Below are 49,755 nucleotides of genomic sequence, written 5' to 3'. Positions count from 1 at the left end.
TGGCGCTGGACTAAACAAAGGCCCCCTTTTAGGGGGCTCACACAAAGCCACCTTCTTTAGAAGGTGGTAATTTACTTGTCTATCTTCGTACTAAAAGATCATTCACGTTCGTGAAGTGGAGAAAACTCACGTTGTGTTTCGCCAGTGTATAGCTGACGAGGACGACCGATGCGGTTCAGTGGATCGCTGTGCATTTCGTTCCAGTGAGCAATCCAGCCGATGGTACGAGAAATCGCGAAGATAACCGTAAACATAGAAACTGGAATACCAATCGCTTTAAGAATGATACCTGAGTAGAAGTCTACGTTCGGGTACAGCTTCTTAGACACGAAGTACTCATCAGAAAGTGCAATGCGCTCAAGTTCCATTGCAACGTCTAGCAGAGGGTCTTGAATGTTTAGCTCTTTGAGAACTTCATGACACGTTTCGCGCATTACTGTCGCACGTGGGTCGTAGTTCTTGTAAACGCGGTGACCAAAGCCCATTAAGCGGAATGGGTCATCTTTGTCTTTCGCGCGGTCTACATATTCAGGGATGTTATCGACGCTGCCAATCTCTTCTAGCATTCTCAAGCAGGCTTCGTTTGCACCACCGTGGGCAGGCCCCCAAAGGGATGCAATACCAGCGGCAATACATGCAAATGGGTTCGCACCAGAAGAGCCAGCTAGGCGTACAGTTGATGTCGACGCATTCTGTTCGTGATCCGCGTGTAGAGTGAAAATCTTATCCATCGCACGGGCAACCACAGGATTTACTTCATATTCTTCGCAAGGGTTTGCGAACATCATATGCAAGAAGTTCTCAGCGTAGCTAAGGTCGTTACGAGGGTAAATAAATGGCTGACCGATAGAGTATTTGTAACACATCGCCGCCAGTGTTGGCATTTTTGACAGCAGACGGTACGCTGCAATTTCGCGGTGTTCGTCGTTGTTAATGTCAAGAGAGTCGTGATAGAAGGCTGCAAGTGCTCCAACTACACCACACATTACCGCCATTGGATGAGCATCGCGTCGGAAGCCATGGAAAAAGCTTGCGATTTGCTCGTGTACCATTGTGTGACGAGTAACGGTCGTTTTGAATTGCTCGTATTGTTCTCGGGTAGGGGCTTCACCATAAAGAAGGATGTAACATACTTCTAAGTAATCTGCGTTATTGGCTAATTGATCAATCGGGAAACCGCGGTGCAAAAGAATACCTTTGCCGCCATCGATGTACGTGATTGATGATTCACAAGATGCAGTGGCAAGAAAACCTGGGTCAAAAGTAAAGTAACCATTGGCTCCCAGCTTACGAACGTCAATTACAGGTGTACCTAGCGTACCGTCCATAATTGGCAGTTCGATTGGCGCTTGACCTTCAACATGAAGGGTCGCTTTCTTATCCGCCATAACAATCTCCTTTGTTTATTATTTAATCCGTCCAGGATGTTTATGTGCCATTTTTGTACTGTTGTTAAAGCTTAAAGTCAATTTTTCTCCATCTTTGTGTGCACTTGTTATGATTTTTCTCATGAAAATCGTTAAAAATCTGTTCTATGTAGCATAATTTGTTACACCAATTGTATTAGAATGTTGCTCGCCGTATATTGGCAAAGAAAATTTTAGTTAAATCCTTATAAATTCGGGGCTAGAAACAAAGAGTGAGGTTTGTTGCTGGATTCCGTCTGTTAACAAATTGTTTACAATTATCTGGGTGGTTACTCGCGATATTTGTTAAATAGATGTTAACTTTTGTACGTTTGGAAGCTGAAATTGGTTATAACAATAAATGCTCAATGGAGCTGAGTGAGCAAGCCCGTGAAAGAAAGAAAGTCAAGACCTGTTAATTTAGATTTACAGACCATCCACTTTCCTATCACAGCAATCGCATCCATCCTACACCGTGTGTCTGGGGTAATTACGTTTGTTGCGGTGGGTATATTACTGTGGTTACTATCCATTTCTCTGTCATCCCCAATGGGTTTTATGGAAGCCGCTGACATCGTCGATAGCTTCTTCGTAAAATTCATCCTGTGGGGAATTCTTACTGCACTTGCCTACCACATCGCAGGTGGTATCCGTCACTTATTGATGGATCTAGGTCACTTTGAAGAACTAGATTCAGGCACGATGAGCGCTAAAGTCGCGTTTGGTGCAACAGCAGTATTATCATTATTGGCGGGGATCTTGGTATGGTAAAACACGTATCTTCATTTGGTCGTAATGGTGTACACGATTTCCTACTAATTCGTGCAACTGCAATCATTATGACGCTATACACGATTTATCTGATTAGCTTCTGTGCATTTTCAGATATCTCTTACGCATCTTGGACCCAATTCTTTGGTGGTACCTTCACTAAAGTATTCACCATGTTGGCACTTGTCTCGATCCTGATTCACGCTTGGGTTGGTTTGTGGCAAGTATTAACTGATTACATTAAGTGCGCGAAACTACGTGGCGCACTACAACTTGGTGTTATTGCCGTGCTATTCGGCTATGTCTTCTCTGGTCTATTTATTCTGTGGGGTGCGTAAGTGTCTATTCCAGTTCGTGAGTTTGATGCCGTAGTAATCGGCGCTGGTGGTGCAGGTATGCGCGCTGCACTACAAATTTCAGAGCAAGGCCTATCATGTGCTTTGTTGTCAAAAGTATTTCCAACACGTTCTCATACTGTGTCTGCACAGGGCGGCATTACCGTTGCTCTGGGTAACTCGCACAAAGACGATTGGCAATGGCACATGTACGATACCGTTAAAGGTTCCGACTACATCGGTGACCAGAACGCGATTGAATACATGTGTAAAAATGGTCCTGAGTCAGTTATCGAGCTTGAAAAAATGGGTCTTCCATTCTCTCGTTTCGATAACGGTACCATCTACCAACGTCCATTCGGTGGTCAATCTAAAGAGTTTGGTGGTGAGCAGGCTGCTCGTACAGCCGCTGCTGCAGACCGTACTGGTCACGCACTTCTTCACACGCTTTACCAGCAAAACGTAAAACACAAAACAACCATCTTCTCGGAGTGGTACGCTTTGGATCTTGTGAAAAACCAAGACGGCGCAATCATGGGTTGTACTGCGATTTGTATGGAAACGGGTGAAATCTGTTACTTCAAATCAAAAGCAACCATTCTAGCTACAGGTGGTGCAGGTCGTATTTACGCATCGACCACTAACGCGCACATCAACACGGGTGATGGCGTTGGTATGGCACTTCGCGCAGGCGTTCCAATGCAAGACATGGAAATGTGGCAGTTCCACCCAACAGGTATTGCTGGCGCGGGTGTTCTAGTGACGGAAGGTTGTCGTGGTGAAGGTGGTTACCTTCTAAATAAAGATGGTGAACGCTTCATGGAGCGCTACGCACCAAACGCGAAAGACCTTGCTGGTCGTGACGTGGTTGCTCGTTCAATGATGATTGAAATTCGTGAAGGCCGCGGCTGTGATGGTCCTTGGGGGCCACATATCAAGTTGAAACTTGATCACCTTGGTAAAGAAGTACTTGAATCACGTCTACCAGGTATCTGTGAACTGTCTCGTACATTTGCACACGTTGACCCAGTGAAAGAGCCAATTCCAGTAATTCCAACTTGTCACTACATGATGGGTGGTGTACCTACTCAAGTCTCTGGCCAAGCAATTAAGCAGAAGGCCGACGGTAGCGAGATGGAAGTACAAGGCCTTTACGCATGTGGTGAGATTGCTTCTGTATCGGTACACGGTGCTAACCGTCTGGGCGGCAACTCATTACTAGACTTGGTCGTCTTTGGTCGTGCTACTGGCTTGCACCTTGGCGAAACGCTAGCAGCGCAAGCGGAAGCTCGTCCTGCAACAGAATCTGATATTGAAGCGTCTCTAGCGCGTACTATGCGTTGGGAAAACAGCACTGGTGGTGAAGATCCAGTTCAGATTCGTAAAGACCTACAAGCATGCATGCAAAACAGCTTCTCGGTATTCCGTGAAGGCGATGCGATGGCAACCGGTCTAGAAGAGTTGAAAGTGATTCGCGAACGTTTGAAAGACGCGCATCTAGCGGACAAGTCTTCAGAGTTCAACACGCAGCGTATCGAGTGTCTAGAACTTGATAACCTGATGGAAACCGCGTTTTCAACTGCCGTTGCAGCGAACTACCGTACAGAGAGTCGTGGCGCACATGCTCGTTTCGATTTCCCTGAGCGTGATGATGAGAACTGGCTATGCCACTCTATCTACAATCCGGAAACAGAAGCGATGACTAAGCGTGATGTGAACATGACGCCAACGCATCGTGAAGCTTTCCCGCCGAAAGTACGTACATACTAAAGGGAGGATACGACTATGAAATTAAACTTCTCTTTATACCGTTACAATCCGGATGTGGATACTAAGCCTTACATGAAAGAGTATACCCTTGAGGTAGACGAAGGCTCAGACATGATGGTGCTTGATGCATTGATTCTGCTAAAAGAGCAAGATCCAAGCATCGCGTTCCGTCGCTCATGCCGTGAAGGGGTATGTGGTTCTGATGGTTTGAATATGAATGGTAAAAACGGCCTAGCGTGTATCACACCGTTATCTGCTCTACAAGGCGATAAGATAGTTATTCGTCCACTACCAGGGTTACCTGTCGTGCGCGATCTTATCGTTGACATGACGCAGTTCTATGATAACTATGCGAAAGTTAAACCATTCTTGATTGATGATGGTGCATTACCACCATCACGTGAGAATCTACAATCGCCTGATGACCGTGCGCATTTAGATGGATTGTACGAATGTATCATGTGTGCATGTTGTACAACGTCTTGCCCATCATTCTGGTGGAACCCTGATAAATTCATCGGCCCAGCTGGTCTTCTCGCAGCGTACCGTTGGCTAATTGATAGCCGCGATACGGCAACAGATGAACGTTTGTCTGATCTTGATGATGCATTTAGCGTTTTTCGTTGCCATGGCATCATGAATTGTGTAAGTGTTTGTCCTAAGGGATTAAATCCGACGAAAGCCATCGGTCACATTAAGTCGATGTTGGTTAATCGTTCGGTTTAATTTACTCGCTCTTAGGAATGTCGCAGTGTTGCGGATCACCCGATATGACCGCTTCACTGCTTCAGTAATATTCGAGTAAAGAATACAAAAATTGCCGACCGTATTTTTAGTCGGCTCTTATAGCTCGGCAAAGACCGAAGCAAACGTGAAAACTACTGGTTAAGGGAAAATATGCACAACGGCGTGATGAAGGCATGGCTCGAGTCTTCACACTTGGCTGGCGCCAATGCAACGTATGTAGAGGACCTCTACGAACTGTATCTAAGTGATCCCGATCTGGTAAGTGAGGAGTGGAAACGTGTTTTTGAAGGCTTGCCTAAGCCATCAGAAGAAGTGGCAGAACAACCACATTCACGTGTCCGTGACTACTTCCGACGACTCGCTAGAGAAACAAAGCATTACAATGTCCAAGTTAGTGACCCAGATGTCGATGCAAAACAAGTAAAAGTTCTACAGCTAATCAACGCATACCGTTTCCGCGGGCATGAAGCTGCAGAATTAGACCCACTAGGTCTATGGCAACGCCCAACCGTGGCGGAGTTAGACCCTGCTTTTCATAATCTTACCGAAGATGACTTCGAAGAAACTTTCAACGTAGGTTCTTTTGCTGTTGGGCAAGAAACCATGAAGTTGAAAGATATCTATGAAGCCCTCAACAAAACTTATTGCGGTTCCATCGGTGCTGAATACATGCACATGACTGACACAGAGCAAAAGCGTTGGATTCAGCAACGCCTTGAGTCTGTCGTAGGCCAGCCATCATTCAACAAAGATGAGAAGCGCACATTCCTAGAAGAGCTAACAGCCGCTGAAGGTTTGGAGCGTTACCTCGGGGCGAAATTCCCAGGTGCAAAACGTTTCTCTTTAGAAGGTGGTGATGCGCTGATTCCGATGACGAAAGAGTTGATCCGTCATGCGGGTACAAGTGGAATGCGTGAAGTGGTTATCGGTATGGCTCACCGCGGTCGTTTGAACATGCTGGTGAACGTACTTGGTAAGAAACCTCAAGACCTGTTTGATGAGTTCGCAGGTAAACACGACGAAACTTGGGGTACGGGTGATGTGAAATATCACCAAGGTTTCTCTGCTGATTTTGCGACTCCAGGCGGTGATGTTCACTTAGCACTTGCATTTAACCCGTCGCACCTAGAAATCGTAAACCCGGTAGTCATGGGCTCAGTTCGAGCACGTCAAGACCGCTTGGGTGATAATCAAGGTAGCAAAGTGCTTCCTATCACCATCCATGGTGATTCAGCAATCGCTGGTCAGGGTGTGGTTGCCGAAACGTTCAATATGTCTCTTGCTCGTGGGTTCCAAGTTGGTGGTACGGTACGCATCGTCATCAACAACCAAGTAGGCTTTACGACGTCTAATCCTCGTGACACGCGTTCTACGATGTACTGTACCGATATCGCGAAGATGGTGCAGGCGCCAATTTTCCATGTAAATGCAGATGACCCAGAAGCAGTTGCTTTTGTTACTCGCATTGCATTGGATTACCGTAACGAGTTCAAGCGTGATGTCGTGATCGATCTTGTATGTTACCGTCGCCACGGTCACAATGAGGCGGATGAGCCAAATGCGACTCAGCCTTTGATGTACCAGAAAATCAAAAAGCATCCTACACCACGCAAATTGTATGCAGATGTTCTGATCGATAAAAATGAATCAGATATCGAGACAGCGACTCAGTTAGTCAATGAGTATCGCGATGCATTAGATCGCGGTGAAGTGGTTGTTAAAGAATGGCGTCCAATGGCGTTGCACTCTGTAGACTGGTCCCCTTACTTAGGGCACGAATGGGATATGGAGTGGGATTCAAAATACGACAAGACACGCCTTATTGAGCTAGGCAATCGTCTGTGTCAGTACCCAGAAAGCCATAAACTGCAAAGCCGTGTTAATAAGCTATACAACGATCGTCTAGCAATGATGACCGGTGAAAAAGCTATTGACTGGGGTATGGCTGAAACATTGGCGTATGCTACATTGGTTGACGATGGCAAGCGTATTCGTCTTTCTGGTCAGGACTCGGGTCGTGGTACTTTCTTCCACCGTCACTCGGTTCTTCATAACCAAACCGATGCAAGCACTTACATTCCATTAGCGAATATTCATGACAACCAAGGGCCATTCCAAGTCTTTGACTCAGTATTGTCAGAAGAAGCTGTGTTGGCGTTTGAATACGGTTACGCAACAGCCGAACCAGGTGGTTTAACTATCTGGGAAGCACAGTTTGGTGATTTTGCCAACGGTGCACAAGTTGTTATCGACCAGTTTATCTCGTCAGGCGAGCAAAAGTGGGCGCGTTTGTGCGGTCTTACTATGCTTCTACCTCATGGTTATGAAGGTCAAGGTCCTGAGCACTCATCTGCACGTTTAGAGCGTTACCTTCAGCTTTGTGCTGAGCAAAATATGCAGGTTGTGGTTCCTTCAACACCGGCTCAGGTGTACCACATGATTCGTCGTCAGGTTGTACGCCCAATGCGTCGACCTCTCATTGTTATGTCACCGAAATCTTTGCTGCGCCACCCTCTATGTACTTCAACGATTGAAGACTTGGCGGATGGTACATTCCAATCTGCAATTCCAGAAGTAGATGATTTAGAACCAAGCAAAGTGAAACGTGTCGTGTTCTGTGCTGGTAAGGTTTACTTTGACCTACTAGAGCAGCGCCGTAACAACGAGCAAGACGATGTTGCTATCGTGCGTATTGAACAGCTTTACCCATTCCCAATGGAAGAAGTACAAGCAGCAATTGCTCAATACACTAACGTTGAAGACTTCGTGTGGTGTCAGGAAGAACCTCAGAACCAAGGTGCTTGGTACTGTAGCCAACATAACTTCCGTGCCGCTATTCCTGCAGGTGCAAATCTTAAATACGCAGGTCGCCCAGCTTCTGCTTCGCCAGCAGTTGGCTACATGTCGGTGCACTTGAAACAACAAAAAGCGTTGGTTGAAGACGCTCTGAACGTGAACTCAAAAACTTCGAATTAAGAATTAGAAGTTAAAGGAAGAAACAGATATGACAATTGAAATTCTGGTTCCAGATTTACCTGAATCAGTTGCTGATGCAACCGTAGCGACATGGCACAAACAACCAGGCGACGCAGTAGAGCGTGACGAGGTTTTGGTTGACATCGAAACAGACAAAGTTGTGCTAGAAGTTCCAGCTCCGGAAGCTGGCGTTTTAGAAGCTATTGTTGAAGCAGAAGGTGCGACAGTACTTTCTAAACAAATCATTGCTAAATTGAAGCCAGGCGCAGTTGCAGGTGAACCAACTGCAGACAAAACAGAAGGTACTGAAGCATCTCCTGATAAGCGTCACAAAGCTGCGCTTAGCGAAGAAAGTAATGACGCATTAAGCCCAGCAGTGCGCCGTTTGTTGGCTGAACATGGCTTAGAAGCAAGCCAAGTGAAAGGCACTGGTGTTGGTGGTCGTATTACGCGTGAAGATATTGAAGCGCATCTTGCGAACGCTAAATCTGCGTCAAAAGAAGACTCGCCAGCAGTGGTTGACGTGCCGACAGCGGCTCGCAGTCAGAAGCGTGTTCCAATGACTCGCCTTCGTAAGACAGTCGCTAACCGTCTGCTAGAAGCGAAGAACAACACGGCAATGCTAACGACGTTTAACGAAGTGAACATGAAACCAATCATGGACCTTCGTAAGCAGTACAAAGATCAGTTCGAAGAGCGTCACGGTATTCGTTTGGGCTTCATGTCTTTCTACGTGAAAGCAGTAACAGAAGCGCTTAAGCGTTACCCAGAAGTAAATGCTTCGATTGATGGCGATGACATTGTTTACCACAACTACTTCGACATTAGCATGGCGGTATCAACTCCACGTGGTCTAGTTACACCTGTCCTAAAAGACTGTGACAAGCTTGGTTTCGCTGATGTTGAAAAAGGCATCAAAGAGCTGGCTATTAAAGGTCGTGATGGCAAGCTAACGGTAGACGAGCTAATGGGCGGTAACTTCACTATCACAAACGGTGGTGTGTTCGGTTCACTAATGTCTACACCAATCATCAACCCACCTCAATCAGCGATTCTTGGTATGCATAAGATCCAAGAGCGTCCGATGGCAGTGGATGGCAAAGTTGAAATCTTGCCGATGATGTACCTAGCGTTATCTTACGATCACCGCCTAATTGATGGTCGTGAATCAGTTGGCTTCCTAGTAACGATTAAAGAGTTACTAGAGGACCCAGCACGTCTCCTATTAGACGTTTAATATCGCTAAAACGTCTAGTTATCGTAGGTAGCTAGACGTTAAAAATTTCAATGGCTAGACTAGCTCAACGTTTGGCCTTCATTTGAATCCTTCAGTATGAGAACTCATGATGAAGGATTGATTTGAGAAGACCCTACAGACGTACAAGCAGCCAAGACTGCAGCGTTATGGAAATAATAAATCCCTTAAGGGAAAAACAAACGGAATATCGAAATGAATTTGCATGAATACCAAGCCAAACAGCTGTTTGCAGAATTCGGTTTGCCTGTGCCAGAAGGCTACGCGTGTGATACACCACAAGAAGCTTTTGAAGCCGCAGGCCGTATTAGTACAGCCAAGAAAGTAGTTAAATGTCAGGTTCACGCTGGTGGCCGTGGTAAAGCGGGTGGCGTAGAGCTACACGATACAAAAGAAGGCGTTAAAGAGTTTGCACAGAAGTGGTTAGGTAAAAACCTAGTGACTTACCAAACTGACGCTAACGGTCAGCCAGTAACAAAAATCCTTGTTGAAGAAGCTTCAAATATTGCGAACGAACTATACCTAGGTGCGGTAGTTGACCGTGCTAGCCGTAAGATCGTTTTCATGGCTTCTACCGAAGGTGGTGTGGAAATTGAAAAAGTTGCGGAAGAAACGCCGGAACTCATCCACAAAGCAGCAATTGACCCACTAGTAGGTCCACAAGCTTACCAAGGTCGTGAGCTAGCGTTCAAACTTGGTCTTGAAGGCGACCAAATCAAACAATTCGTTAAGATCTTTATGGGTCTTGGCACTATGTTTTCTCAGTACGATCTTGCTCTGCTAGAGATCAACCCACTTGTGATTACTGGTGAAGGCAACTTGCTATGTCTTGACGGTAAGATCAACATCGACTCAAACGCACTGTATCGTCAGCCTAAGCTTCGTGAAATGCACGATCCTTCACAAGAAGATGAGCGTGAAGCACACGCAGCTCAGTGGGAGCTGAACTACGTAGCACTAGACGGTAACGTTGGCTGTATGGTTAACGGTGCAGGCCTAGCAATGGGTACGATGGATATCGTAAACCTACACGGCGGCAAACCAGCTAACTTCTTAGATGTAGGTGGCGGCGCGACGAAAGAGCGTGTTGCTGAAGCATTCAAGATCATCCTATCTGATGACAATGTGAAAGCGGTACTTGTTAACATCTTCGGTGGTATTGTACGTTGTGACATGATCGCAGAAGGTATTATCGGTGCGGTTAAAGAGGTAGGCGTAAGCGTACCTGTTGTTGTTCGTCTTGAAGGCACTAACGCTGACCTAGGTCGCGAAGTTCTTGCTAATTCTGATGTTGATATCATTGCTGCTGAGTCGCTAACTGATGCTGCTCAGAAAGTTGTTGCTGCTGCGGAGGCTAAATAATGTCTGTATTAATTAACAAAGACACTAAAGTAATCTGTCAGGGGTTCACTGGTGGTCAAGGTACTTTCCACTCAGAGCAAGCTATCGCATACGGTACGCAAATGGTTGGCGGTGTGTCTCCAGGTAAAGGTGGCCAAACTCACCTAGGTCTTCCTGTATTCAACACAGTTCGTGAAGCAGTAGAAGCGACTGGCGCAACAGCGACAGTCATCTACGTACCAGCACCTTTCTGTAAAGATGCAATCCTAGAAGCGATTGACGCGGGTATCGAGCTAATCGTAACGATTACTGAAGGTATCCCTACTACAGATATGATCGACGTAAAAGTGAAGCTAGAAGAAACTGGCGTTCGCATGATTGGTCCTAACTGTCCGGGCGTTATCACTCCTGATGAGTGTAAGATCGGTATCATGCCTGGTCACATCCACAAGAAAGGCAAAGTAGGTATTGTATCTCGTAGCGGTACTCTAACTTACGAAGCAGTTAAACAAACCACTGACGAAGGTTTCGGCCAGTCTACTTGTGTTGGTATCGGTGGTGACCCAATCCCGGGTTCAAACTTCATTGATATCCTAAAACTGTTCCAAGAAGACCCTGAGACAGAAGCGATCGTTATGATCGGTGAGATCGGTGGTACTGCAGAAGAAGAAGCAGCAGCATACATTAAAGAAAATGTAACGAAGCCAGTGGTTTCTTACATTGCTGGTGTAACTGCACCTCCTGGTAAGCGTATGGGCCATGCTGGTGCGATTATCTCTGGTGGTAAAGGTACTGCTGAAGACAAATTTGCTGCACTAGAAGCGGCTGGCGTTAAAACTGTGAAATCTCTAGCAGAGATTGGCCAAGGTCTACGTGAAGTGACGGGTTGGTAATCGACCACACTACTTAATAAGTATTAAAAAGCCTGCGATTTCGCAGGCTTTTCTTTTTCCGTTTCCGTGGATTTATGTTTGTTGTTAGCAAGGTCTTTCGCGTTTAATACTCAATGCGATTATGCTTTGCTTTTAATCAGCTGGCTCAGCATAAATAAGGATGTTGCGCTGATCACTACGGAAGGGCCGGCCGGTGTATCGAAGTGCCATGATAGGCTAAGCCCCATCAGTACTGCCACAGAGCCAATAATGGATGCGAACAATGCCATTTGCTCTGGTGATGAAGAGACTTTACGTGCTGTTGCGGCTGGGATAATTAGGAGCGAAGTCATGATCAACGCGCCAACGAACTTCATACCTACTGCGATTACTACACCCACCATTAGCATTAACACCAATCTAACTAAGTCTGTATTCACGCCCTCAACAGCGGCAAGTTCTTCACTGACAGTGCTAGAAAGCAGTGGGCGCCAGAAGACGTACAAACACGCGCTTACCGCAACAACACCTGCGTAAATAAACATCAGATCTTGTGGAGAGACGGCAAGTAAGTCCCCAAATAGGTAGCTCATTAAATCGACGCGCACGTTTTCCAAAAAGCTAACCGATACTAAACCGATAGAGAGTGCACTGTGTGCCAAGATACCTAACAACGTGTCTGTAGCCACAAGTTGTTGCTTTTGCAGAGTGACAAGCAAAACGGCCAGAGCTAAACAGCAGACGAGTAGCGCAAGGTAGAGATTTACGTTGAGCAAGAAGCCCAGCGCTAGGCCCATTAACGATGCATGAGCTAGGGTATCTCCGAAGTAAGCCATTTTACGCCAAACGACAAATGACCCAAGTGGACCGGCAATGATCGCGATACCAATACCAGCAAGAATAGAAGGTAGGAGAAACTCAATCATGATGGTGATGTCCGTGTTTATGGTGGGAGCATGATATCGCATCACCGCTTACTGGCGTTCCGGATAAATCGTGATGATGGTGCTCATGGTCGTGATGATAAAACGCGAGAGACTCTCTCGCTGCATTGCCAAATAGTGCGATGTAAGAAGGGTGCTGAGTAATAGTGGCAGGTGAACCTGAGCAGCAAACATGGTGATGCAGACAAATAACATCGTCCGTTTTCGCCATCACTAAATGTAAGTCATGCGATACCATAAATACGCCACAATCAAAGCGGTGACGAATGCTCTCAATTAAGTCATAGAGATCGATTTGACCTTGGATATCCACCCCCTGAGCTGGTTCGTCTAATACCAATAGCTGAGGACGTTGAAGCAGAGCGCGAGCCAGTAACACTCGTTGGTTTTCACCACCGGATAAGCGATGCATATTACTATTAAGTAAATGTTCAGCGCCAACAAGCCGTAATGCATCAATGCACTCCTGCTTACTGTATTTTCCTGCTAAATTTAGAAAGCGGGTTACATTCAGTGGAAGGGAGTCATTGAGCTTCAACTTTTGAGGAACGTAACCAATTTTCAGTTTTCTTTGTCGGTTCAACTTGCCGCTAGTTGGCTTTTGAAGACCTAAGATAACTTTGACTAACGTTGATTTTCCCGCTCCATTGGGACCAATTAGGGTAGTTATTTTGCCCTTTTCTAATTCCATACTAATGTTATCGAGAACTCTGCGGCCATCGAACTCGACGCATAACTGCTCAAGATGGACTAAGGAAGACATGAATGAAACTCATTTGCAAATCAATAATGTTATAATGTAACATTATCTCACTTTCCACGCCATATCCCAAGTAAAACTATGAAAAGAGCATTAATTCTTGCTGCCTCAGCAATGTTAACACTGCCAGCACAGGCGGTAACGGTACTGACGAGTATCAAACCTATTCAGTTGTTAGTAACAGAGCTTACTCAAGGAGTAACTTCACCAGACGTGCTATTGCAGTCTAACACATCACCCCATGACTATGCTTTGCGTCCATCGGATGTTAAAAAGGTCGCTTCGGCTGATTTGGTTATCTGGTACGGACATGATCTTGAACCGTTTCTAGAGAAAGTTGTTTCGGATAGATCGAATACTTTGACTATTAGTCAAATTCCAAATCTAGAATTGCGTGAATTTGATAGTGAGCACAACCATGACCATGATGGGCACGATCATGGCTCACATGATCCGCACTTTTGGCTAGGTGTAAGCCAAGCACAACAAGTGGCCAAGGCTGTTGTGAATCAACTTGTATCACTTGATCCGGAAAATGCAGCTCAATATCAAGCGAACCTCAAAAAGTTTGAACTCGAGCTAAAAGACACTGACCAACAGATAAAGCAGAAGCTGGCACCAGTAAAAAGCAAAGGTTACTTTGTATTCCATGATGCTTACGGTTATTTCGAAGATCGTTATGAACTAAATCAAATGGGGCATTTTACTGTGAGCCCAGAACGCAAGCCAGGAGCGAAGACCTTAATTCAAATTCGTCAAAAGCTAAGTGGTGGAGATGTGGCTTGTGTATTTTCTGAACCTCAGTTTACCCCGGCTGTCGTTCAGAGCGTAATGAGAGGCAGTGATGTCGCTAAAGGCGAGCTTGACCCGTTAGGGAGTACAATTGAAGCAAAACCTGGCAGTTACTTTACTTTTCTCAACAATATGGCGAATAGTTTTGAGCAATGCTTGAACAAAAAGTCAGATTAAGTGCTGTCGTAATGTAGGAGTAGTCTTTTTAACGTGATCCAGTAGTAAGAATTACAACCTTTGGTAAGGCGAGCCTTTTCTCAGAAAGTAATTGAGATATCATTACCAATAATTATCAGCTCAAAATAACCGTATAAATCCATGTTTTACAAACGATGAACGGTCACTTTCAGAGCACAAATTGATACAAAAGGTTTTCGTCTTGCTACGCCAATTAGCCCTTGCTCTGTTGGGCTTTATCTTATCCTACCAAGCATTTGCGCTTCATAATGCAAATGCAATCTTTTACCCTTTGCCAACTCAGGCAAAGGGTACTTTTATCGCGGCTAAAAAGTTGTTCTTGGGTGAAAAGGGCGGTTTGTGGATTCATGACGTACACGGGAGAGTCCTGTTTTACGATGGTCAAACTATATTGCCTAAATCAGGTAGCTTCCTACAAACGTCGGCCAAGCAGTTGGCTTATCATAAAGGTGCTTTTTGGACCTTTATTGAAAATGAGGTCTATCGAACTTATCCAAATCAGGAGCGACGTTTAGTCTTTAGTTTAAATCCAGGCTCACAAATAAGAAAAATAGGGTCTTCAAAGAACTATATTTGGGTGAGTGATGGCGCGCATTTCTATACCTACAATATCGACACTAGCGAGTTAAACTCTTTCTCTCTATTGCAGCTCTATCAACATAGTAATAATAGCTACGTTTACATTAATGATGCGGTGCTAGTTGAAACGAAGTGGGCACTAGCAACGACTTCCGGCTTCTATCTTTCTGAAGGTGATAAGTTTGACCATGTCGCTGCCTCAGGTCAAAACTACATTGAGAAAGTCTATTATTCACACACGCGAAGAGAAATTTTGATAGGTACATTGCGTGGCGCTTTAATTTTCAACATTTACCAGCCTGATAAAGAAGTGATTAGAATTGGCGGCTCACATGTTTTGACATTCGCAGAGACAAATCAAGAGTATTGGGTGGGGACAGAGCATGGCCTTTATTTGTACTCATTTTTTTCAGGTGAGGTCACCGAAGTCGCGCCTGCAAGCTTTCTTGAGTTAGAGTTAGATAACACGAAGATTTATTCGTTGTTGAGCGACAATATGGGAGGGATGTGGATTGCGACTAACCAAGGTATTCGTTATTACTCGCTATTTAGTAAAAAATTTGAACGAGTGACCTTTAGTAGTTATGACTCACACACCCTATCAGGACGAATTCGGCAAACTATTGAAGGTCCTGATGGTGCGCTTTGGTTTGCTGATGACCGAAAGATTTATCGTTCAGGAAAGAGTGGGATTAACCAAGTCTTAGAGTTGGAGTCGCAGATCAATGAATTTGCGTTTCAAAACGGCATGCTTTGGCTTGCAACCTCAAAAGGGCTGGAAATATTTGAGCTAAATGGTCTCAACAAGATTACATTTCCTTATTTACAGGTTATGGCTGGACATGCCGTAGAGCATGTGACCGTTGATGGTGATGACCGTCTTTGGGTATCAAGCGGATACCATCTTTACAATGTTGATACTGCTGCACAAAGCGTACGAAACTTTGGAAGTGAGTGGCTAGTAAGTCAGTATTTGCCTGCTAAGGTTACGCGCCTATATGATACTGAAGACGCCCTATTAATAGGCACCGATCATGGCGTATACCAATACAGTAATGACAACATCCAGTTTATCCGTTTTTCAGAAAAGTTTGGTGAATCATTAGACATGACCACGGCGGTTGATGGCAGCCAGTGGTTTGCTTCATCTTATGGTGTGTTTAAAACTGATACACGAAGCGATGAAAAACGTGTTGTTGAAATGAGTGAGCCCAACGCCAGACCTGCTTGCTTGATCAGAGACAGGCAAGGTGTATGGTTAGCTTCCTCTGTCGGTTTAAGCTATTACCACCTTTCGGGTGAGTTAGTGAAACATTACTCATCGTCATCAGGCTTAATGAACAATGAGTTCCTCCCTGGTATTTGTAGCGTTATACAGCAGACAGAAATTGGTGAGCGAGAGCTTGTTCTGGGGTCGAAGTACGGACTCGTAAAAGCAGAAGCATCCAAGCTGCTTGTATCTAATCCCCCAGAGTCTAAGTTTATTGTTAGCCAAGTAGTGCTTGAAAATGAAGTTCTGCAAGTTGGTAGTGCCGATCTGAATGGGCTCACACTGCCATATGGATCTTCGCTGAGTTTTTTATTCGGTGTGATGCCAAAACCAGACAGTCAAAATTTGTACTATCGATTGAACAACGATGACCCATGGCAAACGTTAGAGGGGGGCCAACTGACACTCGAGCACCTTAGTTCCGGTGAATATCACTTGCAGGTCAGTAATGAGTCTCAAGTTGCCACTGGAGTCGTTGGTTTAGAATCTCACTTTATCGTCCTTCATCCTTGGTATCTATCGCGATTTGCTATTTTAGGCTTTGTCGTAGCTAGTATTGCGGTCGTCGCATTACTTGTTTTCTGGCGCTCTCGCTACGTTGTACAGGCTAACCGTGATCTAGCAGCTCAAGTGACTCTCAAAACGAATCAGTTAAGACATCAAAGTAGAGTGTTGCTTACGAGCAACCAGCAATTACGTAAACAGATTCAAGTTAGAAACCTACTCGTAGACCATGTAGCTCTATCCATAAAATCAAGCGTCGACTTTATTGTGGCGAAACTACCTATGCCTCTGGATACTGCGACAGAGGATCATTTGGCTAAAACGAATTGGCAGTTAAATGAACTCAAAAGTGTTCCAAGTGATGTAAGTGGTGGGAGTCAGAACTACAACTTGAGTCAGATAACTCAGTCAGTGGTTGATGTATGGCAAGATGACTTTGCAAAAGCGGGTATTTTGGTAGAGCTAGAAGATGAGAGCAAGCAGAGCCGGGTTGCTCTGGAAAGTTTTAATCTTGATGTTATTTTCAATAGCATTTTTGCCAATATCATCAAGCGCTCTTTCCGAGGTCAAACGGTTAGAATTATGCTAGAAGAGGGACATGATATTGTGTCATTGAGCTTTCTTGATTACGGGACGCAATTACCTAATAAAGTCGCGACTGGGCTTCCATCTAACTTAAATCACTCTGAGTTGAGTATTGACCACCTTGCCCAACTAGTGACAACGAGTGGTGGTTATTTGGCTGTCTTCTCTTCTGATGCTCAAAACAAAGTCGAGATTACATGGCCATCTGCGAAGGAAAGGAGTTATCTGGATGAACCGCAGCAAGAACTCAATCCTGTAACTATTGCAGAAGATCAAGTCACACCAGAGAAAGAGTGGTTGCAAAAAGTCTATCAATTAGTGGCAGAGCATTACCATGATCCTGAATTTGGCACTGCGTCAGCTGCTAAAATGCTGTATATGTCTGAACGCTCTTTACAGAGACGTTTTAAATCTGCCTCGTCAAGAACGTTAAAAGACTATGTCACAGAGGTTCGTTTGGAAACGGCGTGTGAAAAGTTATTGGCGGGTGAGAAAATCAGTGAAGTCGCCTTTAACTGTGGCTTTAATGATCCATCTTACTTTAGCCAAAAGTTTAAGCTGCATTTTGGTTTGCCCCCTTCCAAGTTTGCTCTGACTCAAGAAAGCCAAGAAATTAACTAGAAAACCTTCATTATACGCTCCCTAATTAATAGTTAAGATGCTGGGGAGCTGCATACAGTGCTCTATTATTGCTGCAGTTGCTAACGCAGTAAGTTTCATTGTTTCTTCATCACATCTAGCCTACAAATCCATTCTCAACACGTAAGCACGATCACGTTCTATCTGTTAGTCGCGATGTTCATAGCAATAAGCATAAATGGCTTCAAGAGAATGATTTACTGATAGTTGCAACAAATAAATGACAGTTGTATTGCTGTATCAAAAGAGCGTTGTTCATTTGGGGGAGTGATGGCATGCGACATTCGTGAAAACGAAAACTGTGTTGAAAAGATGGATAAGGTAAAGAAGTTTTGAAAGAGGTGAAAAAAATATCGTGGTATAGCCGGGGGGACTATACCACGGGTGTCAAGGACACCTTCGCTTGCTGCCGGAGTGACATGTTGCCATGCCACCTCTGGAATTTATTAGAGAGGTTGCCCTCTCGATGGAGTAACTATACGAGAGGTTACTTATTTTTCTTATAAAAATAACGCCATGTTTATATGAGAAAAGCGACAACGTTTTGTTTTTTAATTAACCCACTGTTTTAATTTGCATTTTTTGTTTTCTATCTTGGTTTGTGACATTTTTGTTTCGTTAGGTGTCATTTTTAATTGTTAATTTTGACGTAAATAACGAGAGGAAATTTACGAAGTTAACGTTTGAAAGCGTGAAAACATTTACGGAATCTTTGATTTCACACAAGGATTGAAGGGGTATAGGGGAGTAATATTGGCAACCTAAACTTATTAAATAATAATATTTCTCATTAGCAATACTCTTAAGGGCCACTATGAAGTTATCAGAGATTAATCCTGGCGATACGGTGACGATTCGGTTGTTAGATGGTCTTTCATCAGATATCAGAAAGAAACTCATGGTAATGGGGCTGCTTCCCAATACAGAAGTCAAAGTGATTCGACGTGCGCCAATGGGCGATCCTTTACAAGTCGAAGTCCGTGGTGTGTCTGTCGCATTGCGAGAAACAATTGCTCAGAAAATTGAAGTGGAGCGAGTGTAATGCAATATCAAGTGCTAACCGTAGGTAACCCTAATAGTGGTAAAACGACGCTATTTAATGGTTTAACTGGCGCAAAACAGCAAGTTGGTAACTGGGCAGGCGTCACGGTTGAAAAGAAAACGGGACAATTCAAGCATGCTGGGGATGAGTTTTTGCTCACTGACCTTCCGGGTATTTACTCATTAGACAGTGGTAATGATAGTAATAGTATTGATGAATCCATCGCATCGCGTGCGGTTCTAACTCATCCTGCTGATCTCATTATTAACGTGGTGGATGCTACAAGTTTAGAGCGCAGCTTATATATGACGCTGCAACTTCGCGAACTTGGTCGCCCTATGATTGTTGTCCTCAACAAGATGGATGCGCTAAAGCGTGAACGTCAGATGATTAACGTTGCAGAGCTTGAGAAAACGTTAGGTTGTCCGGTTGTCAGTTTATCTGCAACCAATAAAACTCAAGTGGCAGAGTTTAGAGAAAAGCTCCATAAATCCATCGTTCAAGGAGTGCCACTTAAAGAATTGTCTTTGCATTACGGTGAGAAGATGGAGTCGGCAATTCAAACGGTTTCCGCACTTTTTAACGACCAAAACGTCGCTCATCGTGCACTAGCGATTCGTGCGCTTGAAAAAGACACAATGGTGCTCAATAGTCTTTCTGATATTGATAGAAGCAAAGTCTTGGAAGTCATTACGACGTTAGATTTGGATATCGATTTGCATGTCGCGGATACTAAGTACACGCATCTGCATGAACAGTGTAAAAAAGTTCGCCGAAGCGAAGGCAAGTTAAGTCGTAGTGTGACTGAAAGACTCGACCAGTTTATTTTGAACAAGTGGATTGGAATTCCTTTCTTCTTTGTTGTTATGTACCTGATGTTTATGTTCTCGATTAACATCGGTAGTGCATTTATCGACTTTTTTGACATTGGTGTGGGCGCATTGTTGGTTGATGGTGGGCATCACTTGTTAGACGGTCATTTGCCTGTGTGGTTAGTGACGGTTCTTGCTGATGGTATCGGTGGTGGTATCCAGACGGTTGCAACCTTCATTCCGGTTATCGCGTGTTTGTACCTGTTCCTAGCGGTACTTGAGAGCTCAGGTTACATGGCTCGTGCAGCATTCGTACTAGATAAAGTGATGCAGAAGATCGGCCTACCGGGCAAAGCATTTGTACCGTTGGTTCTTGGTTTTGGCTGTAACGTACCGTCAATCATGGCAACTCGTACTCTAGACCAAGAACGTGAGCGTAAACTGGCTGCATCTATGGCGCCATTTATGTCATGCGGTGCTCGTCTGCCTGTATACGCGCTATTTGCTGCGGCATTCTTCCCAGGTTCTGGCCAGAACATTGTATTCGCACTTTACCTACTTGGTATTGTGGCAGCGATCTTCACAGGTCTTTTCCTTAAGCACACGCTTTACCCAGGTAGCAGTGATAGCCTAGTAATGGAAATGCCAGACTATGAGCTTCCGACGCTACAAAACGTGGTGATCAAAACTTGGCAAAAGCTAAAGCGCTTTGTACTTGGTGCAGGTAAAACCATCGTTATCGTTGTTGCTATTCTGAGTTTCTTCAACTCATTGGGTACTGATGGCAGTTTTGGTAATGAAGACAGCGAAAACTCGGTGCTTTCTAAAGCTGCGCAAGTTGTAACTCCAGTATTCGCGCCAATCGGTGTTCAAGAAGATAACTGGCCAGCGACGGTTGGTATCATTACCGGTATCTTCGCAAAAGAGGCGGTAGTTGGTACGCTTAACAGTCTATACACCACGCCAAGTGACGGTGAAGACGCAGAATTTGATCTAATGGGCAGCCTAGAAGAGGCAGTAATGAGTATCCCTGAAAACTTAGCCGGTTTGAGCTACTCAGATCCACTAGGCATTGAAGTGGGTGACTTAACTGACTCAAATGCCGTTGCCGAAGAACAAGAAGTCGATGCTTCTATCTTCGGTAACATTAAATCGCAGTTTGCTTCTGGCAATGCCGCATTTGCTTACCTAATCTTTATCCTACTGTACACTCCTTGTGTGGCGGCGATGGGTGCTTACGTACGTGAGTTTGGTCATAAGTTCGCACGCTTTATCGCGGTTTGGACAATGGGCTTGGCTTACCTATGTGCGACGTTCTACAACCAATTGACGCATTTCGCAGATAGCCCAGTGACAAGTGGTATTTGGATGGCTGTGATCGTTGCTATCTTCTTTGGTACCTACCGCGTGTTCAAACAAGTTGGTAAGAAACAAAACGGTGCATTAGAGGCGCAAGTAGCATGATTTTAAAAGAGCTTTATCAATACATTGCAGACAAAGGAACCGTCTCCCAGTCAGATCTGGCTAAACAGTTTGGGATGAGTGAAGATGGCGCCGACGCGATGTTAAACGTGTGGATTAAGAAGGGCAAAATTAGCCGCCTAGTCGACACTAATAAAGCTCATGACGTGACTCGTGTTCGCTACTCAGTGACTAAACAAGATGGTTTGTCTTTGACAGTCACCATGTAGCGATTGTCAAAATTAGTCACCTAAAAAGTTATTACGTAAAAACGACAAAGCCGCATCAGCAATGATGCGGCTTTTCTTTTGCTGGTTATTGTTTGTGAATACAGCGAAATTAATGCTCTTCAGAGTGTTTAGTCGCGCCTAACCCTAGGAACTTCAAACCAAGACTTAAAACTAAAATCGAAATAGGTAATGTTAAGATCGTCCAATCTAAGCTGTCGAAGTTAATCAGCACGAGCTCTAAGAACTTCACAAACAAGATCACGATGATGACTTCAGCCAAAATGTTTTTTAGGTGGCCGATGTTTGGGGTTCTGATCCAATGCAAAACCGACGGTTCTTGTGTTTTCGCTTTAGCTTTGTTGGAAATAAACAGTGTGTAGATGCCGTGAGCAAAGATGAACAAAACTAGTGCGACAAGAAACGTATCCAGTGACTTGATCAAATATGCGATCGCGATGTCTGCTTTATCTAAATGTGCGAGTGCTTCTGGAGGTGTTTGATTAAGAATGAAGACCGCAAATGCCGAATAGGTTTTTGCTGCGCCCATAAGAAAAAGCAAGAATGAAGCAGCCATAGAACAGATAATGGCGATCCAGCTGACGTATCGGAATGTGTTGAAGATTTGTTTCATGATGACCCTCTCTAACTGAGCTGGTAGTCTAAACAAGTTTTATTTTAGTGATAATCCCAGAAAAATGAGAAAGATTGTTACAAATACGTATTAATCTTTCTCTGTCTATTTCAGCCGTATTCAAAGGCGAATTATTTTCGCTAGCAGTGCTTATGCTTTTTGGAAAATAGAGCTCAGTGACAGCACATTTTTAATGCGACCAAGCAATTCGTTTTGCTCTTCTTCTGTACGGAATTCACCTTTGGTGTTCCCCCAAACCGGTCCCGGCCATGCTACGTCATCTTTGAAGCGAGCAATATGGTGAATGTGCAGCTGTGGCACCATATTACCTAGCGCACCAAGGTTTAGCTTGTCTGGACGGAATGTTGCTTCCAGTGCTTGGCTTACCGCTTGAGACTCTAGCAAAAACTGTTGCTGTTCTTGCATTGGCAAGTGGTGAAGCTCTTTTAGGTTTGCACGTTTAGGGACCAAGATAACCCATGGCACGGCGTTATCTTTATGCAGAAGCGCCACACACAGTGGGAAGTGGCCGATAACGGTGGTGTCTTTTGCCAGTTGAGGGTGCAGTTCAAAACTCATTATGTTGTCCGATTTGAATTGAATGACATCAGTATACGCCAGATAAAACAAAAGGTTGACGCTTTCACGTCAACCTTTGTCATCATTTAGCTTGTGCTACTTAAGCTACCTACGTAAAAGCGGATTACATACGCTCTAGAGTATCAATACCTAGTAGAGACAGACCTTGCTTGATGGTCTTCGCTGTTAGCGCTGCTAGTTTCAGGCGGCTTTGTTTCACTGCTTCGTCTTCAGCAACTAGGATAGGGCATGCTTCGTAGAAGCTAGAGAACTGACCTGCTAGTTCGAATAGGTAGCTACACATGATGTGTGGTTGGCCTTCGCGAGCGACAGATTGAACCGCTTCTTCGAACTGCATAAGCTTAGCAATAAGTGCTTTCTCTTTCTCATCAGTGATTTTGATGTCACCTTGGAGAGCGTCCATAGCAACACCAGCTTTAGCGAAAATAGAAGCTACGCGAGTGTATGCATATTGCATGTATGGTGCTGTGTTACCTTCAAACGCTAACATGTTGTCCCAATCGAACACGTAGTCAGTCGTACGGTGTTTAGATAAGTCAGAGTATTTAACCGCTGCCATTGCAACTGTTTTAGAGATCTTCTCTTTTTCTTCCGCATCTAGTTCAGGGTTTTTAGATTCGATCAGCTGTGCTGCACGAACTTCTGCTTCATCTAGAAGGTCGGCAAGACGAACCGTACCGCCCGCACGAGTCTTGAATGGCTTACCATCTTTACCAAGCATCATGCCGAACGCGTGGTGCTCAAGAGATACTGACTCAGGTACGTAGCCTGCTTTACGAACAATTGTCCAAGCTTGCATTAGGTGCTGGTGTTGACGTGAGTCGATGAAGTAAAGCACACGGTCTGCGCTTAGCTCTTCATAACGATATTTTGCACATGCGATGTCTGTTGTTGTGTATAGGAAACCGCCATCGCGTTTTTGAACGATAACGCCCATTGGTTCGCCATCTTTGTTCTTGTATTCATCTAGGAATACAACTTGCGCGCCATCATCTTCAACGGCAAGACCTTGTTCTTTTAGGTCTGCAACGATCTTAGGAAGCATGTCGTTGTACATGCTCTCGCCCATCACGTCGTCACGAGTCAGTGACACGTTTAGACGGTCGTAGTTGCGCTGGTTTTGGATCATGGTTACATCAACGAGTTTTTTCCACATTTCTGCACAGTACTCGTCACCGCTTTGCAGTTTCACAACGTAGTTTCGCGCCTTTACTGCGAAGTCTTCATCTTCGTCGTACAGTTTTTTCGATTCGCGGTAGAAGCCTTCAAGGTCCGCAAGTTCCATAGAAACTTCGCCAGACTCTTGTTGTACACGCTCAAGGTTTGCGATAAGCATACCGAACTGAGTACCCCAGTCGCCGATGTGGTTCGCACGGATCACTTTGTGACCTAGGAACTCAAGAGTACGTACTACCGCATCACCGATGATGGTTGAACGTAGGTGACCAACGTGCATTTCTTTAGCAACGTTTGGTGCAGAGTAGTCAGCAACGATAGTTTGAGCTTCGTCTGCTGCAACGCCAAGACGTGAGTCAGCCAGTGCTGCTTCCGCTTGTTTTGCTAGGAACTCTTCGCTTAGGAAAATGTTGATGAAACCAGGACCAGCGATTTCTGTCTTGCTTGCAATACCATCTAGGTCTAGAACATCCAGTACTTTCTGTGCAAATTCTCGTGGGTTAGTACCCAGTTTTTTAGCAACGCCCATTACGCCGTTTGCTTGGTAGTCACCAAATTGTGGCTTTGCTGATTGGCGTACTGCCGCAGGACTGCCTGCAGGTGCGCCAGCGGCTTCTAGAGCCTGAGATACTTTGTCATTAATAAGTGCTTGGATATTCACACGCGTTTCCTTCAATTCAAGGACGAAGAACTCGGCGAAGTAAGTGCCGAGTTCTGTTGGAGTTCACAAAAATGGGGCTAATGATAACAACTTTATTGCTTTTCATACAGAGAGGAATTGGGGAAATTTATACTTTTTCGATTGAATGGAAATGTGGTTTGGTTTGCGTTTACTATTGCGCTCAGAGTAATGAGATAAATCGCCCCATAAGAGAGCCACAATGACGACTCAACTAGTTGAAAAACGCCTAGCGCCTAAATTGATGATCCAAGATCTGGATGCATTTATGGCGAAGATTGAAGAGCTTGCATCCCTGTTAAAACTGGATCTGAGCTTTGCTCAAGCTGACCATATTGCGCTGCGAATTAATGATACTGAAACAGCAAAAGCCGCGCATGAAGCATGGAATCAATACGGTAAGGTGATTTCACAAGCGAAAATCAACGGTCGCCCAATCATCGTTATCGAATTCGATAAAGCGTTGGAAAGCCGTGGTTGGAAGATTGAGTGTCTGGAACTGCCATACCCTGCGGAAGGCAAAATCTACCCAAATGAAAGCTGGGAACATGTGGAGTTTGTGATTCCGTCTCATGCCGAAACTGCAGACGAGTTTCTTGCTGATTTGAAACACACTTACCCAGCGTTTGGCGCGCGTTTTAATGAGTTGGAAGAGCTGGGTGTGAAGATCAAACTGTCGAGCCCGAAAGGGGATGGCGAACGCTTGAATAACCCAACAGTGGCGTTTAAGTACCAAGGCATTTGTATCAAACTGCACCCGCATTCACTTAAGCGTATTGTGGAGTCTGAGCAGGCGTAAAACGCTAGGGTGAGAATTGCTGAGTTGCGATAGGCAAAAAGGGAGCCGAGGCTCCCTTTCGTAAGCGAATCACTATTTAGCCAGTGACTTGCTTTTTGGGTTGGTAATGGAAAGTTTTTTGCCTTTCAACTCTTCATCTAAAGGCAGTGTAAAAGTTTTGGCAAACGGCATTCGTTTACAATGATCCGCCTTGTCTCTAACGATAGTAATAAGAGCTTCTGTCTGTGAGCTTTGCTCTATTTTTAGGCTAAAGTCCTCGTTTTCACTGCAGCCGTTAGACTCTGTGATAAATGAAATTTGACTCTCACTTGTCCTATAAGTCTCTACCATCATTGCTTGGTGCTCAGACGTCTGGTTTGTTTGCAGTCCTGCGTTTGCTGAACATGCAGTTAAACTGATAGTGCCCAAACCAAGTAGGAATATCTTGAGTCTATGTTTCATCTCGTTACCTTTTTTTGCGTCGTACGAATGAACCTGCAGCCATTAACACCAGTAGGCCAATAGATAAACTGCCGCCTGAACTAGACTTTTTATTAACGTCGTTACCAGCATCGCCCGTATTATCTGTGCTGACTGACATATTTATGTTGCGAACAAATGCTTGCGCGCTGTAAATGCCACTTGAAAACGGGTGTTGGACGTATTCAAACGTTATCGTATTAGATGCTTTGTAAAGATCGATCTGGATCTCTTTATAATCGAGGAGTTGGTTGGTGCTATCGTAAATTTCACCATTAACTAAGATGAACAAGTAATCAAAACCATCGGACATTACTTTGAGATCCATGGTAAGTTTGCCCTTCGGAAGATCGGTCAAAACCAGCTCAGATACACCAGGATAAGCTCCCATATCCGCTGATTGCAGTTCACCATTTTCAGCCGTCCAAGCGTTTTGACCGGTATAAACATTTGCGTCTGCTAGCGGAATGGCATTACGCACTGATCTGCTTGCTTTATCTACACCTGAATACTCGAAAGTTGTTGTGAGTCTGGACAGTTTCGGATGATCGGTAAAGAGCTCTATCGTTGTTTCTGATCCCGAATAGCTAGGTTGGTAGCCGACGGTAATTTGACAGCTTTGCGAAGGCTTTAAGGTACCAGTACAAGTGCTTTTCTCGATGGTACTTCCGTATGATATTGTGCTTTGGTAGATGTTGAATGGGATAGTATCGTCATTACGAATAGTAAAGGTCTCTTGCTGCGCTTTTCGCTCAACGAAACGAAGATCTCGGTACTTAGTGAAGCTGATAGTATTGCGATGGCTATCTATCCATCCATTGTGTTGAAAATGAGCGACGTTGGCGTAAACACCATAAGCGTTTGGTTGAGCACATCCATCCCCCCAGCTGACCACGCCTAGCAATTTGTTGATACCGTTATCATCAACGATGAGTGGACCGCCGCTATCTCCTTGGCAGCTATCTTTTCCTCCCCAATAGTATCCCGCACAGATGCCATCATCTGATACATTAGAGTAGTTTCCTTTTAGGTTTTGGCAGGTCTCTCGATCCACATACTCTAAATCAACTTGTTGTAAAACAGCCGGAAATTCCCTTCCTGTCGTAGAGGTGTTTCCCCATCCTGCGACATGTACTTTATCTCCTGCGCGTACGTTAGCTAGAACTTCTGGCGTTGCAAGAGCAATAGTCGCGCTGTCGACACTGCGTTCCAACTCAATAAGAGCAATGTCATTGTTCGTTGTTATGTTGTTATATTCATCATGTGAATAGATATTTTTAATGGCGATGCGCTGTGCTTGAGACTCTCTGTTTTTGTCATAAAGACCAAGAACGATATCCAGATCGTCCGCATTAAGACCTTCCACACAGTGCGCAGCAGTTAATACGTATTTTCCACCTAGGAAACTGCCACCACAAAAGTGACCAATAGATGTAGGTTGTCCTTTACGTACCAGTGAAGCAATAAATTTCCAGTCGGAAGTGTTGGCAGGTTCGCCGCCGATAATGCGAGTGGATACATCATTCTGAACAGGCTCAAGAGTATCTGCGATTGTGGTTGCTGGTAAAGTCAGCCCAATCAGAAAAGCCACTAACGTTTTTTTCATTTTAATTCCGTAATATTAACGTGGTTTATTATAAGGAGGGCAAATGATAAACGGAATCATTCTCTCAGTAAATAGTTGTGGAGAAATGAAAAATTATAACGTATCGGTTTAACTTTGATGGTTAGAATTGGAGGGGGGATCTTCTGAAAAGTTGAAACCCGCCAAGTTGGACGGGTTTCACTATCGTTGTAACTAGTACGGAGGGATTACAGGATCACTGTCTTATTCCCATAAACAAAGACGTGGTCATTGATCACTTTATTCAAAGCCTTACTCAATACGTTCTTCTCTACATCGCGTCCCGCTTGCGCCATATCTTGGGCATTGAATGTATGGTCGACAGGAATTACGTCTTGCTTGATGATCGGCCCTTCATCTAAATCATTAGTCACGAAGTGTGCTGTTGCACCGATGATTTTCACACCGCGATCGTAAGCTTGTTGATATGGCTTCGCGCCAATAAAAGCAGGTAAGAAGCTGTGATGAATATTAATGATTTTGTGGTGATATTTCTCAACAAACGTCGGCGTTAATACGCGCATGTATTTAGCTAGCACCAAAAAGTCAGCATCGTATTGATCGATCACTTCTAGCATCTTCTGCTCGTGTTCTTCACGGCTAAGGTTTTCATGGGTCACATGGTGGTAAGGAATGTCGAAGCGCTCAGTGAGAGTTTGCAGTTTGTCGTAATTCCCCACCACAGCGGCGATCTCAACATCTAGGCTTCCATCGTAGGTTTTCATCAGAATATCGCCTAAACAATGCGCTTCTTTTGTGACGAGAATGACGATGCGCTTACGGCGAGAGCCAACCAATTTACGCTTAGCACCTTGCGGGAGAGCTTGGTCCAAGTCGGCAAGAAACGTTTGATCGTTGAAGTATCCCTCTAGCTCCGTTCTCATGAAAAAGTGACCACTGGTATTATCAACAAATTCGTTATTGTGAACGATGTTGAGTTGGTGCTTGTAACAGATATTAGTAATTTTCGAGATGAGACCCGGGGCGTCAGAACAGTGGGTCAACAGTGTTTTCTTTTCCATAAATCAGGTACTTCCATGCATTAATATTTTAGCGTACGAATTTGTTATTATTCCCTGGCGGGTGTAACTGTACTGCCATGTTTCACCATAAATAATCTATTCTTACGTTGGTTTCAACAAAATATCCGCGTGTCGCCGCAAGCTGGTCAGATTGTGGGCTGATGTCACTCCTATTCCTCTGATATACTCTCGATAATTTTTCAAACTCAATACCAAGCATGATCGCAAAAACTTTTTCCTCTGATGGCGCGTTAGGTAAGGCCATTCCTGGCTTTCAAGCTCGTCAGCCACAAATCGATATGGCGGAAGCCGTCAGCAGTGCGATCAAAGATCAAACCCAGTTGGTGGTGGAGGCAGGAACCGGAACCGGTAAGACCTTCGCCTACCTAGTCCCTGCGCTGTTGAGCGGTAAAAAAGTGATTATCAGTACAGGCTCGAAAAACTTGCAAGAGCAGTTGTACCATCGGGACTTACCGCTCATGGTCAATGCGCTTGGTTTTTATGGTCAAGTGGCGTTATTAAAAGGGCGTTCTAATTATCTGTGTTTGGATCGTTTGAGCCGCCAAATGGTCGAAAGCCACACCAATGAATCTGACCCGACGTTATTAACTCAACTGGTTAAAGTGCGTGCTTGGTCATCAGAAACCAAAACAGGTGACCTTGGGGATTGTGATGATCTGCCAGAAGACAGCATGATCATTCCGACCATCACCTCAACCAATGATAACTGTTTAGGTAAAGAATGTCCGAGCTACACTGATTGCTTTGTATTGAAAGCGCGTAAGCGAGCCATGGATTCCGACATTGTTGTAGTGAACCATCACTTGTTTCTTGCTGATTTAGCGATTAAAGAAACAGGATTTGGTGAACTGATTCCAGAAGCCGATGTGTTTATTTTTGATGAAGCTCATCAGTTGCCAGATATTGCGAGCGAATATTTCGGCCAGTCAGTTTCAAGCCGCCAAATTCACGATCTTGCCAAAGACATTGAAATAGCCTATCGCACCGAAGCCAAAGATATGCGTCAATTGCAAAAAGTGGGCGACAAACTCATGCAAAGCGCAATGGACATGCGGATTGTATTGGGTGAGCCAGGCTTTCGTGGCAACTGGCGTGAGGCGTTGCAATCAGGTTCTATTAAGCGAGAATTATTGCGCTTAACTGACAGCCTCGAATTGGCGATTGATGTACTCAAAATAGCCTTAGGGCGCAGTCAATTACTGGATACCGCCTTTGAACGAGCCAATTTGATCAAAGGCCGTATCGACCGGGTATGTGATGTCGATATTACCGGTTACTCATACTGGTACGATACCTCGCCTCGTCATTTCGCTCTGCACATTACGCCTCTTTCTGTCGCGGACAAGTTCCATGAGCAAATAGAGATTAAACAAGGCGCGTGGATTTTCACGTCAGCAACCCTAGCCGTATCGGGCGACTTCAAGCACTTTACTGAGCGCCTTGGCCTCAAGCCTACAAAGCAATTTTCTCTGCCGTCCCCCTTTGATTATCAAAAACAAGCGCGCCTTTGTGTGCCAAGGTATTTGCCAGAGCCAAACAGTAACGGCTTAGCGGATAAGTTAGTCCGAATGCTTGCTCCGGTGATTGAAGAAAATGATGGTCGCTGCTTCTTTTTATGTACCTCGCACAGCATGATGCGTGAACTAGGTGAGAAGTTCCGAGAAGTACTTGAGCTGCCTGTGTTAATGCAAGGGGAGATGAGTAAGCAGAAAACCTTGGCGGAGTTTATGGAACTGGGTAACGCTTTACTCGTGGCGACGGGCGCTTTCTGGGAAGGGATTGATGTTAGAGGTGATGCGCTGAGCTGTGTTATTATCGACAAATTACCGTTTACCGCCCCTGACGATCCGTTACTCAAAGCCCGTATCGAGGATTGTCGATTACGTGGCGGTGAACCATTTGCTGAAGTACAAATCCCGGATGCAGTGATTACGTTAAAGCAGGGAGTCGGGCGATTAATTCGAGATCAGAAGGATCACGGTGCGTTGATCATTTGTGATAATCGCCTCGTCACGCGAGACTATGGTGGTATTTTCCTCGGAAGTCTACCACCTATCCCAAGGACGCGAGACTTAGATGGAATCAAAGCATTCCTGAAAGCAGAACAATCTGTCACAGACGCAAGTGCTGAGGCATAACCCAATAAATGAGAGTTGTAGAGAGTTAAATGAGCGCAAAAATTCTTGCTATCGATACAGCGACTGAAAACTGTTCAGTTGCGTTGTTGGCTAATGATCAAGTGATTTCACGTAGCGCGGTTGCACCACGCGATCACACCAAAAAAGTACTGCCAATGGTTGATGAAGTACTCAAAGAAGCTGGCCTGACTCTACAAGAGCTGGATGCGTTAGCGTTTGGACGTGGTCCAGGTAGCTTTACTGGCGTTCGTATCGGTATTGGTATCGCACAAGGTTTGGCGTTCGGTGCTGACTTACCTATGATCGGCGTTTCAACGCTGGCTGCAATGGCTCAAGGTAGCTATCGCTTACATGGTGTGACCGATGTCGCTGTGGCTATTGACGCACGTATGGGTGAAGTTTACTGGGCACGTTACACTCGCCAAGCAAACGGTGAGTGGGCAGAGATGGATGCAGAGTGCGTAATTCCACCAGCACGTCTCGTTGAAGAAGCACAAGCAGACGACAAAACGTGGACGACAGCAGGTACTGGTTGGGATGCTTACCAAGAAGTATTAGCAGACCTACCGTTTAATTTGACGCATAGTGACGTTCTGTACCCTGATTCACAAGACATCGTGATTCTTGCTGAACAAGAATTTAAAAAGGGTAATACCGTGCCGGTCGAAGATTCGAGCCCTGTTTATTTACGTGATAATGTGACATGGAAAAAACTTCCTGGTCGCGAATAGTCCGTTTTTCATTAACCTGACAAAAAGCAGGGCGTTTGCCCTGTATTTTTATGGAGTGCTATGGCGTCGATTAATGGCTTGCCTCCTTCTTTGATTCCCGGTGCAAATCGCACTCATAAAGCCAGTCAAAAGAAGCAGGTAAATAAATCACAAACAAAGCAGCCTGTAGGTCAGCCTTCAAAGGTTGCTAACGCCGTGGCGCACTCCATAAAACACGTGGATGAGTCCCAAATTCACCGAGCTCAAGTGCAATATGACCTTCCTGAAGGGGGCGCACGTAAAGCAATGGAGCAGTACATGGATGTCATGAATCGAGCTAAAAAAGAGGAACTGGCTCAATTACTTGGTGTCGATATTTACGTGTGAGATCTCCCCAGCTTGGGGTTACTAATATTGAAAGGTGGTTTATGAAGGTTTTTGGACGGTTTTTTCTCGCATTATTTGCTACGGTTGGTTTGTCTGCGTGTAGCTCTTTGCCAGAGGAGCTAAATGCAAGCACAGAATTGGTCGTTACAGACTATAAAGCGTTTGCTGAGTCTCAGGGGCAAGTGAGTGAAGATGTTCGCCTTGGTGGAATCATCGCTAAAGTGGATAACTTTAAAGATAAAACGCGTCTAGAGATTGTAAACCTTCCTATCAGTAAGTCTGGTAAACCTGATATTGATGAAGAGCCTACGGGGCGTTTTGTCGCCTATTTTGATGGCTATTTAGAGCCTGTCGCCTTTAGTGAAGGCCGTTTGGTGACGGTTGTAGGCAAAGGAGCAGGGGAAGAAGAAGGAAAGATCGGTGAGCACGGTTACATCTTCCCAGTAATTAAGGGGGAAGGGTACCGTTTATGGAAAATTGAAGAACGTGTACGCATGTATGACTCGCCAACCTACTTTTACCCATGTTACTCGATTAACTGCCGCATGTGGCGTAATGATTTCCCGCAAGACGGTAAAGTGATAAAACAGGTCAAATAATCTGCGATGCATGAGCGTCAATTCGAGCTTCCTGCCGGCAAAATGGCAGCCCTTGAGATAGGGAACGAGAAAACGGCTGACTTGTCAGTCGTTTTTCTTCATGGGTGGTTAGATAATGCGGGCAGCTTTAAAGCGCTCATGGAGCAGTTGAATCAACTTAATCCTCACTTACACCTCCTCGCCATCGATCATTTTGGTCACGGTTTATCGAGTCATAAATCTCACGATAATTATTACCCCTTTCACGACTATATTGCCGATTTGTATCAGTTTTTGGACGAATTATCACCAAACAGACTGATATTAGTAGGGCATTCACTTGGTGCTTTAATCGCAAGTTGCTATAGTGCAGCGTTTCCAGAGCAGGTCGAAGCTCTTGTGCAAATTGAGGGAGCAGGACCTCTTCATGAGGATCCTACTAACAGTTTGCCTCGTCTTCGCGATGGCGTTTTAAGTCGAATAAGACAGCAAAACAAGCCAGAGCGAGCCATTGCCTCCTTCGATCTGGCGTTAAAATTACGCATGCAAGCCAACCAATTAACCGCTGAGCAACTTCTACCGATAGTCGAGCGTGGAACAGAGCAGCGAGGAGATAAATGGTATTGGCGGCATGACGCCAAGTTAAAATGTGCGTCGCTTTACCGAATGGCGCAAGCGCATGCTAACTCGATTACCAGCCAAATACGTTGTCCTCATTTGATTGTATTAGGCGATCAAGGATTTCAGAATTTACCATCTAACCAAGCTGATTGGGGAGAGAACCCACCGCAAGTGGTTTCTGTCAAGGGTGGTCATCACTGTCATTTAGAGCAAATACTCGAGGTCGCAACGCGAATTCTTGGTGTAGTTAACAAAATTTAAACAAGTGTTTGAGAGTTGCGTGCTCAAGCACGTTCGCTGTGCTGTAATAGCTTTCAAAATAAAAAGGACGCTATTTTTTAGCCAGTTATAAACGAGGAGTAACATCGTGGATAAACCATGGCTTTCACGTTATCCAAGTGACGTACCTGAAACCATTAATCCAGAGCAATATGAGTCTTTGGTAGAAATGTTTGAACAGTCTGTACAAAAATATGCAGACCAACCAGCATTCATGAACATGGGCTCGGTTATGACCTTCCGTAAATTGGAAGAGCGTAGTCGCGCATTCGCAGCGTATCTGCAAAACGAGTTAAAACTGCAAAAGGGTGACCGTGTTGCTCTGATGATGCCAAACCTACTGCAATACCCAGTGGCGTTGTTTGGTATTTTGCGTGCAGGTTGTATCGCCGTAAACGTTAACCCACTTTACACTCCTCGTGAACTTGAACACCAATTGAATGACTCAGGTGCGACGACGATTGTGATTGTGTCTAACTTTGCGAATACGTTAGAACAAATTGTCGATAAAACACCAGTCAAACACGTAGTGTTAACCAGTCTTGGTCAAATGCTGCCACGAGCGAAAGGTACGATTGTCGATTTTGTCGTGAAGTACGTTAAGGGCATGGTGCCTAAGTACGATTTACCTGGTGCAATCTCAATGCGTCAGGCTCTACGTAAAGGTCGTCGTCTACAATACGTTAAACCGTTTATGTCTGGGGATGACATTGCATTCCTGCAATATACGGGGGGGACGACAGGTGTCGCGAAAGGCGCGATTCTGACTCACCGCAACATGATTGCGAACGTTCTACAGGCAAAAGGCGCGTACGGACCGGTTTTATCTCCGGGGCGTGAATTAGTCGTGACAGCATTACCGCTGTATCACGTATTTGCTCTTACCGTAAACTGTCTGCTGTTTGTTGAAATGGGTGGTCGTAACTTACTTATTACGAACCCTAGAGATATTCCAGGGTTCGTGAAAGAGCTACAAAAGCATCCGTTTACTGCGATTACGGGCGTGAATACCTTATTTAATGCATTGGTCAATAATGAAGATTTCCACGAGTTGGATTTCAGTAATCTACGTTTAGCCGTTGGCGGCGGCATGGCAGTGCAGCGCTCAGTGGCAGAAAGATGGCAAAAGACCACGGGTTGCTATTTGCTCGAAGGTTACGGTCTAACAGAGTGTTCTCCGTTGGTGGCGGCATATCCGCATGATCTTGTTGAATACAATGGCTCTATTGGTCTGCCGGTACCATCAACAGAAGTTCGTATCGTGGACGAAGAAGGTAACGCTCTTGCGAATACTGAAACTGGCGAACTTCAAGTTCGTGGTCCTCAGGTTATGCAAGGTTACTGGCAACGACCTGAAGCAACGAAAGATACGATTAACGAAGACGGCTGGCTATCAACCGGCGACATCGTTAAGTTCGATGACGAAGGCTTCCTGCATATCGTTGACCGTAAGAAAGACATGATCTTAGTATCAGGCTTTAATGTTTACCCGAACGAAATCGAAGACGTTGTAGCACTACACGGCAAAGTACTTGAAGTTGCTGCTATTGGCCAGCCGCATGAAGTGTCTGGTGAATTAGTGAAGATTTATGTCGTGAAACGCGATCCGAGCTTGACCAAAGACGAAGTGATCGCGCATTGTCGAGAACACCTAACTGGCTACAAAGTTCCGAAGTTGGTTGAGTTCCGCGAAGACTTACCTAAAACCAATGTCGGTAAGATCTTGCGTCGTGTTTTACGCGAAGAGAATGACGCTGAACTTGCGAAGAAAAGCGCATAAGCCGATTTCGTCGAGTCGAGAGATTTAAAAAATGATAGAATGCCAGCGTTTTGCTGGCATTTTTTATAGCGAGAAGTATGTGAACTATCAAATTATTACTAAAAACAAAGACCTAGAAGAGGTTTGCACTCATGCCCGAGAGGCAGACGTAGTGATGCTGGATACCGAATTCGTTCGTATTCGCACTTTCTACCCGCAGTTAGGTCTGATTCAGCTTTTCGATGGTAATCGCCTCTCGCTGATTGATCCGACTGAATTAACGGATATGACGCCGTTTGTAGCGCTATTAAAAGATACTTCTGTGCTAAAAGTGCTGCACGCATGTGGTGAAGATTTAGAAGTTTTCCAAAACGCTTTTGGTTGTACACCATTCCCTATGGTGGATACGCAGCTGATGGCCGCTTTTCTCGGTCACGGCCTATCGACAGGCTTCGCATCGCTGGTGGAAGAATATTTAGGCGTAGAGCTCGACAAAAGTGAATCACGTACCGACTGGATGGCTCGTCCACTGACACAAAAGCAATTAGATTATGCTGCCGCAGATGTTCATTACTTGTTACCGTTATACGAAAAGCTGTTCGATAAGGTGACGCAAGCAGGTTGGTGGGAAGCTGTACAGCAAGAAAGTGATTTACTCGTTTCGAAACGTATTCGCGTAACCAATGAAGAGAATGCCTACCTTGATATTAAGGGCGCTTGGCAATTAAAACCTTCTGAGCTGGCGATTTTAAAGCCATTGGCGACGTGGCGTTATCGTGAAGCAATCAAACGAGATTTAGCGCTGAACTTTATCTTCAAAGAAGGTGATCTATTAACGGTCGCTCGTCTTGGTTTAACGAACTTTAAGAAGATGGAAGCAGAAGATATTGATATCCGAGCGATTAACCGCCATGGCGCGAAGATTGCCGCGATTGTTAAACAAGCGAAGCAAACACCTTCTGAAGAGTATCCTGCGAAAATTGAGCGTTTAATGGACTATCCGGGTTACAAGCAGGTCTTCAAAAATATGAAAGACTTGGTGAAATCGGCTTCGCAGAAGTCAGGTTTAGCCACGGAGTTCCTTGCCTCTAAAAAGCAGATCAACCAGTTGATCAGTTGGGTTTGGAAAAAAGATCGTGACCCAGAAGTATTGCCTGATTTGATGCAAGGGTGGCGCTTGGATTTACTCGGCGACAAGATGAACAAAGCATTAAAGTAATGAAAGATGAAAAAGGTTGGCCTCGATGCCAACCTTTTTCGTTCTAATTAGAGCATTCGTCTTGCGAGAGAAACTGATTACTTTTCTTCGTCTGGTAGCTTCACATTCAGCTCAAGAACTGAGATATCGTCGTCTTTGTGCTCAAATGTTAAGTCAACCATATTTGGATCAATTGCCACGTACTTGCTGATCACCTTCAAGATGTCTTCTTTTAATTGAGGCAAGTAAGACGGCGCAGGATCATTTTGGCTGCGGCGCTCTGCGACAATGATTTGCAAACGCTCTTTAGCTAGATTCGCAGAAGTTTTCTTCTGTGGACGGAAAAATTCTAATAATGACATGTCTAGCCTCCAAAGAGTCGTTTAAAGAGTCCTTTCTTCTCCTCAGTAAGGAAACGAAATTCAACCTGATTGCCTAATAAGCGATCAACGGTGTCAGAATAAGCCATACCCGCATCGGTGTTATCGTCAAAAGTGACTGGCACACCTTTGTTTGACGCGTTAAGCACGGCTTGGCTTTCTGGAATCACGCCCAGTAGTGGAATATGTAAGATCTCCTCAACGTCTTCAACGCTTAGCATTTCGCCTTGAGTGACGCGAGATGGGTTGTAGCGAGTCAGTAACAGATGCTGTTTTACTGGCTCTAGCCCTTGTTCTGCACGCAGTGACTTAGAATCTAAAATACCGAGAATGCGGTCAGAGTCACGTACAGAAGAGACTTCTGGGTTCGTTGTGACAATGGCTTCATCGGCATAGTACAAGGCCATTAACGCGCCTTGCTCGATACCTGCTGGTGAATCACAAATAATAAAATCAAAGCCCATTTCATCAAGTTCACCGAATACGCGCTGAACACCATCTTTTGTCAGTGCGTCTTTATCACGAGTTTGAGAAGCAGGAAGAATAAATAGGTTGTCCGTGCGCTTATCTTTGATCAGCGCTTGGTTTAATGTCGCTTCGCCGTTAATGACGTTTACAAAGTCATACACGACGCGGCGCTCACAGCCCATGATTAGATCGAGGTTACGCAAACCGATGTCAAAATCGATCACCGCGGTCTTTTTTCCCTTAAGAGCTAGACCAGAGGCGATGGCTGCGCTTGAAGTGGTTTTACCAACGCCACCTTTACCAGACGTTACTACAATAATGCGTGCCATTTTTTTTCCTTTTTAGATTAAATCGCGAGAACTTCTAAATGTAATGATTCATCGGCTTTACTGATCATTACTTTCTTTTGCCAGTACTCGCTTTCAATTTGATCGCTTAACCAGTAGTCACCCGCAATGGATACCAGTTCTGCTTGTAAATCGTGGCAAATAATACGCGCTTCCTGCTGACCACTTGCTCCTGCAATCGCACGACCTCGAAGTGTGCCATGGATATGAATAGAGCCGTCAGCAATGACTTCAGCACCTGCACTTACGTGCGCTAGCACCACCAAATCACCATCTTTTGCGTAGATCTGTTGTCCTGAGCGGACAGGCGTACGAACTACTTTCGTTGGTGCCATTTTGGCAGGTGCTTGGCTTGGCGATTTGCTCGCCGACATAATGGCGAAGCCAGCTTCGGAAGCAAGGTTTTGTACACGCTTGTCTTTACAGCCCGTTACACCGACCGGAATAAAACCGGCATCTGAGATGCCTTGTTTAAGCTTAGGGAAATCAATGTCGCCTTGTACTTTTGCTATATTGATTACCAAAGGCGCGGATGCAAAAAAAGAAGGTGCTTGAGAAACTTTTTCTTGCAAAAATTCGACAGTCTTTGCGATCTCATTGTCAGAAAGGTGTAAAACTGACAATGTAAAACTGCTACCTTTAAGGTCTGGTGAATGGGTCATCGTGGACTTCTTGCCTTTATTGAAAGAGCGTTGCCTTAAACTAGGTATGTCATGTTATATTTCATCCTTTGACGCAGCAAGTTCTCTCGTGGGCAAATAGGTGAATTAATCTCAAATTTGCTATTAAGTTTGCGAGAATTTGACGTTTACAACCTAATCCGCACTCAACGCGGCTAAATCAGCATAAAAGGCGTGTCATGCTTTGTTCTATTTATAAAAGCTCGAAAAAAGAAGGTACTTATCTCTATATTCCGAAAAAGGATGATTTTTCACAGGTTCCTGACACCTTAATGCAGATGTTCGGTAAGCCTATCGCTGTCATGACGATTAAACTTGATGGCCGTAAATTGGCACAAGTTGATATCGAAAAAGTGAAGGCTTCATTACAAAATGATGGCTTCTTTCTTCAGGTTCCACCGCCGCCGGAGAACCTATTAGAAAAGTACAAAGAACAAAAAGCCCAGCAGAAAGGCGAATAACGTCATCGTTTTTCATCTGGGATTTCTGCCTTGCTCAAGGAGGGCAATATGAAAAAGATACTGGCTACCATGCTTAGCGTTGGTATGTGTACCTCGGCTTTTGCAAGTAGCGAGGGTTTTGATGAATACTTGAATAAGCTGCGTGCTGAAGCTCGTGATAAAGGTATCTCAGAGCAGGTCATTAGTGCTGCTTTTGCTAATGTTGAGTACAAGCCCCGAGCAGTAAAAGCGGACCGAAACCAACCAGAAAAGAAACTGACATTGGATGAGTACATTCCTCGCGCGGTGCCTGAGTGGAAGGTGAAGCAAGCCAGACAACTCTACAAAGAGCATTACACTGAGCTAAAGCGTATAGGCGATGAGTACGGTGTCCACCCGCGCTTTATTGTGGCACTTTGGGGAGTTGAAAGTAACTTTGGTAAGTTTACCGGCAACTTTAAAGTGATTGATGCACTATCCACAATGGCATTTGAAGGCCGTCGTGAAGAGTTTTTCCGTAAAGAGACCATGTCGGCACTGCAGATCCTCGATCAAGGCCATATTGAGCTAGAGAACTTTAAAGGCTCATGGGCTGGTGCGATGGGTCAATGCCAGTTTATGCCAAGCTCTTTCCTTCGTTTTGCTGCTGACGGCAACGGTGATGGTAAAAAAGACATATGGCAATCTGAAGCGGACGTGTTTGCATCAACCGCTAACTATTTGAGCAAGTCTGGTTGGGATGATAAATATACTTGGGGTCGCCAAGTTAAGGTTCCTAAAAATATTGATCGCAGCCTGGAAGGGCGCACGGCTGAAAAAGGCAAATACCTTCAAGAGTGGAGCCAATTAGGTATCACAAAATATGACGGTAGCCCGTTGCCAAAACTGGATGAAGACATCAAAGCATGGTTGATCATGCCGGACGACGAGAATGGTCGTACGTATCTGGTTTACAATAACTACAACGTATTGATGAAGTGGAACCGCTCTTACTACTTCGCACTTGCTGTGAGCCACTTGGCTGACCGCATTAAATACTGATCTGCCACAAACAATTCGGCATCCAGTCTTCAATACAAGGGCTCTTCGGAGCCCTTTGTTTTTTCTATAACCAAATCGAGGTAAAGCGTGTTATCTGAACGTGCCGCACAAATGGTGATTTTCTCCGCTCTTCTTAAACACAAAAGCTTCACAGCTGCTGCAAAGAGCTTAGGCGTGTCGGTGTCTCATGTGAGTAAACAGTTGAGTCAGTTAGAAGCGTCTCTTGGTATCAAGCTTGTTCAACGCACTACGCGAAGCTTTACGCCGACAGAGGCAGGGAAAACCTTTTTTCATCACTGTGAGCAAGTGGTACAAGCGGTGAGCAGCGCCACATTAGAGATGGAAACCCAGCGGGATGAAGTGGCAGGTTTGGTACGTCTTGGGTTGTCGCAATCATTTGGTACCTTACACATTATTCCAGCGATTCAAGAGTTACGCGAACTGTATCCTCAACTTCAAGTGGAAGTACATCTGTTTGACTATAAGGTCGATATGTTAGCCGAAGGGCTCGATTTATGGGTAACCAACAACGAGCATTTGCCTGAAGGTTACATTGCGCAGCGTTTGACGGATTGCCAGTTTGTTGTTGCGGCATCGCCAGATTACTTATTGAAACATGACTCGCCAACAGAACCGGATGACCTATCTGCTCACAACTGCCTCATATACAGAAGCTGGGAGCGTGACTATACGGGGTGGGCGTTTACCAAAGATCAGCAAGAATTGAACGTAAAAGTCTCGGGTAACTATTCAGTGGATCTGGCAGAAGCCGTCCGGGACGCGGCTATTGCAGGTTGGGGTATTGCCTACCTTGCCACTTACTTGCTGGGTGATGAGTTCAGAACGGGTAAGTTAATACAGCTGTTACCTGACTGGAAAGCCAGCCAGTCGATGCCGTTTTATGCGGTATACCCAAGCCGCCAACATATGCCAAAAAAAATATCCGCAGTGATTAACTTTATCAAACAGAAGATCGGCAACCCTTGTCATTGGGACCAACGTTTAGCACCTTACATCTCTATTCCTAAATAACAGGATCAATGACGTTGTAGAACGACACATAAAGTGATTCACTTCACAAAAATTTTTCCTGAACCAGAAACATATTTTCCATATGGAAACAATTAAAATAAGCAAACGTTTATCTTCAATAAATTCAAGTGGTTATTTTATTGGTCAGTTATTGGTCTCTTAAACTTTTCACACTGTTAACATCCTCAACTTGCAGCATTTTGAGTCCGCTATACAATCCGGTGCCTTCCATATCCCCCTTCTGTCGGATTCATTTTATGAACTCAATTATTGGTATCGTAGCCATACTATTCCTAGCATGGCTACTTTCTACAAATAGAAAAAATATAAAGCTGAGAACGGTGTCGTTTGCGTTTGCTTTGCAGGTACTGTTTGCGTTGTTGGTTTTATATGTACCAGCAGGAAGAGATGCGCTGAATTCAGTGAGCAGTGTTGTGTCGAATTTGATCAACTATGGTCAAGAGGGCATTGCGTTTTTATTCGGTAATTTGGCGACAGGGGGCTTCACCTTTGCGATCAATGTTCTGGGTATCATCGTTTTCTTCTCCTCTCTTATCTCAGGTCTTTATCACATTGGTGTGATGCCAAAAATCATTAACTTTATCGGTGGTGGTATTCAAAAGCTGCTGGGTATCGGTCGTGCGGAGTCTTTGTCTGCAACAGCAAACATTTTTGTCGGTACCATTGAAGCACCATTGATGGTAAAGCCTTACCTAAAACACATGACTGACTCGCAGTTCTTTGCAGTTATGACAGGTGGTTTAGCGTCAGTTGCTGGCGGAACGTTGGTCGGTTACGCATCACTGGGTGTCGACCTCAACTATCTTATTGCAGCTGCATTTATGTCGGCACCTGCCGGCTTGTTGATGGCAAAAATTTTAATGCCAGAAGATACGGATAAAGCAGCAGATATCGACATTAGCCAAGTTGAAATTCCACGTGCAACCAACGTAGTAGAAGCATTAGCCGATGGTGCCATGGCGGGTGTACGCATTGCTGTATCGGTCGGTGGTACGTTACTGGCGTTTATTAGTGTCATTGCAATGCTAAACGGTATGTTAGGTTGGATAGGTGATCTGATTGGGACACCATTAAGTTTTGAGCTCATCCTAGGTTTTGTGTTTGCGCCGGTCGCTTGGTTGTTGGGTATACCATGGCAAGAAGCAACCACAGCAGGCTCGTTGATTGGTAACAAGATTGTTGTGAATGAGTTCGTCGCTTTCATCCAGCTTGCAGAAGTGAAGTCTCAACTTAGTGAACACTCACAAGCAATCGTGACGTTTGCTTTGTGTGGCTTTGCAAACATCTCAAGCATGGCGATGCTGATTGGTGGGTTGGGCTCTTTGGTACCAGAAAAGCGTGCATTTGTTTCTAAGCATGGTTTCCGTGCGATTATCGCTGGTGTCATGGCGAACTTAATGAGCGCTTCGATTGCGGGCGTGATTTTAAGTCTGTAATTGAAATAGATATCAACAATTAGCAAAAAGGCTCCTTGCGGAGCCTTTTTCGTATCTGAAGTTTTACGTTATTTGTCTGTGTGGAACTGTTCGCAAGCGAGCATCGTGTTCTCAATTAAACTTGCGACGGTCATTGGGCCAACGCCACCAGGAACAGGAGTAATAAAGCTCGCACTTTCACGTGCTTTGTCGTACTCCACGTCGCCAACTAGTTTGCCTGAGTCAAGACGGTTAATACCGACATCGACCACCACTGCGCCTTTTTTAATCCACTCACCAGGGATGAAGTTAGGCTTACCAACCGCAACCACGACAATGTCAGCTTGACGCACATGACTCTCTAGGTCTTTGGTAAAACGGTGACATGTTGTTGTTGTGCAGCCCGCAAGCAGCAGCTCAAGTGTCATTGGACGACCAACAATGTTTGATGCACCAACCACAACCGCATGTTTACCACGTAGCTCAATGTTGTAACGGTCGAGTAGGGTAATTATGCCCTTTGGCGTGCAAGAGCGAAGCTTTGGAATACGCTGCGCAAGACGACCAACGTTGTAAGGATGGAAGCCATCCACGTCCTTCTCTGGGTGAATGCGCTCTAAAACATGTGTTGTGTCTATGCCCGCAGGAAGGGGTAATTGCACTAGAATGCCGTCAATTTCATCATCGTTGTTTAATTCATCAATCAGAGCTAGTAACTCTTCTTCTGAGCTAGACGCAGGAAGGTCAAAAGACTTAGAAACAAACCCAACTTCTTCACATGCGCGGCGTTTGCTACCGACATAAACCTGAGAAGCAGGATCTTCACCAACTAGAACCACTGCTAAACCAGGAGCACGTAGCCCAGCTTCAACACGTGCTTTAACACGTGCAGCCACTTCGGATCGAACAGTTTGGGAAATGAGAGTTCCGTCTATACTTTGAGCAGTCATGACTTTCCTTATAAATTAAGAAGGCAGATTATCTGCGGCGCATTGTCGCAGAATTTCTTATTAACATCCATACGCAAACGTTTGCTTTGTGGTGTTTTTGAACATTAAGCGTTTTAATGGACTTTTTTTAGGCATTCAGATCAGAATGTTATGAAAACCCGTTGATTTACCCGTTTGAACTCGTATAATCCTGTCCCTGTAGCGCGCCCTTAGCTCAGCTGGATAGAGCACGTCCCTTCTAAGGATGTGGTCATTGGTTCGAATCCAATAGGGCGTGCCATTTATTCAAAAGCCTCGATAACTCTTTGAGTTGTCGGGGCTTTGTCGTTTTTAGGTTTTTGGCTGTAATTGCCACTCTATCTACAACTTTTGAATGGCATTCTAGCCATTGCAATTTCTAGCAATTAATATGGACGCATATTAATTACCTTTCGTTAACCTTTATGCCTGCCACTTCTAACTTTTATGACCGACACGCCGACTCTTTCGCGAAGCAATACACATCGATCCAGTTTGAGGATGTCCACGCGAGTTGGAGAGTCTTCTGGCCCCAGGCTGGAGATCGTGTGTTAGATGTTGGCGCGGGCTCTGGTCGAGACGCGAAATGGATGGCTGAGCATGGGTGTGAAGTTGTTGCGATCGAGCCTGCTCAAGCACTTCTAAGGCTTGGTAAGTCTTACTGTGGCGATTCCGTTACTTGGCTTGAAGATGCATTACCTAAGCTTGAGAAAACCATTAATCTTGGCTTTCGCTTCGATTTAATTCTTGTCAGTGCGGTATGGATGCATCTTGCGCCTACGCACCGTGAACGTGCATTTCGCAAACTTGCAAATTTGTTAGCGCCTAATGGTCGATTGGTGATTAGCCTTCGTCACGGTGACTTTTCTGACGGTCGTAAAGCTTATCCCGTATCGGTTGAAGAGCTCGAAAAGTTTGCAAAGAATAGCGCTTTAATGGTGAGAAACGTATCTCTCGATGACGATCAGTTAAAGCGAACGGGTGTATCTTGGCAAACTGTAGTGATGTCTTTGCCTGATGATGGTTCCGGTGATCTGAATAAGGTTCGCCACATTATCGTCAATGATTCCAAATCGGCTACCTATAAGCTCGCACTACTACGTACTTTACTACGTATTGCAGACGCTCATTCTGGTGCAGTGGTTGATCGCAGCGAAGGTAAAGTTGCAATCCCATTAGGATTAGTTGGCTTATATTGGATTCGTCAATTTAAGCGTTTAATCGATAAAGAGAACATCCAGCAAGGCTCGAACTCGTCTAAAGGGCTAGGTTTTATAAAGCCCGATGGCTGGGGCAGACTTTCCCATTTAAGTCCTGATGATCTTGCTATAGGCACGACATTTTTTGGTGAAGATGCAGTGGCGCTTGATAAAGCGATAAAAGACAGCTTAAAAACCATAAAAGATGGTCCCGTCACTTTTACCTATCAAGGTGATAAATCAAACCCTTACTTTGAAATGATTCGTTCAGCTAAGAAGCCAAAACGTTCAATTGTTGTGGATAGCGAGTTCCTCGAAGGTTATGGGCTGTTTGTGTTGGATGAAAGCCTTTGGGATTGTTTTCGATTGTATAACTCTTGGATTGAGCCGCTGGTGGTCAACCAATGGATTATGGAAATGCAACGATTTCGGTCTAATCAAGAGCGGGGTATTCCACTGCAAACGTATCATGATTGTTTGGTCTGGATTGATAAAGACCATGATACGCGAGTCGTGCGAAAGAGAATTGAACAGTTGAAGCTCAGCCATTGCGACATTGTCAGTGTATGGAGTGGAAGCAAATTACGAAATGAGTATCACGTTGATCACTGTTTGCCATTTGCTTATTGGCCCAACAATGATAAGTGGAACTTACTACCAACATCTAAGGTTGAAAACCTAAACAAGCGTGATCGTATTCCTGCTAGCTATCGATTAAACGCATCCAAGCCGCGAATTTTGGATTGGTGGCAGTTAGCTTGGGGAGAGACGGATAATTTGAGTCGGACGTTTTTTACCGAGGCTTCATTGTCGCTACCTAATGTGCCTGCATCTTGTCAAGATTTTGAGCATGTCTTTGAAGCGATGGGATTACAAATTCGTGGTGTTAAAAGTCGCCTTTGTATCGCGGAATGGTAATGTCTTGTTTGCCGTTACAGCGTGATATATGAACCTGATAGGCAACCAACAAAAAAGCGCTGGTTAACCAGCGCTTTTGCATTTACTAAGGGCATTACATCTTTTTAAAGATGATGGAGGTGTTGATGCCGCCAAAGGCGAAGTTGTTACTCATCAAATATTTCACGTCCAGCTCTCGGCCTTGTCCGGCGATGTAGTCTAAATCACCACATTGCTCGTCGAGGTTTTTTAGGTTGAGCGTTGGGTTGAACCAGCCTGTGTGCATCATTTCTAAACCTAGCCACGCTTCAATCGCGCCACAGGCGCCTAGTGTGTGGCCAAAGTAGCTCTTGAGTGAACTGATTGGCACTTTGCCCAGAGCATTCGCTGTTGCGTTGCTTTCCGCAATATCGCCGCGGTCGGTGGCAGTGCCGTGAGCAGATACATAGTCGATCTTCTCAGCAGGAATGCCCGCATTTTGCAAAGCCATTTCCATACAGATTTGCATGGTTTCCATCTGTGGTTGAGTGACGTGTGCGGCATCACAGTTGCTGGCAAAACCGATGATTTCTGCATAGATTTTCGCGCCACGAGCGACGGCGTGTTCGTACTCTTCCAGAACTAGCGTTCCCGCACCTTCACCAATCACCAAACCATCGCGATCGGAGTCATAAGGTCTTGGTGTGCTTTTCGGGTCTTCATTCTTCAGACTGGTGGCAAAAAGGGTATCGAAGACAGCGGATTCCGTTGGGCACAATTCTTCAGCGCCACCAGCAACCATTACCGTTTGGTAGCCATGTTTGATCGCTTCGTAGGCGTAGCCGATTGCTTGGCTGCCAGAGGTACATGCACTGCTGGTTGGGATCACTCGGCCTTTCAAACCGAAAAATAGACCAACGTTCACTGCTGTGGTATGCGGCATCATCTGCACGTAAGTCGTTGCGGTGATCGCTTTGGTGGTTTTCTCATTCAGCATGACACCAAATGCACCGATTGCATCAGTACTGCCTGTTGATGAGCCGTATGCGATACCCGTTTGACCATTGGTGAGTACGTCGTTACCAATCAAACCTGCTTGGCTCAGTGCGTTTTCTGTTGCGACGGTCGCCAATTTGGAAACACGCCCCATGCCGCGTACTTGCTTGCGCTTGTAGTGCTTTGGCAGTTCAAAATCTAAAATTGGTGCCGCGAGCTTGGTGTTCAAACCATCATACTGTTCGTAAGAAGGCATGTATTGCGTCGCGTTCTGGCAGTCACGCAGTTTTGGTTCGACAGATTGCCAATCGTTACCAAACGCAGTCACGCCTGACATTCCGGTTACAACAACTCGATGGCTCATACTAGGCCTCCGTTTACCGAAATGACTTGGCGAGTTACATAGCCTGCGATGTCAGACATAAGGTAACTGACTAAACCAGCAACTTCTTCTGGCTCTCCCATGCGGCGCAAAGGAATTTGCGGCATCGCATGTTCTTTCACGTGTTCGTCTACCATGCCTGTGTCGATAAGCCCTGGAGCAACGCAGTTGACGGTGATTTTGCGTTTTGCCAGTTCAAGCGCGAGTGATTTTGTTGCACCAATTACGCCCGCTTTCGCTGCGCTGTAGTTAGTTTGACCACGATTCCCCATTAGGCCAGAGACTGATGCAAGCGTAACAATTCGGCCGCCTTTGCGCTTTTGCACCATTGGCATAACACAAGGGTGAAGAACGTTGTAGAAGCTGTCTAAGTTGGTATGAATCACACCATCCCATTCTTCTTCGGTCATCGCAGGGAAAGCGGTATCTTTTGTGATGCCAGCGTTGTTTACTACGCCATAGTAAGCGCCGTGTTCGGCGATATCGGCTTCTAGCTTCTCACGACAATCTGCACGGTCACTGATGTCGAATTGGATAAGACGACCGCTACCACCATGCTGTTCGATGGTGTTTAGGGTGTCTTGCGCGCCTTGTTGATCGCCCATGTAATGGACAATGACTTGGAAACCATCTTTGGCTAATTGAACGGCAATGGCTTTACCGATGCCTTTGCTGGCACCTGTAACGAGGACTTGTCGGGTCATTGTTGACTCCTGATTTTCATTTCTTGTAATTTTTCTTCTGATGGAACGTAAACGTTCAATTGGCAAGTCGCTACAACAGTTCCTTGTAGCTCAATACGGGCTGAAAAAACCGCCATACCGTTATCTTCCATAACTTTTTCAGCATACACATCGAGCACCTGTCCGCGAGAAAACGTATCGCATTCAGACGTGTATCGACGGCTACCAAGCAAAAAGCCAATCGGTGGCGCTTGTTCTTTCATTAATGCGTGGTAACCAGACCACGCCGCGACAGATTGCGCCATAAACTCAATGCCAACGTAAGCTGGCACAGTTTGAGAGGCCGAGTCGAAGAACGGGTTGTGTTCTGCGATATCAACCTGGCAGTGAATCGTATCTTGTTGAACATCCAAAGCACGATCGACCAAGATCATTGGTTTGTCGTGTGGCAAAAGTTGTTCGATGGGAGGAAGTTTAGTCATGAGCGTAACCAAAAATAAGACTAATATTATTGCCACCAAAAGCAAAAGAGTTGCTGAGAATCGCTTTGTTACCCAGTTTGGTTGGCGTCTCAACTAACGATATATGGATATCGTCTGCTTTGGTTTCGCAGTGTTGTATTGGCAAATCAAGGTTGTACTTGAGAATATGCCAAGCGATCGCGGCTTCCGTTGCACTTGCTGCGCCTAATGTGTGTCCGGTAAGTGGCTTTGTCGAGCTTACGGGAACGGAGTCACCAAAGCAGCGATGAATGGCTTTGCTTTCCATCGCATCGTTTAACGGCGTTGCTGTGCCATGCGCGTTGATGTAACCAATGTCTTGCGCTGTAAGTCCTGCATTGGCCAACGCTTTTTTCATCGCTTCTTCTGCGCCTAACCCTTCTGGATGTGGTGCGGAAATATGGTGTGCGTCTGAGCTGTCGCCAGCTCCGAGAAGAGCAACGGGCGCAGGTGTTTTGCTTAGCAACATTAATGCTGCGGTTTCACCGATATTGATGCCGTTGCGATGTTGGTCAAACGGCTTACAAAGGGTATCGGATAGAGCTTCTAAACCGTTAAAGCCGTTTAGTGTGAGGCGACAAATGGTATCCACACCACCCACAATAACTGCATCAACAATGCCAGAGCGAATCAGGCGTTGCGCGGTTAAAAAGACACGGCCACTAGAAGAACAGGCGGTTGAAACTGAGTAATGTGGGCCGCTCAAATCAAAGTAGGCGGCAATAAAATCGCTGCAGTTGCCAAGCTCTTGTTTGGTGTAATGGTAGTCGGCAGGAAAATTACCCTTTGCCAGCTTTTCACCAAATGCGATTTCGCCATCTGAAATGCCAGATGTGCTGGTGCCGATCACGACTGCGATACGGTCACGACCATATTTAGCAATGGCGTCACGCACGTCGCCTTCGATTTGCTGCAAAGCCGAAAGTGCGAGGCGGTTGTTTCTCGTATCAAACTGGCTGAGTGCGGGTGGTAATTGCGGTAACGTCTGTGCGATTCGACCGATTACTGTTTGGCGGCCTGAATTTAAAATATCTCGGTCAACCACCATGTTGGATGGCTTCGCTCCCGATAAACACTGGTGGATGAGCGCATCATCTTGTCCCATGGCAGAGTGAAAGCCACAGGCCTGAATATACAAAGGTTGAGAAGAGCGAATAGGCATATTGTTATTCTAAATTGTTCTTAATTAATCTGATGTTGCAGTGTTTGAATAGAAATTGAAAACTGATGTTTGAGGTGATGAAAATCAATCTTACCCTCTAACTTGTTAGAAGAGCTGTATTGAATCTCAATGATCTTTTCACCGTCGCTATCAAAGATGGCGCGAGAATTATTTTTATCAATAATTCGCCACCTTACCTCATTTAACGATCCTTCCCAAGCGGAACTCGGCCAGAGCGTGATCATCAGGTTAAATAATACCTGTTCTGGCTGCGGTAGCGAACCTTGTAAACCGTTGAGCACTTCGGTTTGAATTTGTTCTCCATCGTAAGACAGTGAGAGTACTCTTGTCCCCCAGGATGAAAAGCCTGCCAACACCACTTCGTTGTTGGTCACTTGCAGTTGTACCGGAAGTTGCTCAGATGTGGTTTTACCATCTATTGCCCAAGAAGCCGTAATTAACTGACTGGCAGACAACTGATAGCCCAAGCTTGCGGGAGTGGGCAAGCTAACTTGGGTGTGCTCGGCAATGTCGACCAGAGGCGTCGATTGGTGAGGGACCAAGCTGCATGCACTTAAAAACAGACTCAGTACGATTAACGTCGCGCAGCGAAAAGCATGGTTAAAAATCATGACGTCGTTTCCTCTGTTTTAATCGCAATCGGAGAGAGCAGCCAAGCAACAAAAATACCACTTAACACCGTAATGCCGAAACTGTGAATCGCGTGAGTTTGGCTGAGTGATAGCAACCCAAATGACAGCACAGTGGTTATTGCCGAAAGGGTGATCGCCAATAGTGTGCTCACGCTGCGGGCTTTCTCGGCAAAGAACAGAGTGTAATCGATCCCGATACCAAGAATGAGCACCAAGCCAAGCAAGTTGAATAGGTTTAATGTTGTTCCCATCGCGACTGCCGTTGCCAGACCGCAGGCGCAAGCAATCAATGATGGCAGTAAAACTCGCCAACTGTGTTGCAGACCGTACCGCTTGATTAATACCAGAAAGATCACAGCACTGGCGGCTGCCAATAGTTCCATGATTTTGATTCGGTATTCACCAAATAGGGCGGATATTTCCTCAGCTTTGTTTAGATAAACAACATCAGACTGCGATTTGGCAAATGCCTTAACAACGGCGGAGTCTTGCAATTGGTTTAACACCACTACCGTTGCAGATTTTCCTTTGATCTTACCCAA

Annotated in this window: 45 protein-coding genes and 1 tRNA gene (1 of these 46 cut by a window edge); 27 read left to right on the top strand and 19 right to left on the bottom strand. The window is 45.1% G+C overall.

What is annotated here, in order from left to right:
* Positions 1-98 precede the first annotated feature (98 nt).
* Entirely contained in the window at positions 99-1,388 is a 1,290-nt protein-coding gene (locus tag R7Z49_RS17115; protein WP_005382163.1) for a citrate synthase, read from the bottom strand.
* A 396-nt stretch (positions 1,389-1,784) separates the two neighbouring features.
* Here R7Z49_RS17115 and sdhC point away from each other — a divergent pair, with 396 nt between their 5' ends.
* From sdhC to sucD, 8 genes are all read left to right on the top strand, one after another.
* Entirely contained in the window at positions 1,785-2,177 is a 393-nt protein-coding gene (gene sdhC, locus R7Z49_RS17110; protein WP_017634811.1) for a succinate dehydrogenase cytochrome b556 subunit, read from the top strand.
* Positions 2,171-2,515, top strand: coding sequence for a succinate dehydrogenase, hydrophobic membrane anchor protein (gene sdhD / locus R7Z49_RS17105; protein ID WP_005382169.1), 345 nt, complete (start codon positions 2,171-2,173; stop codon positions 2,513-2,515). The genes sdhC and sdhD overlap by 7 nt, the downstream gene beginning before the upstream one ends.
* A complete protein-coding gene (gene sdhA, locus R7Z49_RS17100; protein ID WP_005382172.1) occupies positions 2,516-4,282 on the top strand; it encodes a succinate dehydrogenase flavoprotein subunit in 1,767 nt (588 codons plus the stop codon).
* A 15-nt stretch (positions 4,283-4,297) separates the two neighbouring features.
* Positions 4,298-5,008 (top strand): succinate dehydrogenase iron-sulfur subunit, encoded by a 711-nt coding sequence (locus R7Z49_RS17095; RefSeq protein ID WP_005382174.1) that lies wholly within the window; start codon positions 4,298-4,300, stop codon positions 5,006-5,008.
* A 171-nt stretch (positions 5,009-5,179) separates the two neighbouring features.
* Positions 5,180-8,005, top strand: a complete 2,826-nt coding sequence (gene sucA, locus R7Z49_RS17090) for a 2-oxoglutarate dehydrogenase E1 component (RefSeq protein ID WP_005382176.1) — start codon at positions 5,180-5,182, stop codon at positions 8,003-8,005.
* 28 nt (positions 8,006-8,033) lie between these two features.
* The gene (gene odhB / locus R7Z49_RS17085) at positions 8,034-9,242 is read left to right on the top strand and encodes a 2-oxoglutarate dehydrogenase complex dihydrolipoyllysine-residue succinyltransferase (RefSeq protein WP_186584422.1); all 1,209 of its coding nucleotides are present in this window, start codon (positions 8,034-8,036) and stop codon (positions 9,240-9,242) included.
* Positions 9,243-9,455: 213 nt separating this feature from the next.
* Positions 9,456-10,622 carry an ADP-forming succinate--CoA ligase subunit beta gene (gene sucC, locus R7Z49_RS17080; protein WP_005382179.1) on the top strand — a complete coding sequence of 389 codons (1,167 nt, stop codon included), beginning with the start codon at positions 9,456-9,458 and terminating at the stop codon, positions 10,620-10,622.
* Positions 10,622-11,494 (top strand): succinate--CoA ligase subunit alpha, encoded by an 873-nt coding sequence (sucD, locus tag R7Z49_RS17075; RefSeq protein ID WP_005382181.1) that lies wholly within the window; start codon positions 10,622-10,624, stop codon positions 11,492-11,494. Before sucC ends, sucD begins: the two co-directional genes overlap by 1 nt.
* A gap of 119 nt (positions 11,495-11,613) precedes the next feature.
* Here the strand turns inward: sucD and znuB are convergent, their stop codons facing one another.
* Positions 11,614-12,399: a zinc ABC transporter permease subunit ZnuB gene (znuB, locus tag R7Z49_RS17070; RefSeq protein WP_005382183.1), complete on the bottom strand. Its 786-nt coding sequence runs from the start codon at positions 12,397-12,399 to the stop codon at positions 11,614-11,616.
* A complete protein-coding gene (gene znuC, locus R7Z49_RS17065) occupies positions 12,392-13,180 on the bottom strand; it encodes a zinc ABC transporter ATP-binding protein ZnuC (RefSeq protein WP_017634809.1) in 789 nt (262 codons plus the stop codon). The genes znuB and znuC overlap by 8 nt, the downstream gene beginning before the upstream one ends.
* 78 nt (positions 13,181-13,258) lie before the next feature.
* Here znuC and znuA point away from each other — a divergent pair, with 78 nt between their 5' ends.
* From znuA to R7Z49_RS17040, 5 genes are all read left to right on the top strand, one after another.
* Positions 13,259-14,146, top strand: coding sequence for a zinc ABC transporter substrate-binding protein ZnuA (gene znuA, locus R7Z49_RS17060; RefSeq protein WP_176310841.1), 888 nt, complete (start codon positions 13,259-13,261; stop codon positions 14,144-14,146).
* A gap of 202 nt (positions 14,147-14,348) precedes the next feature.
* Entirely contained in the window at positions 14,349-17,726 is a 3,378-nt protein-coding gene (locus R7Z49_RS17055) for an AraC family transcriptional regulator (RefSeq protein ID WP_213893643.1), read from the top strand.
* A gap of 832 nt (positions 17,727-18,558) precedes the next feature.
* Complete coding sequence (locus R7Z49_RS17050; protein WP_005382190.1) at positions 18,559-18,786, top strand: ferrous iron transport protein A; 228 nt, start codon at positions 18,559-18,561, stop codon at positions 18,784-18,786.
* Positions 18,786-21,062: a Fe(2+) transporter permease subunit FeoB gene (gene feoB / locus R7Z49_RS17045; RefSeq protein ID WP_206953973.1), complete on the top strand. Its 2,277-nt coding sequence runs from the start codon at positions 18,786-18,788 to the stop codon at positions 21,060-21,062. The genes R7Z49_RS17050 and feoB overlap by 1 nt, the downstream gene beginning before the upstream one ends.
* A complete protein-coding gene (locus tag R7Z49_RS17040) occupies positions 21,059-21,289 on the top strand; it encodes a FeoC-like transcriptional regulator (protein ID WP_005382192.1) in 231 nt (76 codons plus the stop codon). Before feoB ends, R7Z49_RS17040 begins: the two co-directional genes overlap by 4 nt.
* A gap of 109 nt (positions 21,290-21,398) precedes the next feature.
* Here R7Z49_RS17040 and R7Z49_RS17035 read toward each other — a convergent pair whose 3' ends face one another.
* The 3 genes from R7Z49_RS17035 to argS all read right to left on the bottom strand — a co-directional run bounded on the left by R7Z49_RS17035 (position 21,399) and on the right by argS (position 24,357).
* On the bottom strand, positions 21,399-21,920 hold the full coding sequence (locus tag R7Z49_RS17035) for a YqhA family protein (RefSeq protein WP_258489518.1): 522 nt from the start codon (positions 21,918-21,920) through the stop codon (positions 21,399-21,401).
* Between the two features lie 150 nt (positions 21,921-22,070).
* Complete coding sequence (locus R7Z49_RS17030) at positions 22,071-22,499, bottom strand: HIT family protein (RefSeq protein ID WP_005382194.1); 429 nt, start codon at positions 22,497-22,499, stop codon at positions 22,071-22,073.
* 124 nt (positions 22,500-22,623) lie between these two features.
* Positions 22,624-24,357: an arginine--tRNA ligase gene (argS, locus tag R7Z49_RS17025; RefSeq protein WP_005388349.1), complete on the bottom strand. Its 1,734-nt coding sequence runs from the start codon at positions 24,355-24,357 to the stop codon at positions 22,624-22,626.
* A 220-nt stretch (positions 24,358-24,577) separates the two neighbouring features.
* Between argS and R7Z49_RS17020 the strand changes: the two genes are divergently transcribed.
* Positions 24,578-25,174, top strand: a complete 597-nt coding sequence (locus R7Z49_RS17020) for a VOC family protein (protein WP_017819945.1) — start codon at positions 24,578-24,580, stop codon at positions 25,172-25,174.
* 72 nt (positions 25,175-25,246) lie between these two features.
* On the opposite strand, the gene R7Z49_RS17015 is transcribed toward R7Z49_RS17020, so the two are convergent.
* The 3 genes from R7Z49_RS17015 to purU form a co-directional block, all read right to left on the bottom strand.
* Positions 25,247-25,615: a hypothetical protein gene (locus R7Z49_RS17015; RefSeq protein WP_017819944.1), complete on the bottom strand. Its 369-nt coding sequence runs from the start codon at positions 25,613-25,615 to the stop codon at positions 25,247-25,249.
* A gap of 4 nt (positions 25,616-25,619) precedes the next feature.
* Complete coding sequence (locus R7Z49_RS17010; RefSeq protein WP_186584418.1) at positions 25,620-27,239, bottom strand: S1 family peptidase; 1,620 nt, start codon at positions 27,237-27,239, stop codon at positions 25,620-25,622.
* Positions 27,240-27,445: 206 nt separating this feature from the next.
* On the bottom strand, positions 27,446-28,279 hold the full coding sequence (gene purU, locus R7Z49_RS17005) for a formyltetrahydrofolate deformylase (protein WP_005382206.1): 834 nt from the start codon (positions 28,277-28,279) through the stop codon (positions 27,446-27,448).
* A gap of 218 nt (positions 28,280-28,497) precedes the next feature.
* On the opposite strand from purU, the gene R7Z49_RS17000 reads away from it, so the two are divergent.
* The 7 genes from R7Z49_RS17000 to rnd all read left to right on the top strand — a co-directional run bounded on the left by R7Z49_RS17000 (position 28,498) and on the right by rnd (position 35,991).
* Complete coding sequence (locus R7Z49_RS17000; protein ID WP_005382210.1) at positions 28,498-30,438, top strand: ATP-dependent DNA helicase; 1,941 nt, start codon at positions 28,498-28,500, stop codon at positions 30,436-30,438.
* 29 nt (positions 30,439-30,467) lie between these two features.
* Positions 30,468-31,169 (top strand): tRNA (adenosine(37)-N6)-threonylcarbamoyltransferase complex dimerization subunit type 1 TsaB, encoded by a 702-nt coding sequence (gene tsaB / locus R7Z49_RS16995; RefSeq protein WP_017819943.1) that lies wholly within the window; start codon positions 30,468-30,470, stop codon positions 31,167-31,169.
* Positions 31,170-31,229: 60 nt separating this feature from the next.
* On the top strand, positions 31,230-31,535 hold the full coding sequence (locus tag R7Z49_RS16990) for a hypothetical protein (protein ID WP_017819942.1): 306 nt from the start codon (positions 31,230-31,232) through the stop codon (positions 31,533-31,535).
* Positions 31,536-31,576: 41 nt separating this feature from the next.
* On the top strand, positions 31,577-32,134 hold the full coding sequence (locus R7Z49_RS16985) for a Slp family lipoprotein (protein WP_005382214.1): 558 nt from the start codon (positions 31,577-31,579) through the stop codon (positions 32,132-32,134).
* A gap of 6 nt (positions 32,135-32,140) precedes the next feature.
* Complete coding sequence (locus R7Z49_RS16980) at positions 32,141-32,995, top strand: alpha/beta fold hydrolase (RefSeq protein WP_005382215.1); 855 nt, start codon at positions 32,141-32,143, stop codon at positions 32,993-32,995.
* Between the two features lie 106 nt (positions 32,996-33,101).
* Complete coding sequence (gene fadD / locus R7Z49_RS16975) at positions 33,102-34,793, top strand: long-chain-fatty-acid--CoA ligase FadD (RefSeq protein WP_005382216.1); 1,692 nt, start codon at positions 33,102-33,104, stop codon at positions 34,791-34,793.
* Positions 34,794-34,872: 79 nt separating this feature from the next.
* A complete protein-coding gene (gene rnd / locus R7Z49_RS16970) occupies positions 34,873-35,991 on the top strand; it encodes a ribonuclease D (RefSeq protein ID WP_031777213.1) in 1,119 nt (372 codons plus the stop codon).
* Positions 35,992-36,068: 77 nt separating this feature from the next.
* On the opposite strand, the gene minE is transcribed toward rnd, so the two are convergent.
* From minE to minC, 3 genes are read right to left on the bottom strand one after another with little or no spacing between them, the layout of a single operon-like run.
* Positions 36,069-36,332: a cell division topological specificity factor MinE gene (minE, locus tag R7Z49_RS16965; protein ID WP_005388332.1), complete on the bottom strand. Its 264-nt coding sequence runs from the start codon at positions 36,330-36,332 to the stop codon at positions 36,069-36,071.
* A gap of 2 nt (positions 36,333-36,334) precedes the next feature.
* On the bottom strand, positions 36,335-37,147 hold the full coding sequence (gene minD, locus R7Z49_RS16960; protein WP_005388331.1) for a septum site-determining protein MinD: 813 nt from the start codon (positions 37,145-37,147) through the stop codon (positions 36,335-36,337).
* A gap of 17 nt (positions 37,148-37,164) precedes the next feature.
* The gene (minC, locus tag R7Z49_RS16955; RefSeq protein ID WP_005382304.1) at positions 37,165-37,827 is read right to left on the bottom strand and encodes a septum site-determining protein MinC; all 663 of its coding nucleotides are present in this window, start codon (positions 37,825-37,827) and stop codon (positions 37,165-37,167) included.
* A gap of 197 nt (positions 37,828-38,024) precedes the next feature.
* Between minC and R7Z49_RS16950 the strand changes: the two genes are divergently transcribed.
* The 4 genes from R7Z49_RS16950 (at position 38,025) to R7Z49_RS16935 (ending at position 41,815) form a co-directional block, all read left to right on the top strand.
* Positions 38,025-38,306, top strand: coding sequence for a YcgL domain-containing protein (locus tag R7Z49_RS16950; RefSeq protein WP_005382303.1), 282 nt, complete (start codon positions 38,025-38,027; stop codon positions 38,304-38,306).
* 48 nt (positions 38,307-38,354) lie between these two features.
* A complete protein-coding gene (locus R7Z49_RS16945) occupies positions 38,355-39,326 on the top strand; it encodes a lytic transglycosylase domain-containing protein (RefSeq protein ID WP_005388330.1) in 972 nt (323 codons plus the stop codon).
* A gap of 87 nt (positions 39,327-39,413) precedes the next feature.
* Complete coding sequence (locus R7Z49_RS16940) at positions 39,414-40,358, top strand: LysR family transcriptional regulator (RefSeq protein WP_025766976.1); 945 nt, start codon at positions 39,414-39,416, stop codon at positions 40,356-40,358.
* A gap of 257 nt (positions 40,359-40,615) precedes the next feature.
* Complete coding sequence (locus tag R7Z49_RS16935) at positions 40,616-41,815, top strand: NupC/NupG family nucleoside CNT transporter (protein WP_005382298.1); 1,200 nt, start codon at positions 40,616-40,618, stop codon at positions 41,813-41,815.
* Between the two features lie 68 nt (positions 41,816-41,883).
* On the opposite strand, the gene folD is transcribed toward R7Z49_RS16935, so the two are convergent.
* Positions 41,884-42,744, bottom strand: coding sequence for a bifunctional methylenetetrahydrofolate dehydrogenase/methenyltetrahydrofolate cyclohydrolase FolD (gene folD, locus R7Z49_RS16930; RefSeq protein ID WP_186584417.1), 861 nt, complete (start codon positions 42,742-42,744; stop codon positions 41,884-41,886).
* A 203-nt stretch (positions 42,745-42,947) separates the two neighbouring features.
* On the opposite strand from folD, the gene R7Z49_RS16925 reads away from it, so the two are divergent.
* Positions 42,948-43,024: transfer RNA gene (locus R7Z49_RS16925), tRNA-Arg, on the top strand.
* A 163-nt stretch (positions 43,025-43,187) separates the two neighbouring features.
* Entirely contained in the window at positions 43,188-44,879 is a 1,692-nt protein-coding gene (locus tag R7Z49_RS16920; protein WP_132936501.1) for a class I SAM-dependent methyltransferase, read from the top strand.
* A 94-nt stretch (positions 44,880-44,973) separates the two neighbouring features.
* On the opposite strand, the gene R7Z49_RS16915 is transcribed toward R7Z49_RS16920, so the two are convergent.
* The 6 genes in view from R7Z49_RS16915 to R7Z49_RS16890 are tightly spaced (at most 20 nt apart) and all read right to left on the bottom strand, a layout consistent with a single transcriptional unit that may run on beyond the window.
* Positions 44,974-46,197, bottom strand: coding sequence for a beta-ketoacyl-ACP synthase (locus tag R7Z49_RS16915; RefSeq protein ID WP_042523982.1), 1,224 nt, complete (start codon positions 46,195-46,197; stop codon positions 44,974-44,976).
* On the bottom strand, positions 46,194-46,919 hold the full coding sequence (gene fabG / locus R7Z49_RS16910; RefSeq protein WP_005388326.1) for a 3-oxoacyl-ACP reductase FabG: 726 nt from the start codon (positions 46,917-46,919) through the stop codon (positions 46,194-46,196). Before fabG ends, R7Z49_RS16915 begins: the two co-directional genes overlap by 4 nt.
* Entirely contained in the window at positions 46,916-47,380 is a 465-nt protein-coding gene (locus tag R7Z49_RS16905) for a hotdog family protein (protein WP_017634799.1), read from the bottom strand. Before R7Z49_RS16905 ends, fabG begins: the two co-directional genes overlap by 4 nt.
* Complete coding sequence (locus R7Z49_RS16900; protein ID WP_054578011.1) at positions 47,373-48,560, bottom strand: beta-ketoacyl-[acyl-carrier-protein] synthase family protein; 1,188 nt, start codon at positions 48,558-48,560, stop codon at positions 47,373-47,375. Before R7Z49_RS16900 ends, R7Z49_RS16905 begins: the two co-directional genes overlap by 8 nt.
* 20 nt (positions 48,561-48,580) lie before the next feature.
* Positions 48,581-49,192, bottom strand: coding sequence for a DUF3261 domain-containing protein (locus R7Z49_RS16895; protein ID WP_054578010.1), 612 nt, complete (start codon positions 49,190-49,192; stop codon positions 48,581-48,583).
* On the bottom strand, positions 49,189-49,755 hold the 3' end of the coding sequence (locus tag R7Z49_RS16890) for an MMPL family transporter (protein WP_064376296.1). Its footprint extends 1,776 nt past the window's final position; 567 of the gene's 2,343 nt are visible here — the last part of the coding sequence; its start codon lies beyond the right edge, outside the window; its stop codon occupies positions 49,189-49,191. Before R7Z49_RS16890 ends, R7Z49_RS16895 begins: the two co-directional genes overlap by 4 nt.

Origin of the sequence: Vibrio sp. 1562 (assembly GCF_033340155.1) — a bacterium.
Taxonomy (GTDB): Bacteria; Pseudomonadota; Gammaproteobacteria; order Enterobacterales; family Vibrionaceae; genus Vibrio; species Vibrio alginolyticus.
This window is presented reverse-complemented; position numbering and strand designations above follow the sequence as displayed.

Bases quoted from the DNA above. Each gene is read 5' to 3' on its own strand.
- R7Z49_RS16935 (WP_005382298.1), top strand. From the start codon at position 40,616: ATGAACTCAATTATTGGTATCGTAGCCATACTATTCCTAGCATGGCTA.
- R7Z49_RS17020 (WP_017819945.1), top strand. From the start codon at position 24,578: ATGACGACTCAACTAGTTGAAAAACGCCTAGCGCCTAAATTGATGATC.
- R7Z49_RS17095 (WP_005382174.1), top strand. From the start codon at position 4,298: ATGAAATTAAACTTCTCTTTATACCGTTACAATCCGGATGTGGATACT.
- R7Z49_RS16950 (WP_005382303.1), top strand. From the start codon at position 38,025: ATGCTTTGTTCTATTTATAAAAGCTCGAAAAAAGAAGGTACTTATCTC.
- R7Z49_RS17040 (WP_005382192.1), top strand. From the start codon at position 21,059: ATGATTTTAAAAGAGCTTTATCAATACATTGCAGACAAAGGAACCGTC.
- znuB (WP_005382183.1), bottom strand. From the start codon at position 12,399: ATGATTGAGTTTCTCCTACCTTCTATTCTTGCTGGTATTGGTATCGCG.
- R7Z49_RS16980 (WP_005382215.1), top strand. From the start codon at position 32,141: ATGCATGAGCGTCAATTCGAGCTTCCTGCCGGCAAAATGGCAGCCCTT.
- sucD (WP_005382181.1), top strand. From the start codon at position 10,622: ATGTCTGTATTAATTAACAAAGACACTAAAGTAATCTGTCAGGGGTTC.
- sdhD (WP_005382169.1), top strand. From the start codon at position 2,171: ATGGTAAAACACGTATCTTCATTTGGTCGTAATGGTGTACACGATTTC.
- znuC (WP_017634809.1), bottom strand. From the start codon at position 13,180: ATGTCTTCCTTAGTCCATCTTGAGCAGTTATGCGTCGAGTTCGATGGC.
- minD (WP_005388331.1), bottom strand. From the start codon at position 37,147: ATGGCACGCATTATTGTAGTAACGTCTGGTAAAGGTGGCGTTGGTAAA.
- folD (WP_186584417.1), bottom strand. From the start codon at position 42,744: ATGACTGCTCAAAGTATAGACGGAACTCTCATTTCCCAAACTGTTCGA.
- sucC (WP_005382179.1), top strand. From the start codon at position 9,456: ATGAATTTGCATGAATACCAAGCCAAACAGCTGTTTGCAGAATTCGGT.
- minC (WP_005382304.1), bottom strand. From the start codon at position 37,827: ATGACCCATTCACCAGACCTTAAAGGTAGCAGTTTTACATTGTCAGTT.
- R7Z49_RS16920 (WP_132936501.1), top strand. From the start codon at position 43,188: ATGCCTGCCACTTCTAACTTTTATGACCGACACGCCGACTCTTTCGCG.
- R7Z49_RS16900 (WP_054578011.1), bottom strand. From the start codon at position 48,560: ATGCCTATTCGCTCTTCTCAACCTTTGTATATTCAGGCCTGTGGCTTT.
- fabG (WP_005388326.1), bottom strand. From the start codon at position 46,919: ATGACCCGACAAGTCCTCGTTACAGGTGCCAGCAAAGGCATCGGTAAA.
- minE (WP_005388332.1), bottom strand. From the start codon at position 36,332: ATGTCATTATTAGAATTTTTCCGTCCACAGAAGAAAACTTCTGCGAAT.
- R7Z49_RS16895 (WP_054578010.1), bottom strand. From the start codon at position 49,192: ATGATTTTTAACCATGCTTTTCGCTGCGCGACGTTAATCGTACTGAGT.
- purU (WP_005382206.1), bottom strand. From the start codon at position 28,279: ATGGAAAAGAAAACACTGTTGACCCACTGTTCTGACGCCCCGGGTCTC.
- tsaB (WP_017819943.1), top strand. From the start codon at position 30,468: ATGAGCGCAAAAATTCTTGCTATCGATACAGCGACTGAAAACTGTTCA.
- R7Z49_RS16945 (WP_005388330.1), top strand. From the start codon at position 38,355: ATGAAAAAGATACTGGCTACCATGCTTAGCGTTGGTATGTGTACCTCG.
- R7Z49_RS17115 (WP_005382163.1), bottom strand. From the start codon at position 1,388: ATGGCGGATAAGAAAGCGACCCTTCATGTTGAAGGTCAAGCGCCAATC.
- znuA (WP_176310841.1), top strand. From the start codon at position 13,259: ATGAAAAGAGCATTAATTCTTGCTGCCTCAGCAATGTTAACACTGCCA.
- R7Z49_RS17030 (WP_005382194.1), bottom strand. From the start codon at position 22,499: ATGAGTTTTGAACTGCACCCTCAACTGGCAAAAGACACCACCGTTATC.
- R7Z49_RS17050 (WP_005382190.1), top strand. From the start codon at position 18,559: ATGAAGTTATCAGAGATTAATCCTGGCGATACGGTGACGATTCGGTTG.
- R7Z49_RS17015 (WP_017819944.1), bottom strand. From the start codon at position 25,615: ATGAAACATAGACTCAAGATATTCCTACTTGGTTTGGGCACTATCAGT.
- R7Z49_RS16985 (WP_005382214.1), top strand. From the start codon at position 31,577: ATGAAGGTTTTTGGACGGTTTTTTCTCGCATTATTTGCTACGGTTGGT.
- R7Z49_RS17010 (WP_186584418.1), bottom strand. From the start codon at position 27,239: ATGAAAAAAACGTTAGTGGCTTTTCTGATTGGGCTGACTTTACCAGCA.
- R7Z49_RS17035 (WP_258489518.1), bottom strand. From the start codon at position 21,920: ATGAAACAAATCTTCAACACATTCCGATACGTCAGCTGGATCGCCATT.
- odhB (WP_186584422.1), top strand. From the start codon at position 8,034: ATGACAATTGAAATTCTGGTTCCAGATTTACCTGAATCAGTTGCTGAT.
- R7Z49_RS16915 (WP_042523982.1), bottom strand. From the start codon at position 46,197: ATGAGCCATCGAGTTGTTGTAACCGGAATGTCAGGCGTGACTGCGTTT.
- R7Z49_RS16905 (WP_017634799.1), bottom strand. From the start codon at position 47,380: ATGACTAAACTTCCTCCCATCGAACAACTTTTGCCACACGACAAACCA.
- sucA (WP_005382176.1), top strand. From the start codon at position 5,180: ATGCACAACGGCGTGATGAAGGCATGGCTCGAGTCTTCACACTTGGCT.
- feoB (WP_206953973.1), top strand. From the start codon at position 18,786: ATGCAATATCAAGTGCTAACCGTAGGTAACCCTAATAGTGGTAAAACG.
- R7Z49_RS16990 (WP_017819942.1), top strand. From the start codon at position 31,230: ATGGCGTCGATTAATGGCTTGCCTCCTTCTTTGATTCCCGGTGCAAAT.
- R7Z49_RS17000 (WP_005382210.1), top strand. From the start codon at position 28,498: ATGATCGCAAAAACTTTTTCCTCTGATGGCGCGTTAGGTAAGGCCATT.